The organism is Candidatus Eisenbacteria bacterium (assembly GCA_016867715.1).
Lineage (GTDB): Bacteria > Orphanbacterota > Orphanbacteria > Orphanbacterales > Orphanbacteraceae > VGIW01.
This window is the reverse complement of sequence record VGIW01000014.1, coordinates 1-52,744: the sequence shown is the minus strand read 5'-3', so window position 1 is coordinate 52,744 and position 52,744 is coordinate 1. Positions and strand designations below refer to the sequence as shown.

Annotated in this window: 44 protein-coding genes; 10 read left to right on the top strand and 34 right to left on the bottom strand. The window is 65.1% G+C overall.

Annotation, left to right across the window (positions count from 1 at the left end; translation table 11 throughout):
- Positions 1 to 439 precede the first annotated feature (439 nt).
- Positions 440 to 1,588, bottom strand: coding sequence for a molybdopterin-synthase adenylyltransferase MoeB (gene moeB / locus FJY73_04725; protein ID MBM3319962.1), 1,149 nt, complete (start codon positions 1,586 to 1,588; stop codon positions 440 to 442).
- 142 nt (positions 1,589 to 1,730) lie between these two features.
- The gene (locus FJY73_04720; GenBank protein ID MBM3319961.1) at positions 1,731 to 3,461 is read right to left on the bottom strand and encodes a SagB/ThcOx family dehydrogenase; all 1,731 of its coding nucleotides are present in this window, start codon (positions 3,459 to 3,461) and stop codon (positions 1,731 to 1,733) included.
- 153 nt (positions 3,462 to 3,614) lie between these two features.
- Here FJY73_04720 and FJY73_04715 point away from each other — a divergent pair, with 153 nt between their 5' ends.
- The 4 genes from FJY73_04715 (at position 3,615) to FJY73_04700 (ending at position 7,655) form a co-directional block, all read left to right on the top strand.
- Positions 3,615 to 4,361 carry a metal-dependent transcriptional regulator gene (locus FJY73_04715; GenBank protein ID MBM3319960.1) on the top strand — a complete coding sequence of 249 codons (747 nt, stop codon included), beginning with the start codon at positions 3,615 to 3,617 and terminating at the stop codon, positions 4,359 to 4,361.
- Complete coding sequence (locus FJY73_04710; protein ID MBM3319959.1) at positions 4,358 to 5,395, top strand: metal-dependent transcriptional regulator; 1,038 nt, start codon at positions 4,358 to 4,360, stop codon at positions 5,393 to 5,395. Before FJY73_04715 ends, FJY73_04710 begins: the two co-directional genes overlap by 4 nt.
- Positions 5,392 to 6,222: a 50S ribosome-binding GTPase gene (locus FJY73_04705; GenBank protein ID MBM3319958.1), complete on the top strand. Its 831-nt coding sequence runs from the start codon at positions 5,392 to 5,394 to the stop codon at positions 6,220 to 6,222. Before FJY73_04710 ends, FJY73_04705 begins: the two co-directional genes overlap by 4 nt.
- A gap of 92 nt (positions 6,223 to 6,314) precedes the next feature.
- Positions 6,315 to 7,655: a ferrous iron transporter B gene (locus tag FJY73_04700; GenBank protein ID MBM3319957.1), complete on the top strand. Its 1,341-nt coding sequence runs from the start codon at positions 6,315 to 6,317 to the stop codon at positions 7,653 to 7,655.
- A 214-nt stretch (positions 7,656 to 7,869) separates the two neighbouring features.
- Here the strand turns inward: FJY73_04700 and FJY73_04695 are convergent, their stop codons facing one another.
- The 4 genes from FJY73_04695 to FJY73_04680 all read right to left on the bottom strand — a co-directional run bounded on the left by FJY73_04695 (position 7,870) and on the right by FJY73_04680 (position 14,060).
- Positions 7,870 to 9,309: an aspartate ammonia-lyase gene (locus tag FJY73_04695; protein MBM3319956.1), complete on the bottom strand. Its 1,440-nt coding sequence runs from the start codon at positions 9,307 to 9,309 to the stop codon at positions 7,870 to 7,872.
- The gene (locus tag FJY73_04690) at positions 9,306 to 11,489 is read right to left on the bottom strand and encodes a S9 family peptidase (GenBank protein ID MBM3319955.1); all 2,184 of its coding nucleotides are present in this window, start codon (positions 11,487 to 11,489) and stop codon (positions 9,306 to 9,308) included. The genes FJY73_04695 and FJY73_04690 overlap by 4 nt, the downstream gene beginning before the upstream one ends.
- A 33-nt stretch (positions 11,490 to 11,522) precedes the next feature.
- On the bottom strand, positions 11,523 to 12,644 hold the full coding sequence (locus FJY73_04685) for an AI-2E family transporter (GenBank protein ID MBM3319954.1): 1,122 nt from the start codon (positions 12,642 to 12,644) through the stop codon (positions 11,523 to 11,525).
- A 114-nt stretch (positions 12,645 to 12,758) separates the two neighbouring features.
- A complete protein-coding gene (locus FJY73_04680) occupies positions 12,759 to 14,060 on the bottom strand; it encodes an alginate export family protein (protein ID MBM3319953.1) in 1,302 nt (433 codons plus the stop codon).
- 236 nt (positions 14,061 to 14,296) lie between these two features.
- Between FJY73_04680 and FJY73_04675 the strand changes: the two genes are divergently transcribed.
- Positions 14,297 to 14,833, top strand: a complete 537-nt coding sequence (locus tag FJY73_04675) for a hypothetical protein (protein MBM3319952.1) — start codon at positions 14,297 to 14,299, stop codon at positions 14,831 to 14,833.
- Positions 14,834 to 14,837: 4 nt separating this feature from the next.
- Here FJY73_04675 and FJY73_04670 read toward each other — a convergent pair whose 3' ends face one another.
- Genes FJY73_04670 through FJY73_04660 form a run of 3 tightly spaced genes read right to left on the bottom strand, consistent with a single transcriptional unit; the run spans position 14,838 to position 20,222 of the window.
- Positions 14,838 to 17,618: a response regulator gene (locus FJY73_04670; protein ID MBM3319951.1), complete on the bottom strand. Its 2,781-nt coding sequence runs from the start codon at positions 17,616 to 17,618 to the stop codon at positions 14,838 to 14,840.
- Positions 17,615 to 18,181 carry a YfiR family protein gene (locus FJY73_04665; protein MBM3319950.1) on the bottom strand — a complete coding sequence of 189 codons (567 nt, stop codon included), beginning with the start codon at positions 18,179 to 18,181 and terminating at the stop codon, positions 17,615 to 17,617. The genes FJY73_04670 and FJY73_04665 overlap by 4 nt, the downstream gene beginning before the upstream one ends.
- Before the next feature lies 1 nt (position 18,182).
- On the bottom strand, positions 18,183 to 20,222 hold the full coding sequence (locus FJY73_04660; protein ID MBM3319949.1) for a TonB-dependent receptor: 2,040 nt from the start codon (positions 20,220 to 20,222) through the stop codon (positions 18,183 to 18,185).
- 670 nt (positions 20,223 to 20,892) lie between these two features.
- On the opposite strand from FJY73_04660, the gene FJY73_04655 reads away from it, so the two are divergent.
- From FJY73_04655 to FJY73_04645, 3 genes are read left to right on the top strand one after another with little or no spacing between them, the layout of a single operon-like run.
- Complete coding sequence (locus FJY73_04655) at positions 20,893 to 21,549, top strand: succinate dehydrogenase cytochrome b subunit (protein ID MBM3319948.1); 657 nt, start codon at positions 20,893 to 20,895, stop codon at positions 21,547 to 21,549.
- 1 nt (position 21,550) lies between these two features.
- The gene (locus tag FJY73_04650) at positions 21,551 to 23,464 is read left to right on the top strand and encodes a fumarate reductase/succinate dehydrogenase flavoprotein subunit (protein ID MBM3319947.1); all 1,914 of its coding nucleotides are present in this window, start codon (positions 21,551 to 21,553) and stop codon (positions 23,462 to 23,464) included.
- A 14-nt stretch (positions 23,465 to 23,478) separates the two neighbouring features.
- Positions 23,479 to 24,252 (top strand): succinate dehydrogenase/fumarate reductase iron-sulfur subunit, encoded by a 774-nt coding sequence (locus FJY73_04645; protein ID MBM3319946.1) that lies wholly within the window; start codon positions 23,479 to 23,481, stop codon positions 24,250 to 24,252.
- A gap of 286 nt (positions 24,253 to 24,538) precedes the next feature.
- On the opposite strand, the gene FJY73_04640 is transcribed toward FJY73_04645, so the two are convergent.
- The 10 genes from FJY73_04640 to nifJ all read right to left on the bottom strand — a co-directional run bounded on the left by FJY73_04640 (position 24,539) and on the right by nifJ (position 40,130).
- Complete coding sequence (locus FJY73_04640) at positions 24,539 to 26,113, bottom strand: DUF4301 family protein (GenBank protein MBM3319945.1); 1,575 nt, start codon at positions 26,111 to 26,113, stop codon at positions 24,539 to 24,541.
- A 30-nt stretch (positions 26,114 to 26,143) separates the two neighbouring features.
- The gene (locus tag FJY73_04635) at positions 26,144 to 27,430 is read right to left on the bottom strand and encodes an outer membrane protein transport protein (GenBank protein MBM3319944.1); all 1,287 of its coding nucleotides are present in this window, start codon (positions 27,428 to 27,430) and stop codon (positions 26,144 to 26,146) included.
- 142 nt (positions 27,431 to 27,572) lie between these two features.
- A complete protein-coding gene (locus FJY73_04630) occupies positions 27,573 to 28,835 on the bottom strand; it encodes a YeeE/YedE family protein (GenBank protein MBM3319943.1) in 1,263 nt (420 codons plus the stop codon).
- 27 nt (positions 28,836 to 28,862) lie between these two features.
- The gene (locus tag FJY73_04625) at positions 28,863 to 29,357 is read right to left on the bottom strand and encodes a YeeE/YedE family protein (GenBank protein ID MBM3319942.1); all 495 of its coding nucleotides are present in this window, start codon (positions 29,355 to 29,357) and stop codon (positions 28,863 to 28,865) included.
- A gap of 26 nt (positions 29,358 to 29,383) precedes the next feature.
- Positions 29,384 to 32,104, bottom strand: a complete 2,721-nt coding sequence (locus tag FJY73_04620; GenBank protein MBM3319941.1) for a cytochrome b/b6 domain-containing protein — start codon at positions 32,102 to 32,104, stop codon at positions 29,384 to 29,386.
- Entirely contained in the window at positions 32,101 to 33,576 is a 1,476-nt protein-coding gene (locus tag FJY73_04615; GenBank protein ID MBM3319940.1) for a tetrathionate reductase family octaheme c-type cytochrome, read from the bottom strand. The genes FJY73_04620 and FJY73_04615 overlap by 4 nt, the downstream gene beginning before the upstream one ends.
- A 52-nt stretch (positions 33,577 to 33,628) precedes the next feature.
- A complete protein-coding gene (locus tag FJY73_04610) occupies positions 33,629 to 33,961 on the bottom strand; it encodes a helix-turn-helix transcriptional regulator (GenBank protein ID MBM3319939.1) in 333 nt (110 codons plus the stop codon).
- Positions 33,962 to 34,251: 290 nt separating this feature from the next.
- On the bottom strand, positions 34,252 to 34,866 hold the full coding sequence (locus FJY73_04605; protein MBM3319938.1) for a superoxide dismutase: 615 nt from the start codon (positions 34,864 to 34,866) through the stop codon (positions 34,252 to 34,254).
- A 270-nt stretch (positions 34,867 to 35,136) separates the two neighbouring features.
- Positions 35,137 to 36,129, bottom strand: coding sequence for a dihydroorotate dehydrogenase-like protein (locus FJY73_04600; protein ID MBM3319937.1), 993 nt, complete (start codon positions 36,127 to 36,129; stop codon positions 35,137 to 35,139).
- Positions 36,130 to 36,197: 68 nt separating this feature from the next.
- Positions 36,198 to 40,130: a pyruvate:ferredoxin (flavodoxin) oxidoreductase gene (gene nifJ / locus FJY73_04595; protein MBM3319936.1), complete on the bottom strand. Its 3,933-nt coding sequence runs from the start codon at positions 40,128 to 40,130 to the stop codon at positions 36,198 to 36,200.
- Between nifJ and FJY73_04590 the strand changes: the two genes are divergently transcribed.
- Positions 40,021 to 40,557 carry a DUF456 domain-containing protein gene (locus FJY73_04590; protein ID MBM3319935.1) on the top strand — a complete coding sequence of 179 codons (537 nt, stop codon included), beginning with the start codon at positions 40,021 to 40,023 and terminating at the stop codon, positions 40,555 to 40,557. The genes nifJ and FJY73_04590 overlap by 110 nt on opposite strands.
- A 9-nt stretch (positions 40,558 to 40,566) precedes the next feature.
- Here the strand turns inward: FJY73_04590 and FJY73_04585 are convergent, their stop codons facing one another.
- The 12 genes from FJY73_04585 to FJY73_04530 form a co-directional block, all read right to left on the bottom strand.
- Positions 40,567 to 41,652, bottom strand: a complete 1,086-nt coding sequence (locus FJY73_04585) for a hypothetical protein (protein ID MBM3319934.1) — start codon at positions 41,650 to 41,652, stop codon at positions 40,567 to 40,569.
- A gap of 446 nt (positions 41,653 to 42,098) precedes the next feature.
- Complete coding sequence (locus tag FJY73_04580) at positions 42,099 to 43,331, bottom strand: DUF4153 domain-containing protein (GenBank protein MBM3319933.1); 1,233 nt, start codon at positions 43,329 to 43,331, stop codon at positions 42,099 to 42,101.
- A gap of 240 nt (positions 43,332 to 43,571) precedes the next feature.
- On the bottom strand, positions 43,572 to 44,000 hold the full coding sequence (locus FJY73_04575) for a hypothetical protein (protein MBM3319932.1): 429 nt from the start codon (positions 43,998 to 44,000) through the stop codon (positions 43,572 to 43,574).
- Between the two features lie 223 nt (positions 44,001 to 44,223).
- Entirely contained in the window at positions 44,224 to 44,631 is a 408-nt protein-coding gene (locus FJY73_04570; GenBank protein MBM3319931.1) for a YbaN family protein, read from the bottom strand.
- A gap of 327 nt (positions 44,632 to 44,958) precedes the next feature.
- The gene (locus FJY73_04565; GenBank protein ID MBM3319930.1) at positions 44,959 to 46,176 is read right to left on the bottom strand and encodes a ChaN family lipoprotein; all 1,218 of its coding nucleotides are present in this window, start codon (positions 46,174 to 46,176) and stop codon (positions 44,959 to 44,961) included.
- A 232-nt stretch (positions 46,177 to 46,408) separates the two neighbouring features.
- Positions 46,409 to 46,861, bottom strand: a complete 453-nt coding sequence (locus tag FJY73_04560) for a hypothetical protein (GenBank protein ID MBM3319929.1) — start codon at positions 46,859 to 46,861, stop codon at positions 46,409 to 46,411.
- A 560-nt stretch (positions 46,862 to 47,421) separates the two neighbouring features.
- Entirely contained in the window at positions 47,422 to 47,760 is a 339-nt protein-coding gene (locus FJY73_04555; GenBank protein MBM3319928.1) for a type II toxin-antitoxin system PemK/MazF family toxin, read from the bottom strand.
- A complete protein-coding gene (locus FJY73_04550) occupies positions 47,745 to 47,987 on the bottom strand; it encodes a ribbon-helix-helix protein, CopG family (protein MBM3319927.1) in 243 nt (80 codons plus the stop codon). The genes FJY73_04555 and FJY73_04550 overlap by 16 nt, the downstream gene beginning before the upstream one ends.
- Positions 47,988 to 48,203: 216 nt before the next feature.
- A complete protein-coding gene (locus tag FJY73_04545; protein ID MBM3319926.1) occupies positions 48,204 to 49,805 on the bottom strand; it encodes a DUF2029 domain-containing protein in 1,602 nt (533 codons plus the stop codon).
- A 189-nt stretch (positions 49,806 to 49,994) separates the two neighbouring features.
- Positions 49,995 to 50,336: a type II toxin-antitoxin system PemK/MazF family toxin gene (locus tag FJY73_04540; protein MBM3319925.1), complete on the bottom strand. Its 342-nt coding sequence runs from the start codon at positions 50,334 to 50,336 to the stop codon at positions 49,995 to 49,997.
- Positions 50,324 to 50,569, bottom strand: coding sequence for an AbrB/MazE/SpoVT family DNA-binding domain-containing protein (locus tag FJY73_04535; GenBank protein MBM3319924.1), 246 nt, complete (start codon positions 50,567 to 50,569; stop codon positions 50,324 to 50,326). The genes FJY73_04540 and FJY73_04535 overlap by 13 nt, the downstream gene beginning before the upstream one ends.
- A 118-nt stretch (positions 50,570 to 50,687) precedes the next feature.
- Positions 50,688 to 51,107 (bottom strand): helix-turn-helix transcriptional regulator, encoded by a 420-nt coding sequence (locus tag FJY73_04530; protein ID MBM3319923.1) that lies wholly within the window; start codon positions 51,105 to 51,107, stop codon positions 50,688 to 50,690.
- A 115-nt stretch (positions 51,108 to 51,222) separates the two neighbouring features.
- On the opposite strand from FJY73_04530, the gene FJY73_04525 reads away from it, so the two are divergent.
- On the top strand, positions 51,223 to 51,459 hold the full coding sequence (locus tag FJY73_04525) for a thioredoxin family protein (GenBank protein ID MBM3319922.1): 237 nt from the start codon (positions 51,223 to 51,225) through the stop codon (positions 51,457 to 51,459).
- A 206-nt stretch (positions 51,460 to 51,665) separates the two neighbouring features.
- Here the strand turns inward: FJY73_04525 and FJY73_04520 are convergent, their stop codons facing one another.
- From FJY73_04520 to FJY73_04510, 3 genes are all read right to left on the bottom strand, one after another.
- Positions 51,666 to 52,055 (bottom strand): HigA family addiction module antidote protein, encoded by a 390-nt coding sequence (locus tag FJY73_04520; GenBank protein MBM3319921.1) that lies wholly within the window; start codon positions 52,053 to 52,055, stop codon positions 51,666 to 51,668.
- The gene (locus tag FJY73_04515) at positions 52,012 to 52,308 is read right to left on the bottom strand and encodes a type II toxin-antitoxin system RelE/ParE family toxin (protein ID MBM3319920.1); all 297 of its coding nucleotides are present in this window, start codon (positions 52,306 to 52,308) and stop codon (positions 52,012 to 52,014) included. The genes FJY73_04520 and FJY73_04515 overlap by 44 nt, the downstream gene beginning before the upstream one ends.
- A 158-nt stretch (positions 52,309 to 52,466) precedes the next feature.
- Positions 52,467 to 52,739: a type II toxin-antitoxin system Phd/YefM family antitoxin gene (locus FJY73_04510; protein MBM3319919.1), complete on the bottom strand. Its 273-nt coding sequence runs from the start codon at positions 52,737 to 52,739 to the stop codon at positions 52,467 to 52,469.
- Between the last annotated feature and the right edge of the window lie 5 nt (positions 52,740 to 52,744).

The following is a 52,744-nucleotide window of genomic DNA, read 5'->3' as shown; positions in this document are numbered from 1 at the left end:
GGTTCCCGCAAAGCAGGCGGCGAGTACGGGCACGAGATAGCTCCTCATCGACATGGACATCGACCTCCTCCACTTCGCTCACGCGCCGTGATCGTACCTTCGAGTGCCCGCGCGGGCAAGCGCCCGGCTTCGGGTTCGCCCGCACTTGTTCGTTCCGGGCCGCGGATGAGCCGCGAGAGGAGAGACGGGCTCTCCGTCTCTACTCGAGACGGCTCCATCCGAGGCCGCAGGGCGCGGCGCGAAGCGTCCGCGCCCTGCCCTAGCCTGGACTATGCACGCGTTTCCTACTGCGGCCGCGGATCGCGGCCTACGAGGCCTCCCTTCCTTCGCCGCTTCCTCATCGTAGTGCCGAGACTACGATTCCGGGAGCGGCTCGTCCAGGTCGGCCTCTCGGCTCGCGCTCCACATCCTCGCGACGAAAACGCGTGCATAGTCCAGGCTAGTAGGTCTGCATCGCGGGATCGACCTCCTCCGCCCAAGCGGTGATCCCCCCCGCGAGGTTCCACACGCGGGGAAACCCGCGTCGCATGAGAAAGAGAGCCGCCGCGCGCGATCGAACCCCGACGTGGCAATAGACGACGATCTCCCTCTCGGGTTCGATCTCCTCGACCCGCCCCTGGAGCTCGCCGAGTGGGACGAGGATCGATCCCGGCAGCCGGCAGATTCGCTCCTCGTGCGGCTCGCGGACATCGAGAAGGAGAAGGGGATCTTGCTTTTCGAGTCGTTGTTTTAATGTTCGAGAGTCGATGTCTCGAACGAGATCCGCGCCCGGCTCTTCGCACGGTTCGGCCTCTCCGTCCTCGTCGGTGAGCGCGCGGATGCTCGGGTTCTCCCCGCAGACCGGGCATCGCGGGTCCTTCCGGAGCTTGATCTCGCGAAACCGCAGGCGGAGGGCGTCGTAATGAAGAAGCCTTCCGCCGAGGCTCTCTCCGATTCCGAGGAGGAGCTTGAGCGCCTCGGTCGCCTGGATCATCCCGACGAGGCCGGGGAGCACGCCGAGGACCCCCGCTTCTGCGCAGGAGGGAATGAGGCCGGGCGGCGGGGGTTCCGGGTAGAGGCAGCGGTAGCAGGGCCCCTTCCGCGCGTCGAACACGGCGACCTGGCCGTCGAAGCGGAAAATGCTTCCGTGCACGTTCGGCTTCCCGAGAAGCACGCACGCGTCGTTCACCAGATAGCGAGACGGGAAGTTGTCGGTCGCGTCGGCGACGAGATCGTACCCGCCCAGAATCTCGAGCGCGTTCTCCGCGCGGAGCCGCGTCTCGAACGCCTCGGCCCGCACGTTCGGGTTGATCTCCTCGATCTTCCGTTTCGCCGCGCGCGCCTTCGGGACGCCGATGTCGGAGGTCGCGAAGAGGACCTGCCTCTGGAGGTTGGATCGGTCGACCGTGTCGGGATCGACGATGCCGATCCGCCCGACGCCCGACGCCGCGAGATAGAGCGCGAGCGGCGAGCCGAGGCCCCCCGCGCCGACGATGAGGATGCTCCCCGCCTTCAGCCTTCCCTGCCCCTCGATCGCGATCTCGGGAAGGATGATGTGTCTCCCGTAGCGCGCGATCTCCTCGTCGGTGAGGGGGAGGCCCGCGGGCATCCTCCCCGTTGTTTCCTCGTCCCTCATCCGGTTCCTCCTCCGGGCTCTCGCTTCCCGCCCGGACGGGTCCAGTATAGCGCCTGGCCGCGGCGGGTGCGGGCGGATCCGGCCGGCCGGGAAACGTGCGCGGGAGAGAACGGCTTCATCCGTCACCCGGAGCCGAGGAAGGATCCGCGTGTTGTGGATACGCCGGAAGCGTGGTGAGGCGGGGATCGTGCACCGGGGCCCCGACGGTGAAATGATATAGACTTTGATAGTAACGATTTCGAATACCGAACACCTCATGGACCGGGTCGTCGAAGAAACAGCCGATCCCGGTGCCGCGAAGACCGGCCGCCTCCGCCTCGAGGTAAAGCATCTGGCCGATCGCGCCGGCCTCCTGGAAGAGGCGCGGGTAGAACGAGGCGCCGAACGCGCGGAGAGCCGGCTCGAACCGCGCGACGATCGCCGCGCTGAACGCGCCGTCCGCGGCGATCGCCTGCCCGCACGAGAGCGCGCCGGCGACCTCGCGGAAGTCGCCCGGAGCGAGGAGGAAGAGAGGCAATCCATCCGGCGTCCCCGCCGGGGCCGTCCAGAGGAACTCGGACCGGAGCGCGGCGCGGAGGGAGCCGACTTCCTGCGGATCGCGCGGAAGCGCGTAGAGGCCCGGCTCGATCCCCTCCACCCTGTGGACGAAGAGAAGGAGGTGCGCCTGCGGCGGCCAGCAAAGCGCGTCCCAAGGCGTCGCGCGGCGGGGGAGGAGGCGGTCGAGCGTGCAATGAAATGCCTCTCGCGTCATCGCGGTGCGCCCGTCCATCGCGACCGCGCTCCGGCGTCCTCGGATCAGCGCACCCGCTCTCGTTGCGCGCTCGGGAGACCGAAGAGGAGAGGGCGCCGAGAGCCCGCCGGCGTTCCCGGCCGGGAGAGGCGGATCGTCCGTTCGCCTTCGGCACGCCGCGGCGACTCGGTCGATCGCTTCCCACACGATGGGTTCACGGCTCAATCGGTTCGCTATCCCCGCCCCGCCCGATGCGAACACCCCGCGGACCGTCTCCGGCGGCGGATTCCAGAAGGCGGGATCGCCGCGCGCAGGATCGGCCGGGCCCGGCCGAACGACCGCGAGCATTTCCGGATCCTCCCTCTCCGCCTCGTCGAAATCCGCCGCCCGATCGACGCCGAAGAGAGAAGCAAGCGTGGAGGAGGAAGGCGAGAAGACCGCGCGGAGCGTCCAACCGAGCGCGGCGGCCGCGATGCGGAGTCCGGCGAGCGCGTGCCCCGCGTCGATCGCGCAGTAGCGGTACGCCCGCTCTCCGTACTTCCACGCCTCGCGCCACCGGATCGAGGTCAGCCCGACGAGGAAGGAGCCCGAAGGAAGCTCCCCGGTCAGCATCTTCCACGCCTCGGAATTGATCTCCGCTCTCCGTTCGAGCGCGTGTTCCCTCGGCGCGTAGTGAGAGACGCCCGCCCGCTCGCCGATCCCGCGGATGGGCGGGAGAAGGAGATACCCCTCGGTCGGGTGGAGGTTGCCGCTCGAGGGGTTCACGCGGAGCGCCCAAGAGGCCCCTTGAAACGATTTCCACGCGGAGATCGCGAGCGAGTAGTAGAGGAACTCCGAGAGGGACCGCCTGTCGAGAGCGAGGGCGGGGGCGGGGCCTGGGGCGGGGCCTGGGGCGAAGAGACGGTCGTACGCGGGTGTCCGATCCTCGTCCGGGACCGGGAGCGGAAGGAGGGGCGCTCCCTCGAAGCGCCGGAACGGATCGGGCTCGTTCGCCCAATCCAGATAGCCCGCCGAGCGCGCGAACCGGTCGAACCGATGCTTCGTTCGCTCGTGGTAATCGAGAGCCTCGCCGATCGCGCGCTCTCGGTCGATTCGATGTTCTGCGTCGCCGCGCATGATGCCCACAACATAATCCCTCGGCTTCCTTCCCGCCGCACTGGATTCCGCGCCGTCTCTTCGAAACTCGACTCGTCCGGCCGGTCCTCGCCTCTCGCGCCCGATCTTCCCTTCGCCTCTTGACAACCGCGCCGCCCGGACTATCTTTTAGCCATGGCTAAAAAGAACAGCGGACGCCACGCATCCCGGTCCGTGGGGGATTACCTGAAGGCGATCTACATGATCGGCGGAGAGAAGGGGCTCGTGGCGACGGGAGCGCTCGCCGAACGCCTCGGGATCGCGCCCGCTTCCGCCACCAACATGATGAAGAAACTCGCCGCGTCCGCCCCTCCCCTCGTCGTCTACTCGAAGAGCCGCGGCGCGGCGCTGACCGCCGAAGGGAGGCGGATCGCGCTCGACCGGATCCGGCGCCACCGCCTCATCGAGCGTTTTCTCCACGATCAACTCGGCTGCGGCTGGGACGAGGTTCACGAGGAGGCGGAGAGGCTCGAGCACGCGGTCTCGGACCGCCTCATGGACCGGATCGAGGAGCGCCTCGGCCATCCGGCCGTCGATCCGCACGGGGATCCGATCCCCTCGAAGAACGGCTCGCTCGAAGTTCCCGACGAGCTTCTCCTCGTCGATCTCGCGCCGGGCGTGCATGCGGTCGTCTCGAGGGTTCCGGACGGAGATCCTCCTCTGCTCCGCTCGCTCGCGGAGGCGGGGATCGTCCCCGGCGCTCGTCTCGTCGTTCCGGAGAGGGCCGCGCGCGGGGGCGCCCTCCGGATCCGCGTCGGGCGCGGCGGGAGAACGCGAATCCTCCCGCGGCGGATCGCGGGGAGGGTGCGCGTCGCCCTGAAGAAGAGCCGGGCGAAGGCGCTCTCCGAGGCGGTTCGTCCCCGCCGGGAGAAGAAGAGATGAGCGAACCCGTTCTCTCATTGCTCCTGGCTCTCTCGGTCGCCGCGATCGGCGTTCTTCTTGTTTGGCCGGGGGTCGGTCTCGTCTCGAGGCTTCGCCGCGGAGCGAGGATGACGGAGCGGGTTCTCCGCGAGGACGCTCTCAAGTACATCTGCAAGCGCGAGGCGAAGGGGTATCCCCCGACGGTGCACAGCGTCGCCGGAAACCTTCATGTATCGATCAATCGGATGGCGGAGATTCTCGGGCGGCTCGAGGAGAAGAGGCTCGTCCGCCAAGACGGAGAGCTCTTCCGCCTGACGCCGGAGGGACAGGCGGTCGCGCTCAACGTGATCCGCGCGCACCGTCTCTGGGAGCGTTATCTGGCCGATGAGACCGGTCTCGACGAGACGGAGTGGCACGATCGGGCGGAGCGGATGGAGCACGCGCTCTCCCCCGACGACGTGGACAGGCTCGCCGAGCGTCTCGGAAGCCCGACGCACGACCCGCACGGCGATCCGATTCCGACCGCCACGCGGCGGAGCGTCTTTCACGGAGGGCGGCCTCTCACGGCCGCGGATACGCGCGTTCCGCTCCGCATCGTCCATCTCGAGGACGAGCCGGAAGCGGTCTACATGCAGCTCGTCGCCGTGGGGATTCGGCCGGGGATGACGGCGCTCGTCGTGGAATCAACCCAGGAGCGCGTCCGCTTCCTCGCGGACGGGGACGAGCACGTGCTCGCGCCGATCCTCGCCTCGAACATCTCGGTCGTCCCGATCCGGCGGGAAGAAGCGGAGCCGCAAGAGACCGGGGAGAGGCTCTCGCTCCTTCGGCCGGGCGAGAGCGCGGAGGTCGTGCGGATCTCGCGCGCCTGCCGCGCTCCGGAAAGAAGGCGCCTCATGGATCTAGGCGTACTCCCCGGCACGAGGATCGCCGCGGAGATGAGGAGCCCGACCGGGGGTCTTGTCGCGTACCGAGTCCGCGGGGCGGTCGTCGCGCTCCGCCCGGAGCAGACGGACCGGATCCTCGTGAAGCGAATCATTGAGGAATCGACCGAATGAACAAGAAGGGAAAAGCCGCTCGCGGCTGCGAGGGCTGCCCGGCGCACCACGCCGGCAATCTTCGCCGGCTCGGCGTGGAGATGGAGGAATGGGATTACGTCGTCGCGCTGGCCGGGAATCCGAACGTCGGGAAGAGCACCGTCTTCAACGCGCTCACCGGGCTCCGGCAGCACACGGGGAATTGGCCCGGGAAGACCGTCTCGCGCGCCGAGGGGGGCTTCGTGTACGGCGGGAGCCGCTTCAAGATCGTCGATCTTCCCGGGACCTACTCGCTCCTCGCCACGAGCCTCGACGAGGAGATCGCGCGCGACTTCCTTCTCTTCGGCCGTCCGGATGTGACGGTGGTCGTCGCCGACGCGATGCGGCTCGAGCGGAATCTCAACCTAGTCCTTCAGGTGTTCGAGATCACCGACCGCGTGGTGCTTTGTTTGAACTTGATGGATGAAGCGAGGCGGCGCGGGCTCCGGGTCGACGATCGTCTTCTCTCTCGCGAGCTCGGCGTTCCGGTCGTTCCCGCGACCGCGCGCCACGGGGAGGGAATCCCGCGGCTCCTCGAGGAGATCCGCGCCGTCGCCGCGGGGGAAACCGTCCCGAAACCGCGCCGTCTGGAGAAGGGCCCCCGTGTTCTCCAAGGAGCGGTCGCGCGGCTCGCGGGGGAGATCGAGGAGGCGTTCCCCGGGCTTCCGAACGCGCGCTGGGTGGCGCTCCGACTCCTCGACGGGGACCGGACGATCGCCGAGGCGGTGCGAAAAGGGGACCTCGGGGACCTCACGCGCGCGGGACCGGAACCGGCGGACGAGCCGCGGAGTGGGGAGGAGTCGCGGTGACGCCCGGATCGTCCGCGAGCGCTCGGGAGAAGCTCCTTGCCGCCGCGGAGGATCTCCGCTTCGAGGTCGGCGGGGATTTCCACGAGGAGCTGATGGAGTCGATCTACGCCGAGGCGGCGCGCATCGCCGGCCGCGCCGTCACCCGCGCCGACGAGAAGCCGCGCTTCGACTGGGACCGCGCGATCGACCGCGTCGTGACGAGCCGCCTGTTCGGCTTCCCGATCCTCTTTCTCCTCTTCACGCTGATCTTCTGGATCACGATCGCGGGGGCGAACGTCCCTTCCGGATGGCTCGCGGCGCTTCTCCTCGACAAGGGGCATCCGCTTCTCAAGGGGCTCGCCGCCGGCGTCTCTCTCCCCTGGTGGCTCGACGGAATCCTGATCGACGGGATCTACCTCGCGACCGCCTGGGTCGTGAGCGTCATGCTTCCGCCGATGGCGATCTTCTTCCCGCTCTTCACGCTGCTCGAGGACTTCGGCTACCTTCCGCGCGTGGCGTTCAACCTCGACAACCTCTACCGCAAGTTCGGCGCGCACGGGAAGCAGTCGCTCAGCATGATGATGGGCTTCGGATGCAACGCGGCGGGCGTCATCGCGACGAGGATCATCGACAGCCCGAGGGACCGGCTCATCGCGATCCTCACGAACAACTTCTCCCTCTGCAACGGAAGGTGGCCGACGCAGATCCTCCTCGCGACGATCTTTCTCGGCGCGCTCGTCCCGCCGGTTCTCGCCGGCCTCGTCTCGGCCCTTTCCGTCGTCGCGGTGGCCCTTCTCGGGGTCGCCCTCTCCCTCGCCGTGTCGTGGGGTCTCTCGCGAACGCTTCTCCGCGGCGAGATCTCGACGTTCAGCCTCGAACTTCCGCCCTATCGTCCCCCGAGGATTCTCCAGACGATTTATACATCGATCATCGATCGAACGATCTTCGTTCTCTGGCGGGCGATCGTCTTCGCGGTTCCGGCGGGGGCGGCGATCTGGCTCTCGGCGAACCTCCGCTTCGCCGGCGCGAGCCTCGCCGAGCACCTGATCCGCTTCTTCGATCCGTTCGGCGTCGTGCTCGGCTTGAACGGCGTGATCCTTCTCGCTTATGTCGTGGCGATTCCGGCGAACGAGATCGTGGTCCCGACGATCCTCATGCTCACCGTTCTCGCGACCGGAACCTCGGGAGTCGGCGCGGGCGCGGGCGTGATGTTCGAGCTCGAATCGGCCTCCGACACGCTCGATCTCCTCAAGGCGGGCGGCTGGACGCTCCTCACGGCGGTGAACCTGATGCTCTTCAGCCTCATCCACAACCCGTGCAGCACGACGATCTACACGATCTACAAGGAGACCGGAAGCCGGAAGTGGACCGCGGTCGCGACGCTCCTTCCGGTCGCGATGGGCTTCCTCGTCGTCTTCCTCGTCGCGCAAGTGTGGCGGATCGCGGGGGGGTAGGAAGCGACTCTCAATCCGTATGAATGGTGCGCCTTGCGCGGCCGCCGGGGCGTGGGGCAAGGGGGTGAACCGGCGAGTTCCCGAGCGCGCCACGGAAATGGTGACACCACTTCCCGTTGCCGTTGGCCGGGCGCGCGAGGGGTGTCTGAGCCGGCACCCCCTTGCCCCGGGCCCCGGCTGAGAAAACACCGGAGGAGTCCCTAGCAGATTGACGTTACCCCGCCATCCCCCCCTCCGTCAGGCGGCGGAGGTCGCGGAGGGCGGAATCGATCTCCTCGGGAGCGACGGCGCGCGCGCCCTCCCGGTGCCGGAGCTTCCCGGCGCGCGCCTTCTCGATCGCGAGGTCGCGGATCGACGTTCCCTTCTCGGCCGCCTCCTTCACGAGGGCCGCGCCGGCGGCGTAGCCGATGATTGGGTTCAGCGCGGTGACGACGATCGCGTTCCGCGCGAGCCATCCCTCCGCCTTCTCGCGGTTCGCCCGGATCCCCACCACGCACTTCCCGGTGAACATCCGGACCGATCCGATCATGACCTGCATGCTCTCGAAAAGGTTGTGCGCGATGACCGGCATCATCACGTTCAGCTCGAGCTGCCCGGCCTGCGAGGCGAGCGCGACCGCGGTGTCGCATCCAATCACATGAAACATCGCCATGTCAAGCATCTCGGCGAGGACCGGGTTCACCTTCCCCGGCATGATGCTCGATCCCGGCTGCACGGCGGGGAGCCGGATCTCGTCGAGCCCGGTCGCGGGCCCCGAGGCGAGGAGGCGAACATCGTTCGCGATACGGATGAGCGTGAGCGCGAGCGTGCGGAGGGCGCCCGAGAAGTGAATCGGGTCTGCCATCGACTGCATCGACTCGAAGAGATCGTCCGATCCTTCGAGCCGGAGACCGGTGATCTCGGAGAGGCGGCGCACCATCCGCGCGTGGTACTCGGGATGCGCGTTGAGACCGCTGCCGACCGCCGTCCCGCCGATCCCGAGACGCCGGAGCCCGTCGGCGGCCTCCGCGATCCGCTCCGCGTCCCGCTCGACCGCCTTCGCGTACGCGCCGAACTCCTGCCCGAGCCGCACGGGGACCGCGTCCTGGATATGGGTCCTTCCCGACTTCACGACATCGTCGAACTCGCGCGCCTTGTCGCGAAGCGCATGGCCGAGGGAACGGACCGCCCCGAGGAGCTCCTCCTCGCGCCAGAGGCACCCGAGGCGGATCGCGGTCGGGATCGTGTCGTTCGTCGACTGGCTCATGTTGACGTGATCGTTCGGATGCACGAGGTACTCGCCCGGCTTTCCGCCGAGGAGGACCGTCGCACGGTTCGCGATCACCTCGTTCGCGTTCATGTTGTGGCTCGTTCCGGCTCCCGCCTGGAACGGATCCACGACGAACTCCGCGTCCCACTTCCCCTCGGCGACCTCTTCGGCCGCCCGCGCGATCGCTTCCGCGCGCTCCGTGTTGAGAAGACCGAGATCCCGATGAACCTCCGCCGCCGCCCGCTTGATCGTCCCCATCGACCAGATGAACGCGCGCCAGGGTCTCAAGCCGGAGACCGCGAAGTTCTCCACCGCTCGCGCGGTCTGCGCCCCGTAGAGCGCGTCCTCGGGAACCCTCACCTCGCCGAGCGAGTCTTTCTCGATGCGCGTTCCCTTCTCGTTCATTGGTTCCTGCCCTTCGCGCGCGGGCTTCTCGCGCGGGTCTTCCGTTTCCCGCTTCGCTTTCCGCCGCCCCGCTTCCGAGCCGCCGCGGGCGTATTCTCGATGTGCTTCATCAGCCAACCGATCACCTCGTGATACCAAACCTCCGCGTTCGCCGGCTTCTGGACCCAATGCCCTTCGTCCGGAAAATGCAGGAACCGCGAGGGAACACCCATCACTTGAAGCGCCGTGAACATCCCGATCCCCTCGGAGATCGGGCAACGGAAATCCTGATCCCCGTGTATCACGAGGGTCGGGGTTCGGAACTTGGAGACATGGAGGTGCGGGCTGAACTTGAGGATCGCCCTTCGGTTCGTGTGCGGCAAAGGTCCGTGCTCATATTCGTCGAACCAGAGCTCCTCGGTCGTGTACGCCATCGTTTCGGCGTTGAAGATTCCGTCGTGCGAGACGAGCGCGCGGAAGCGGTCGGTCCGCCCCGCGATCCAGTTGACGAGAAAGCCGCCGAAGCTCGCCCCCGCCGCCGCCATTCGGTTTCCATCGATGAAGCGGTGCTTGCGAAGAAGAAGATCGACGCCGAGCCGAATGTCCTCGAAGCAGCGCCCGCCCCAGTCGCGGCTGATCTGATCGCTAAAGCGCTTCCCGAAGCCGGTCGATCCGCGCGGGTTCAGCATCGCGACGACCGCTCCGCGCGCCGCGAAGAGCTGCGCGTTCCATCGATAGTGGAATTGGTCGAGAAACGCCGACTGCGGCCCCCCGTGAAGGAGAAGGATGAGCGGGTGCTTATTCCCCTCGCGGAAGGAGGGGGGGCGGATGAGGAGCCCGTGGATCGGCGTTTCCCCCGCGCCCGGATACCAGAACTCCTCCGCCTCGTTCATTCGGACGCGCGCGAGGACGTCGCCATGGCGAGTGAGACGCCTCGCCGCCGCGCCCGCGTCGCGTGGGATCCAATCCGGCGCGTCTCCCGCCCCGAGAAACGGCGCGATGCCGCGATCCGGCGTCAAGCGGTAGAGGTCGAGAGGAGCGGTCGTCGACTCGCGTCCCACGAGGAGATCGTTCGATCCCGGAATCCGCCGAAAGAACGAGTTCGTTGTGCCGAACGTGAGCTGGCGCACCCGGCTCGCGCGCATGTCGATGCGGTAGAGCGAGACGCGCCCGCGATCGTGCGCGCCGAAGAGGATGCCGCCTGCCCCGTCCGTCTCGAACGCGTGCGGGCTCCGGTCGAACCGTTCGAGGTAGACCGCGGTCGTCTTCGTCTTCCGGTCGTACGCCTTGATCCGGTTCTTGTCCGCTTCATACCCGGGACGGTCCATTGCCAAATAATAGATACATGAACCATCGGATGCGTAGCGCGGATGCGAGTCGCACGCCTCCGAGTTCGAGACGCATTCCGCTTCCCCCTCCATCGCGAGGCCGCGGATCCTCTGCACGAAGATGCAGTTGTTCGTCGAGCGGGCGACGACCTCGTCCGGGTTCATCACGAAGGCGATCTCGCGTCCGTCCGGGCTGAAGTCGTAGTCGCGTTCGGAGCCGAGCGCGATCGGCGGCGCGTCCAAGTCGTGCGGCGTTAGATCCCGCATTCGCCCCGTGTCCGCGTCCACGAGGAAGATGTGGTTCCGCGTCCGGTCTCTCCACGAATCCCAGTGGCGGAAGAGAAGCTCGTCGGCGATGCGGGCGGAGGACTTCTCGTTCACGAGGCCGTACACGGCTGCGCGCGGCGGTTCGTTCTCCGGTTCCTCCAAGTTCTTTCGGCGCGGATCGTAGGCGCTCGAGACGACCACCTTGCGCGCGAAGGCGATCCGCCGCGAGTCGGGCGCCCAAAGAAGCCCGTGCGCGCCTCCGTACCCGTTCGTCACGCGCCTCGCCTCGCCCCCGCCGCGCGGCATCACCCAGACCTGCGGTCCCAGATCTTTCTCGCGATCGCTGACGAAAGCGATCCGCTTCCCGTCGGGAGACCACGCCGGATCGCGGTGGTTGCCCGGTCCGGGCGTGAGGACGCGGCTTCTCCCCGTGGCGAGATCGACCACGCGGATCGTCTGCCGCACCTCGTTCTTCTTCGGATCGTGGCGGGCGACGACGTAAGCCGCCTCGGTCCCGTCCGGCGAGACCGCCGTTTGCCCGATCCGTTCGATCGACATGAGATCGCGAAACGCAAGGGGCGACCTTCTTTTGTTGGAAACCGCCATGCGAGATCCTCCGTGCTTGTCCACAACGCGAATCTACTCCGGCGGCGGCCGCTCGGCAATCAGGCCTCCCGCACCCGCCTCATCGCTCGTCTCCGCCGAAGGAAGCGGGTCGGCCTCCAGAAGCGATTCACGAAACGCACGCGCGTAGAAATCCCAAACGGCGACAAAGAGCGCGCCCAAGATCGGCCCAATGAGAAACCCGACGACGCCGAAGAGGAAGAGACCGCCGAGCGTGCTGAAGAGAACGAGAAGAGGGTGCATCTTCGTGTCGCGCCCCACGAGCCGCGGGCGGAGCAGATTGTCCACCGTGCTGACGACCAGTGTGCAGAACGCAAGGACGAACACGCCTCCTCCGGCGTTCCCCTTGGCGAGCTGGATGATTCCCGCGGGGAGCCAGACGAGCCCGGTCCCGACGCCGGGGATGATCGAGAGAAAGGTCATGACCGTGCCCCAGAAGAGCGCCCCCTGGATTCCCGCGAGCGCGAAGGCCGCCCCCGCGAGCGTCCCCTGGACGACGCCGATGACGAGGGTCCCCTTGATCGTCGCGCGCGTCACGGAGGCGAACTTCTCGACGAGCTCTCGCTTGTCCTCCTTCCGGAGGGGAAGATACCCGAGCGTCTTCGCAAGGATCGTCTCCCCGTCCGCGAGGAAGAAGAACATCGCGTAGAGAAGAAGAAAGAGCTGAAAGAGGAGCGAGACCGTTCCGCGCGTGAAGGCCGAGATGCTGTCGAAAAGAAACGATCCGACGCTCCCCACGATCTGTCCGAGTCTCTGGAGGACCTCGGGGCGATAGGGGGCCAGGCGCTCGGCGCCCGGGATTCTCTCCAACAAGCGGCTCGGCTCGTTCACTTGCGCGCTCACCCACGGTCCGACCTGGTTGCTGATCTGGAGCGCCTCTCCGGCGACAAGCCCGAGGAGAAGGGAAAGAGGCGCGACAACGGCCACGAGAAGGACGAGGAGCGTGGTTCCGCTCGCGAGGTGACGGCGCCCTCGGAAGCCCCGGCGGATCCCGCGGTAGAGAGGATGCGCGAGGCCGGCGAGGAGAGCCGCGAGAAGGAGGACGACGAGAAACCGCCGGATCATCGCGAGGAAGACGGCCGTGACGAGCACGAGAAGAACCGCGAGAAAGAGGCGACGGAGCCGCTCCCGATCCATGTCCGCACGATAGCAGACCGGCGGGGAATTGGGGAAGCGGGGAAGCCGCGCGATTCTCCCGCGCCTTTCCGGCAGAGGCAAGAACCGCGCGGCTTCGATCGATCGAGCCGGCCGCTACAGATCCTTTCCGAAACCCGCGGTCAGCATGAGATAGGCCCAAACGCCCGGATCCGTCTTCTCCGGATCCCGGAGCTTGTAGATCTCGTTCGCGAAGGACTTCGAGGGGAAGAACACCGAAAACCCGCCCTCGGCCTTCAGGCCGGCGATCTTCGTGGTGGTCGCGGTCAGGTCGACCTCGAAGCCGACGTCCTTGGTCATCTCCTTCTGATAATCCTCGTAGTCGGCCGCTGCCATGAAGTAGTGCCCGTCCGCCTTCAGCGTCCACCCGGGGGCGGGCTCCATCGAGAGCCGCAGCATGAGGTCCGCGAGCCCTTCCGGTTTATCGACGCGGAAGTAGTCCATGTAGCCGCGGATGCGGTGGACCGTTGCGTATGGGCCGACATAAGCGCCGTACGTGTCGTCGTTCGGGTCCTTGTCGCCCGACGCGTAGTCGATCCCCAAGGCGATCCGGGGCTTGTGGGGGCAATCGCGCGCGTAACCGACCTCCGCGGTGACCAGATACGCGGAGATGTCCTGCTCCATGACCGGGCTCTTCAGCCCCTGGTCCCCGAACTGATAGACCGCGTTCGCCTCCACGTCGGCCAGGCCGTAGGACTTCTTGTAGTACCCGCCGACGTTGAACCGATCGAGGAGGTTGAGGTCGGGATCATCCCCTCCCTGGATCCGCTCCGCGTTCCGCTCGTAGAAGCCGAAGAGGTCGAGGCCCGTCTCGGGGATCTGGCCATAGAGGCCGACGATGTCGAAGTCGCGGACGCCTTTCTTGGCGCTCGGTTCGAGGACCTTGAGCGCGTGGGCCGTGACTTTCGCCGGCGCGGCCTTGTAGGAGAGCGAGAAGCCCTCCCATGTGCGCCCGACGTTGCTCCAGTCGTTCGCTCCGAACACGCGCTGGTTGCCGAGGTTGATCTCGTAGCGGCCCGCCTGCATTCCGAGCCCATCGACTCCCAGACGGTCGACGAGAAGGTATCCCTGATGGAGGTCGACGTTCTTCGCGTCGTTCGTGGTTCCCGACATGTATTCTCCCGCGGCGCTGACGCCGCCAAGTCGTCGGCTGTCTTGGAATTGCACGAAGACGTGCGTGTTCGCGTCGACCACCGCCTCGATCCCGAGCCGCGCGCGGAGATCGTTGAACTGGAGGGGAGAGGCGGCCGGTTCGAAGCTCTTCTTGTCCAACTCGGAACGGACGCGGACCTGCCCGCTGACGGTGAGCTTGGTCTCCGCGAGAACCGTTGCGGGCAAGAGGACGGAGATACCTGCTAGGATCCAAAGAGCGAAAAAGGCTGAGCGTCTCTTCGACATTGCGTACTCCTTTCTTCCGCCTCGGCGGCCGGGAAGCGCGGCGGATGTTCGTGCCTCGGATCGAGATCTCCCGACACTCTGGATTCGATCCGGCAGAAAGACTATCGTAGCGGTTCGGGAAGGTCACGGGAAAACTTCCGATGCGGCGTGGCATTCGTTGCGAGATGCGAACGCTCGCGCCGCAGATTCGGGAGAACCGCGGGAGGAACCTCCGGCGGAAAGGGGGGAGTGAGAGCATGAAGAAGGGGAAGACGATCGCGACGGCGGGGGTTCTTGCGATTCTCTGCGGGATGTCCGCTGTTTCCTGGGCCGAGGAGGCGGGCACGAAACCGATTCAGCTCGCACTCTGGAATCCGGTGCAGGCCTTCGACGAGGAGACGTCGATCGCGGGAATCCGGATCAACCTTCTCTACGGCGTGAACCGGAACGTGCTGGGTCTCGACATCGGTCTCGGCAACCACACGCGCGGAAACACGACAGGGCTCCAATACGGTCTCGTCGGGTACACCGAAGGGACGTTCGTGGGTTGGCAACACAACTTCTTCAACTACTCGACTACCTTCCTGGGGTTCCAGACCGGCTTCTACAACGGAGCAGAAAGCGCGACGGGATTCGAGTGGGGCATGGTCAACATCACGGACGACATGCACGGACTCCAGCTCGGGATCTTCAACATGACCGAAACGCTGCACGGCCTGCAGATCGGAGTGATCAACGTGGTTCAGAGAAAGGAGAACCTCCCGATCCTGCCGATCGTCAACTGGTCTTTTTAGCTAGCTACTTTCCGGGGCCGGGCGCGCGGATCGACGAGACGGTCTCCGAGAACCTCTCGAGGTCACGCTCGAGGCGCTCCACGAGGAGAGGCGCCCGGTCGAGATCCCGCTTCTTGGCCGCGGTCTCGAGCTCGAAAGCCGCATCGCGAAGAGAAGGCGCCGCGACCGTCGCCGAAGATCCCTTGATCGAGTGCGCGAGCCGCTCCAGCTTCGCCCCATCTCGGTCGGCGAGGGCGCCCTTCACTTGGTTCAGAAGGTTCGGCATCTCCTCGAGGAAGAGGCTGAGGATTTCGGGGATGAGGGATTCGTCGTTGCCGAGCCGCTCGAGGAGCGCCTCGCGGTCGAAACAAAGCTCCGGCACGCGGCGCGAGACGGTCGTCGTGTCTTCGAGGTCCGCCGATTCCCTTCCCGCCATCTGCCTCGCGATCGCCGCGGAGAGTTCCGCAGGATGGATCGGCTTCGCCACGTAGTCGTTCATCCCCGCCGCGAGGCACCGTTCCCGATCCCCCTTCATCGCGTGCGCGGTGAGGGCGATGACCGGAATTCTCGGGTTTCGGACGCCGGACGCGGGGTTTCGAATCGCCTCGGTGGCGTCGAACCCGTCCATTTCCGGCATCTGACAATCCATCAGGACGAGGTCGTAGGGAACGAGGCGGAGCGCCTCGACTGCTTCCTTGCCGTTCGCGACCGCGTCCGCGCGATGGCCCATCTTCTGAAGAACCTGGACGGCGACGCGCTGGTTGACCGCGTTGTCCTCGGCGACGAGAACGCGGAGCCTCCGCCTCCCGCGGCTCGGAAGAACGTGCTGCGTAACGAACGGCCTCCTTTCCGAGCGGCCGGCGGTCGTCTGGAAGCCGGCGACGGACGCAAGACAATTGTAGAGATGTGAACGTTTGACCGGTTTCGTGAGGTAGGCGGCGAAACCGATCTCTCGGACGCGCGCCGCGGTCCCCTGACGCCCGACCGAGGTCAGCATGATGAGGGTGGTATCCTTCAGGATCGGGTCGGTCTTGATCCGCCTGCCGAGCTCCTCGCCGTCCATCCCCGGCATCGCCATGTCCACGATGGCGATCGACACCGGGTCTTTCGACCGGATCGCCTCGGCGAGCTGCTCGAGCGCTTCGGGTCCCGAAGGCGCCTCGAGAACGCCGCATCCCCAAGAGAAGAGCTGCTCGCGAAGCACGATTCGGTTCGTTTCGGTGTCGTCGACGACCAAGATGCGTTTCCCGCGGATATCCTCCGGGAGCGGTTTCTCTTGGATCTCCTTCATGTTCGACTTCTCGAGCGCCGCGGTGAACCAGAAGGTCGATCCCTCGCCGACCGTGCTCTCGACGCCGACCGTCCCGCCCATCAGCTCCGCGAGCTGCTTGGAAATGGCGAGGCCGAGACCGGTTCCCCCGTACTTGCGCGTGGTCGAGGCGTCCACCTGCGAGAACGAGCTGAAGATGTGCTCCAGCCGGTCGGGCGGAATCCCGATGCCGGTGTCCTTCACCAGGAACCGGAGAGAGATGAGGGAGTTGCGTTCCTCCGCCTTCTCGACCCGAATGGAGACCTCGCCGCGGTTGGTGAACTTCACGGCGTTCCCGGTCAGGTTGATGAGCACCTGGCGGATCCGTCCGGGGTCGCCCCTCAACCGGACCGGGACGTCCCGCTCGATGAGGCTCGTGATCTCGAGTCCCTTGCTGTGCGCCTTGAGCGCCATCATGTCCATCAGCTCGTCGAGAATCACTCGAAGGTCGAAGTCGAGGATCTCGAGATCCATCTTTCCCGCCTCGATCTTCGAGAAGTCGAGAATATCGTTGATGATCGTAAGAAGCGCCTCCGCCGACAGACGCACCGTCTCGGCATGATCGCGCTGTTCCGGCGTGAGCTCGGTGTCGAGGAGAAGGCCGATCATCCCGAGAACGCCGTTCATCGGCGTGCGGATCTCGTGGCTCATGTTGGCGAGGAACTCGCTCTTCGCCCGGGCCGCCGCCTCCGCCTTCTCGATGGCGGCCTTCAATTCCCTGTTCGCGCGGATCAGCTCCTCGGTCCGCGCCATCACCTGGGTCTCGAGAAGATCCCCGCGCTTGCCGAGCTCGAGGTCGCGTTTCTGGATCTCGGCGAGCATCTCATTGAACCCGTCGATGAGCGTGCCGATCTCGTCGGCGTTCCCCTTCGGAGCGCGGACCGAGTAGTCCTTCAGGGCGGAGACCGACCGGGCGATCTCGGAGAGCCGCACGATCGGTCTCGAGATGAGACCTTGCAGCCAAACGGAAAGGAGGAGAGCGAGAAAGAGGGAGGCGGCCACGAGGACGCCGATGACGAACGCATAGCGCCCGAGGATCGCCCGAAGCTCGCTCATGTCCCCGCGGAGATAGATCGTGCCGATCTGTTCTCCGCTGAGGACGATCGGCCGATAGACATGAATCGCCGCGTCGCGGAAGAAATGTCCCTCTCTCGGTTCCGTCGTCGGGAAGAGATCCGGGCTCTGGCCCGTCTTGAGGTAGCGGGCGAAGACGGTTCCATTCGCCGTGTAGATGCAGCCGGCGACGACGTGCGGGTTCGCGGCGAGCGCCGCGAGGGCTTCTTCGGCGGCGCCCGGGTCGTCGAACGAAAGGGCGGCGATGCTGTTCGCGGCGCCCGCGTCGGCGAGCACGGTGTGCCAATCGGTCATCTCGCGATAGAACTCGGACCGTTCGAGCGCCGTCACCGCGACCATGCAGAGGAAGAGCACGACCCCGCTCGTCCCGAGGATGATCAAGGTGAGCTTCCGGCTGATCGAGAGGTCGCGGAACGGCTTCATTTCCCGTCTCCCTTCCCGTTCCCCACGATCCGGGCGAGCTGGAGGAGCTTCGCGTTCAGCTTGATCCCCGCGCGCTCGGCGGAAGCGACGTTGATCTCGAACCGCACGCGGTTCTCCTCGATGAAGAACCCGATCGTGCCATACCGCTCGGCGAACTTCTCGTTCTCCCCGACGATGAGGATCGCGAGCGGATCGATCTCCTTGAAGGCGCGCCCGAGCTCCGCATTGTCCGTCCGAGGAACGAAGAGGATATGCACCCCCTTCGCTTCCCGCGCGTTCTTCAGGCGCTTGACGAAGACCGGTCGGCCGTCGATCGGCTTCTTCTCGACGACTTGGTCGAGGATCGGGCCGAACGGATCCTTCCCGAGGATCCCGATCACGAGCGGTGCGGCGGGTTTGGAAAACGCGGACTCGGGCCAGTCGGCGAATTTCGCGAAGTTGTAAAGGAAGGCGGCCTTGATCTCGTACTCGGAAAGCGACTCGTCCGCCGCGCCCATGCCGTGGACGAGCGTCGCCGCCCCGAGGAGGACGAGAAGGATCGCGATCGGCCGCTTCATCGTCATCTCAGTACCTGATGCTCGCTCCGCCGTAGACCGCCCGCTCGACCGCGAACCGCCCGTTCCGGAGCTCGGGCACGAACTCGACCTGCTTCGGCCCGACAAGATTGGTGCCGACCAAAAAGAGCTCGACGTGCGCGTCGGGTTGCCATCCGATTCGGGCGTCGAGCGTGAGGTGACTGCCCAGGTCGAACCGGTCGAGCCGGTCGACGTACCGCGCCCCGATATCCGCCTGGACAGGGCCCGGCAGGTCGACGAACGCCTGTGTGAAGGCTTGATGCTCGGGGCTCGCCCCTTCGGCCGCTTCGACCTCGATCACCTCGCCGGACTCGTCAGTCCAGACGTCGAGGCGGAGGTAGCCGTATCCCGTTCGGAACCAGAGTCGGTTCGCGGCGCGCCAGTCGATGGCCGCTTCCGCGCCGTACGTCTGCCCTTCGCCGAGGTTCGTTCCGTAGACCGGGAGAACGATCCACGATACAGGACTCCCCTGGAACCGAACGGCTCCGATCTCGCCCGTGCGGAGACAGGTGTACCGGTTATAAAATGTCGTGAGATCAATCATCATGCGATCGCCGGGATGAAAGCGGTATCCGACCTCGTACGCCGTGAGCTTCTCGCTCCGGAAGTCGTCCGTCCCATAGAGCGTCGCGATCGCCGGGTACGGGCTCCGGTTGTCCGACGAATACGGTGGGATCGTTTCCCACTCGATGACCGCGTCCCGCTCCACGCGCGAGGGGGTCCTCGCCGCGCGCGAGACGGCCCCCCACAGCGTGTGGTTCTCGGACGGGAGCCAACGAAGTCTCGCGTTCGGCTGGATCTCCAGTCCGGTATACTCGTTTCTCTCGAACTTGGATCCGAGCGTGAGGTAGAGCTCATCGGCGCGCAGGGCGAGGTCGGTCTGGACGAACCCGCTCGCGATCCCGACCGTACGTTCCGCCGGAACCGTGTAACCGCCTTGCACGCTGTCCACCCGGTCGGAGATCGTTCGATACCCCGCGCCCCAAACGATCTCCGCCCGTTCGATCGGCCGCCATCGGTGATGGAGATCCAGATCGATCGTGTTGTGCTCCTCGCTGAAGCGAATGTTGTCCCGATCGGATCGATCGAAGTAGGCCTGAACGGAGAGTTCCGAGAGATCGGAGAGCGTCTCGGTCCATCGGAGGAGGACGTTCCCGCCGCGGAAGCGCGTCGTGTCCTCGATCTCCGCGTAGTAGGGCTCCTGCACGATCGGGAAGCTGTACGCCCCCTCCACCTCGCCCTCCCCCGCATCTCCTTGAACAGTGAAATGCCTGGAGCGACCGGCCTCCCCGTCGAGCCGGAATCCTCCCTGGATCGAGGACCAACCGTCGTTCGCGTCGGATCCCGCCGCAGGTGGGAAGCCGTCCCTGTCGGCGTATTTCGCGTAGATCCGAAGCCGGGCGTTCTCCCCGATCGACGCGCCATAGCGCTGTTCGACGAGCCGCTTCTCCTGCGATCCGGCCGCGGTCTTCGAGAAGTACCCTTGGGTTTTCGCCGCTTCTTTCGTGATGATGTTGATGACGCCGTTCATGGCGTTCGCTCCCCAGAGCGCGGCGCCCGGGCCGCGGATCACCTCGATCCGCTCGACGTCCTCGAGCAGAACGTCCTGCGCGTCCCAATAGACCCCCGCATAGAAGGGCGTGTAGACGCTTCTCCCGTCGATGAGGACGAGGAGCTTGTTCGAGAAGTTGCCGGCGAAGCCGCGGGAAGTGATCGCCCACCAGGACGAACTGACGCGCGCCACCTGAAGGCCGGGGACGAAGCGGAGCGCGTCGGCGATCGTCGTCGCGCCCGTGCGGCGGATCTCCTCGCCGGTGAGAACGTAGACCGCGGCCGCCGCGTCCGAGAGATGCTCCGTCTTCTTGGACACGGAGGTCACCTCGATCGCCATGAGATCCTCGAGGCTGAGCATGGTGAGATCGATCGGGCTCGACGCTTCGGCCCTCGCGAAGCTCGCCGCGAGGAGAAGGAGCACGAGGAACGGAGCGGCGACGAAGAGGACGCGGAGGATCACGGCGAGGAGGCGCATCTTTCCCGCGGTCGATTCGAAGCCGGGTTCGCGGCGGGGGATTCCGAACCGCGGATCGCTTGGCGCCGTCGATTCGGTCCGTTCCGGCGGACTTCCGATCCCGGCGGTTCGTCGGGAATCGGCGTCGTCCCCGCGGCCGATCGAAGAAGGTTGAACCATGATGGTGTTTGTCCCGCGCATTCTCGGGATCGATCCGCCCCGATTCGAGACGGCGCAACGCACCCCAGGCTTCCGCCTCCGCGCCGTCCGGTTTCTCCGCCGCTTATCGGCACAAGCGCGTGTTTCGCCAGGGGGAAGCGGTCGCCGAGGCGGACGACCGTCGACTTGTCTTTGCCTCAGGCGGCGTTTCTCTCGTCGCACCCGTACCGAGCCGCCGAGGGGACAGGCGCGCCGTTCTTCGCGGTTTCAGGCGATCGTTTCCCGAGTTTCGCTGGAGCCGCGAAGGCGCCGCGTCCGCGCGCTTTGCGATGGCGCCCTTTTCGTTCGGTTCGGAGAGGGACGAAGAGTCCGGTTCTCGGAGTCTCTTGACAGGGACGCCTCGGGAAGCGTATCAATGGACCTTGCGGACGTGTGAGGCGAGGATCCTTCCGCGCGCGCGCTTTGCGGAGCATGCGCCTGGGACCGCGCGTCCCGACGGAGGTTCTTGGACGATCTGGAAACGGAGAGGCCTATGAGTTGGTTCCGAAGGGTGTTCCTATCGTCGATCGGGAAGAAGTTCTGGATGGGCGTCACCGGAGTTCTTCTCTGTCTCTTCATCGCGTTCCACCTGACGGCGAACCTCGTCTTCTTCCTCGGAAAGGAGGCATACAACGGGCTCTCCGCCTCTTTAGAGAAGATACCGATCTTGCCTCTCCTCGAGGTGGGGCTTTTCGCCTTGTTCGGCTTGCACATCCTTCTTGGGATCGTTCTCTATTTCGACAACCGCTCTTCCCGCGACCGGTACGCCGTGTACGGAACGAAACTGGGAGGCTTTGGCACCTGGGCGTCCAAGAACATGATTTGGACCGGAGCGATCGTTCTTATCTATTTAGGGATTCATGTTCGACGCTTCGTGTTCTCGGAGGTGCCCGAGCTGAACGGCCACGCCGACTATCACGGGCTGAACTTCGAGGTCTTCTCGAGCACGCTCTACGCCCTCTGGTACATCTTCGGGGTCGCGGTTCTGGCCGTGCATATCAGCCACGGTTTTCAGAGCGCGTTCCGCTCGCTCGGCGTGAACCATCCGGTCTACACGCCGTTTCTCGAGTGGTTGTCCGCCGCCGCCGCCGTTGTCGTCGGCGTCGGTTTCGCGTCGATACCGATCTACGTCTTGATCAAGGGAGCATAGGATGAAGCTCGATTCCAAAGTGCCCGGCGGACCGCTCGAGACGAAGTGGCAGAGGCACCGCTTCGAGCTGAAGAGGGTCAATCCGGCGAACAGGCGCAAGTTCGACATCATCGTGGTCGGCACGGGTCTGGCGGGAGCATCGGCGGCGGCGAGCTTCGGCGAGCTCGGTTACAACGTGCATGTTTTCACGTACCACGACAGCCCTCGCCGCGCGCACAGCATCGCCGCGCAGGGAGGCATCAACGCCGCCAAGAACTATCAGAACGACGGCGATAGCGTATGGCTTCTCTTCTACGACACGATCAAGGGGGGCGACTATCGCGCCCGCGAAGCGAACGTCCATCGGCTCGCGGAAGTGAGCGTGGACATCATCGACCAGTGCGTCGCGCAAGGAGTGCCGTTCGCTCGGGACTACGGCGGGCTTCTCGCCAACCGCTCGTTCGGCGGCGCGCAGGTCTCGCGCACCTTCTACGCGCGCGGGCAGACGGGCCAACAGCTTCTTCTCGGGGCGTACAGCGCGCTCATGCGGCAGGTCCACACGGGAAAGGTAAAGCTCCACACCCGGCACGAAATGCTGGATCTGGTCGTGATCGACGGGGTCGCGCGCGGAATCGTGACGAGAAACCTCCTCACCGGCGCGATCGAGGCGCACACCGCTGACGCGGTCGTCCTCGCCACGGGCGGCTACGCGCGCGCGTACTACCTCTCGACGATGGCGATGGCGAGCAGCTGCACCTCGGTTTGGCGCGCGCACAAGAGGGGCGCGCTATTTGGGAACGCGAGCTGGGGACAGATTCACCCGACCTGCATCCCCCGACACGGCGACCGGCAGTCGAAGCTCACGCTGATGAGCGAGAGCCTTCGCAACGACGGGCGCGTCTGGGTGACGAAGGCGAAGGGGGACAAGCGCCATCCGCGGGAGATCACCGAGGAGGAGCGGGACTATTACCTCGAACGAATCTACCCGAGCTTTGGGAACCTCGCGCCGCGCGACGTCTCCTCGCGCGCGGCGAAGCGCGTCTGCGACGACGGGCACGGGGTCGGCCCGACCGGACAAGCGGTCTATCTCGATTTCGCGGACGCCATCCGCAGGGACGGGCGAGCGGTGATCGAGGCCAAGTACGGCAACCTCTTCGACATGTACAAGATGATCACCGACGAGGACCCGTACGAGTTGCCGATGCGGATCTACCCGGCCCCGCACTACACGATGGGCGGCCTCTGGGTCGACTACAACTTGATGAGCAACGTCCCGGGGCTCTTCGTGATCGGCGAGGCGAACTACAGCGATCACGGCGCGAACCGGCTCGGGGCGAGCGCGCTCATGCAGGGGCTCGCGGACGGCTACTTCGTCATCCCGTACACAATCGCCGGATACCTCGCAGGGACCAAGCTTCCGAAGGTGAAGCCGGATCACGACGCGTGCCGGGCGGTGATCGCGGAGACGAAAGCGCACATCGATCGTCTCCTCGCACTCAAGGGAAACAAAACCGTCGAGGAGATCCACAGGGATCTCGGGCAGGTCCTGTGGGACTACTGCGGGATGTCGCGGAACGCCGAGGGGCTCAACATCGCGAAGAAGCGCATCTCGGAGATCCGCGCAGAGTTCTGGGAGAACGCGAAGGTCGTCGGGCGGAACGGGGATCTCAACCCGGTTCTCGAGAGCGCGCTCCGCGTCGCGGAGTTCCTCGAGCTGGCGGACCTCATGGTCGAAGACGCGGCGAGCCGCACGGAGTCGTGCGGTTGTCATTTGCGCGAGGAGAGCCAGACGCCCGACGGCGAGGCCATCCGGGACGACGAGAACTTCTCCTACGTTTCCGCTTGGGAATGGAACGGTGTCGGGAAGGCGCCGACCCTGCACAAGGAAGAGCTCAAGTTCGAGTTCGTCACGCCTTCGGTAAGGAGTTACAAGTGATGAGCGCGGGGAACATGAAGCTGACGCTGAAGGTCTGGCGCCAAAGCGGACCCAAGGAGAAGGGACGCCTGGTGGCTTATGTGCTGGACGACGTCTCCCCGGACCAGTCCTTTCTCGAGATGCTCGACGATCTGAACCGGGTACTCGTCCTGAAAGGGGAGGAGCCGGTCGTCTTCGAGCACGACTGCCGGGAGGGAATTTGCGGCTGTTGCGGGCTCATGATCAACGGGCAGGCGCACGGCCCGGTGCGCGGCACGACCGTCTGCCAGCTTCACATGCGAAACTTCAAGGATGGGGACACGATCGTGATCGAGCCTTGGCGGGCCAAGGGGTTCCCGGTGATCAAGGACCTCATGGTCGACCGCTCCGCATTCGACCGGATCATCGAGGCCGGAGGTTACGTCTCGGTGAACACGGGAGGAATCCCCGACGCCAACGCGATCCCGATCCGCAAGGAAGACGCGGATCTGGCGATGGACGCGGCGGCGTGCATCGGCTGCGGCGCGTGCGTCGCCTCCTGCCCGAACGCATCGGCGATGCTCTTCGTCGGCGCCAAGATCTCGCAGTACGCCCTCTTGCCGCAGGGACAGGTTGAACGTGTCGCGCGCGCCCTCAACATGGTGGCCGCGATGGATCGCGAGGGCTTCGGCAATTGCTCGAACGTCGCAGAGTGCGAGGCGTCGTGTCCGAAGCTGATCACGCTCTCCAACATCCAGAGGATGTACAGGGAGCACGTGAAGGCGAGCTGGAAATACGCCCCGAGGGAAGCGCGCGAGGCGGCCGGATAGCCGAATCCATCAGAATGACGCTCCCGGCGCGGGCGTCCAGGCAAGGGGGTGAACCGGCGGGTTCCCGAGCGCATCGGGGCCCGCCGATCCGGCTGCCTGCCGTGGCCCGGCGCGCGAGGGGTGTTTGAACCGGCAGCCTCTTGCCCCGGGTCCCGACCGAGAAGATACTTGAAGCGTTTCTTCCGGATTGAGGTTGGACCGAGCGGTCCCGTGGGACGGATCTCCCGCGGTCGAGGGAGCGTGGTCTTCTTCTTGCGCGCGGATCATGATGCCCAGGCGGGCAACATCACCCGACTTTGTGTGCCAGAGAAAGAAGATCCGTGACGCGCTTCACGGGTGTGAAGGTCTCCGCCGGCGACTCGACGAAGACCGTGATCCAGTCGGCCATGCCTCCGTTCCAAAGGCCGGGGCGCTCGAGAGCCCTGAGCTTCCTCCCGCCTCGCGACTTCGAGCTGATGAACACGGCCTCGGGATCGGCGAATCGATTGAGATCATAAGGATCGCCGCGAGGGCCCCGCACGCCGCAGACGAGTTCCACCGGGCTGAAGTGAGTCGACGCCGCAAGGATCGCCTGCTGCGTCTCCGAGCGCGGATCGATCTCGGCGCTCTCGACGACTTGAAGAGAGACGGTTCCGTCGCGGCCGAGTACCCAGAAGGGCCCTCCTCCCACATGTCCCGCGTTCGGGACCATCCCGCAAACGCGGATGGGGCGCGCGAGCTTTCGAATGAGGAACGCGCGCCGCTCTTCCCGGGATAGGTTCCGCTTCTCCTCGCCGTGCGGAGCGATCGCGAGGACGTCGCGCGCGAAGAGAGAGGCCTCCTCGACAATCGCGTCCCCTTCTTCGAGCCGCGCGAGCAGGCGGAAGACGAGCTCCTGAAGGCGGACCAGGTATCCCGCAAGGACTTTCTTCCACTCGATCGGATCCGTTCCGAGCCGGCGCGCCGCCACGTTGTCGATGTTCTTAATGAGGACGATGTCCCCTTGGATGTCGTTCAGGTTTTCGAGAAGCGCGCCGTGTCCGCCGGGACGGAGAAGCAGCCGTCCGTCCGCCTCGCGGAAAGGCTCGCCCCGATCGTCGAGAGCGAGCGTGTCCGTGGAAGGCTTCTGCCCGGAGAAGCCGACGTCGTAACGGACACCGAGCTTCTCTCCCAAGCGCGGCCCGGCTTCCGCGAGGAGCGCTCGGAAGACCGGCTCGTGCTCCGGAGAAACCGTGAAATGCAGGCGACAGGTTCCGTCCGCGTTTCGCGCGTCGAGCGCCGTTTCGACCAAGTGTTCTTCGAAGGCGGTTCGGATTCCGTCCTCGTGCGCATGGAAGGGGATGAGGCCTTTCGGGAGCCGGCCGTAGTCCATCTCGACAAGGAGCGTCTCGAGGATCGGACGGTACCGGCGCGCCGCCGCGAGCTCCTCGAGAACAAGACCCTTTCCCGCGAGCGCAACCCGGAGCGCCTCGCGAAACGCGAAGCCCTCCGGCGATCGTGCTCCCTCGAGAAAGCGTCCAAGCTCCTCGAACTGGGGCGTCCCCTTCGCGGCTACGTCCTCGATTTCCTCGCGCGTGAAGTCGCGCGTCTCCTTCAGGAACCAGAGAAGCGATTGGAACATGCGCGTCGCGGCGCCGCTCGCGGGGACAAACTTGGAGAGCCGGTTCGCAGCGCGCGCGCGCTCGTAGGCGGCGAGCGACTCCTCGATCTCGCCGCGGGAGAGAACGCGGATCCCGTCGCCCGGCGTGCACGGGCGAACGAGCCTCGCGTACGCGGGCGGATTCGCGAGGAGACCGACCTGCCGCAGCGCCTCGTTCGGATCGATCCCGGCTTCGGCGAGCTGCTTCAGGTCTTCGGCTGTGAAGGGCGAACGACTCATCAACGTCCGATTCTACCAGGTTTGGCGCCCGGGCTAGAAACTCCGACCGTAGGCGAGGCCGAACGAATTCTCGAGCATCGTGAGGTTCGCCTCGCCGCCTCCCATCCCTCCCTGTTCCGGCGTTCCGGGCGGAATCGATCCCTCGCCCGCGACGGTCTTCTCGAACGCGTGCATGTAGGCGAAGGTGAGTTCCCCGCCGCAAGGGGAGCTCCAGGTCGCTCCGAATGTCGCGTGGTGCTCGACGACTCCGGGCGCGAGCATGTTGAACAGCGTTTCCGAAGCGGGGATCGGTTGGCCGCCGTAGTTGTACCCGCACCGGAGCGTGAGCGCGCGCGTCGCTGCCGCGGAGAGCCCGACCTTGAAGACGGTCATGTCCTCCCATCCGAACCCCGCGCCGTTCTCGTCGCCGAGGGGCGCCGTTCCGAGATTCGGAAGGAGCGGGTTCGAGACTGCGGGGACATCCGTGTAGAGGATGCGCGTCGCGTCGAACGCGAGAAGAATCCTGTCGGTTAGGTCGATGCCGATCCCTGCTCCGAAGGACGAGGGGATGTCGAAGTCCCCCTTCCCCGCGAAGAGGCCTGCGTACTCATCGAACTCAGATGCGGAGATCTTCGATTGGTAGGCGGCGCCGATCGCCAGGCGCGGAAGGAGCCTTCCCATCCAGCCGACCGCGACCCCGAATCCCGTCGAGGAGGCGTAGTCGTTGTTCGTGATCTTGTCGGGGTGCAAACTGTAAGGTCGCGGCTCCGTGACCGTGAAGTTCTCGAGCCCGGTCGCCTGAAAACGTTGATAGAGAAAGTTTATCCCGATCCCGACGGCGCTCCATTCCCCCATCCGGACGGAGATCGCGGGAACGACGAGGAGCTGCGCGAGGTCGACGCCGGCGTCGTCGGTTCCGAAAAGCCCGATCGGCGTCGTGTAGGAGGTGTTCATTCCACCCCGCCCGTAAAGCGCGATTCCCGCCGCGAAACGTCCCCCGAGATTCTTGCTGAAGCCGAGTTCGGGCGAGACGAAGTTCCGCTTCCCGTTCGCGTCGTAGACTGCATTGAGCGGGGGATTCATGTTCCCCGTGATCTCGCTTCGGCGCTCGGGCCGAAACAACTCGAAACCGATGTCCGCTCGGTCGCCGACGAAGCCAAGAGCGGCCGGATTGCTTCCCGCCGAGAGCGCGTCCTGCGGGGCCGCGATCGCCGCGCCTCCCATCCCCTTCGCCTTCATGCCGACCCCGTGGCTAAAGTACCCGTTCGTGGCCTCCGCAGTTCCTGGCCCGAGCACGAGCACGGCCGCCGCTGCGATCCGAACGATCCTCGACTTCGCCATTCCATGTTCCTCCGCGTTCCCACCGTGAGACCCCAGCCAACGCGCCGGCCCTCCGATGGTTCGTTTGATCTTCCCGCCGAACTCCTTCGCTCGCTCGGGCGCCTCGGCGGCAGCGAACCCGGTCGCTTCTCTCCGTTCTCTTCTATCCGCACCCGCCGCCGAGCTTCTTGCGGATCTGCAGCTCGACCTTGGGCGTGAACTCGATCGCGCGTTCCGCGAGCGCGTCCGGATCCGCGCTCGGTTGCGCCGAGCCGAGCGCGTGCTCGAAGCGGTGGGCGAACGCCTCGATTCTTGCCGTCCCGCCGCTCGCTTCCCCCTCGGGACAGATCGCATCATGCTCCGGATGTCCGTAGACGTCCAGCCAGTTGTTGATCCCCCCTTCGAGAATGTAGACGTTCAGAACGCCGCTCGTCGCGAGGAGCTTCCACGCGTCGGTCGCCCGCTCTTCCCCGTTCGAGATCAGCACGGTCACCGTGTTCGCAGGAGCGGAGAGGAGACCGAGCGCGGGAAGCCCGTCGCGGACTTCCTCGAGCGTCACGCGCCGCGAATCGACCAGATGAAAGACGTTGAAATCGCTTTCATCTCGAAGGTCCAACAGGAGCAATCGGACCTGATCGTTGCGGGCGAGATCGACGAGCTCCGCGGGATGGATCTGGACGCGGCGCTCGTCGAGAAGAGGCTGCTTGCGGGGGGCGATGCGCTCCCACTGCTCCGCGCTCGTCGGCTGCCCGATGCCGAGCACGACGAGAGCGAGCACGACGAGCGCGGCGGCCCCCGCGAGCCTCGGAGGGAATCGGCGTCCGGACGCGCGAGCGGGCTCCCCGCGCTCTCCGTAGATCCCCTCGAGCTTCTCCGCTCCCCAGAACATGAAAAGGGCCATGAGCACAACGAGAAGGACCACCCATCCTTCGGGGATTCCGAGCCACTCGGAGAGCGTGAAGCGGCCCATCGGCGTCGAGTGGTAGAACCCCTCGTAGAGCCCGACGGTCTCTCCGAAGAGGACCACGCCGGCGCTCACACCGAGAAAGAAGAAGAGGCCGTCGATCTTGAGGTTCGCGAGGGCGACGATCGAGGTGCCCGGGCAGAAGCCTCCCAAGATGAAGCCGACTCCCATCAGAAGCCCGCCGACGATTCCGGGGACGAGGTAGGTCGGGTTCACCCAAACGCGGCCCATGTCGAGCAGGCCGAGACCGGAGGCGAGAAAGAGAAGCACCATCGCCGTCACGATGGCACCGAACATCACCTTTAGGACCGTCATGTTCCGGAGATAGAACTGGGCGGCGAGCCTTCGAGAGTCGGCGAAGCCCGCCATCTCGAGCACCGCGCCGAAGGCGAAACCGATCAAGAGATAAATACTATAGGTTGCCGGTTTCCCGAGAATGTCGATCAACGCGAAAGGCGCCATTGTGCGTTCTCCTCTTGGGCGGATCCGTCAGGTCCAGAGCCTTCGGACGAACCACGCGAGCGCGTAGCCGCCGCCGAAGACCGCGAACATGAAGGCCCAGCTTCCGACCGAGAGAACCGCGCCTCCCGACAAGGCCTGCCCGGACGTGCAGCCTCGGGCGAGACGCGCTCCGTATCCCATCACGAGACCGCCGAGAAACGCGAAGAACCATCGCGATCCTGAGGAGATGCGCGGTCCCTTCTGCGTCTCCGTGCGGATCCTTCCGTGCAGGAGCCCGGAAGCGAAACCACCGAGAAGCGCGCCGATCGTGACGAAAACGATCCAGTTGTCGAGCGGGTTCGTGTCCCCGCCCGCCATCGCGAGGAGGTGGGGAGTGCGGTCCACGTGCTCCGGGACGAGACGGTCCTCGACGGAAACGAGGATCCGCGCGATCCCTCCCGAGGCGCCGAGCCCGTTCCCCGTTGTGAAGAAGGCGAGGAACAGGACAACGCCGAGAAGAGCTCCCGCAAGATAAGGGTTCAAGTATTCGCGCGAATTGGCTCGTGCGCTCAACGGGATTCCTCCTTGTGGCCGCCTTCTTCCGGCGCTTCTTCCCAGCCGGCGATCATCGCGCGGATGTGGGCGCCGGGCGTGGGGCCGGTCGTGGCGAGATAGACGTGCATGGCGAGGAACGCCGCGAAAAGCCAGGCGCCGGCGGCGTGAACGGCGGCGAGGAGAGGGAGACCGCCGAGGGCCGCGTCGACGCTCGGCCAGCGATCCGCGCCCCAAACGAGAACGCCCGTGATCGTCTGAAGGGGAAGAAGGACGTTCAGGATCGCGAGGTACGTAATCTGTTGCAGCGGGTTCAGCTTGCGGCCGGGGCGCTTCGTGAACGGGTGGGGCTCTCCCCGGAACACGCCGCCGAGGTAGTAACGCGTCTGCTCGATCGCTTGAGAGAAGAAGTTTCCCCGCTCGGGGAGGTACTGGCGGATCTCCCCGCCCGCCACGTGATAGAAGGCGGCAAGGGCCGCGTTGATCACGACGAGGAAGCCGAGAATGCTATGCGCGCGCACCGCGAGAGCGAAGTCGATGAAAGGAACGCGTCCGGGGAGATGAACGGCGATTCCGGTCGCGAGAAGAGCGAGAATCGCGAGCGCTTGAAGCCAATGCCAAAGACGCTCGTAGGGGCCGTACATGACGATGCGCGTGGTTGGCGAAGCGGAGCGCTCTCCGCGGAGCGCCCTGCGCCGGCGCGCGGAGCGGATTCGGAGGCCGCCGTGCGCGGCGATCCCGAGAAGAACGGCACCGACGCCGATGAGCCCGATCCGGTTCGCCGTTCGCGAGGAGTCGTGTCCAAGGACATGCAGTCCCATCGCGCGCGTGCTCGGGACGAACAGGATTTCGCCGTTCGCTTCGCGGACGATCTCCCCGGCGGGAACGGCCGAAGCTCGGGCGATGAATGCGGGCAAGACGCCTCCCGGCGCCTCCTCCGCGAGCGGAAAGGCGCGCGAGAGACGAGAATCGGGTCCGTGACAAGTGCGGCAATCCCTCGTCGCCCACTCGCCGGTCGTCACGTTGTGCGGAATCGAGTAGGGCCGGACCTCCGCCTCGATCCGCGGATCGGCTGAACCGACCGCGAGAAGCCGATCGCGAATCGCGGCGGTCTTCTCGGGCGTGTCGAGAACGAGCTCGTTTTCTTCGACAATCCCGTCCCGGTTCGCGTCGAGCGCCGCGAGGATCTCTTTCCGGTAATCGTTCCCGTCGAAGAAGGCCTCCGCGAGGCGCGCTTCGGTGACGGGGCGTTCCGGCTCGCCTTCGACCCAGAACCAGGAAGAGATGAGGTTGTGCGGATGAAGCGTTCCAGCGCTCTTCCCGCCCGCGCGCGGGAGAAGGATCGGCTCATGACTCTCCACGAGTGCGAGAGGGTCGGCCCCTGTCGATTCGTCTCCCCGGCAGGCGACCCGGGGCTTCCGCTCCGGGGTGAGAACCGTCCAGTCGATCGTCTGCCGGGCCGGCGCGTAGAGCCGGGGCGTGTGGCACGCGTTGCACGAGAGGACTGTGATGTGGCGCCTCCAATGGGGGAGCCACTCGTGCGTCTTCTCCGCGAGGTGGCAGCTCTCGCATTCCTGCGAGGACCCGCCTCCTTCTTCGGCGCCTTCCGCGGAAGCGCCTCCCGCGCGGGCCAGCCGGTGGCTCGGACGCTTCAAGTATTCGCCCATCGACATCTTGCGCGGGTCGAAGCGGAGGTGCTCGAGGCCGGCGGATTCGGAGACGCGCCCGTGGACCGGGCTGTTCACCGAGTGATGGCAATCGACGCAGGAGAGTCTTCGCTCCGCGTGCACGTCCCACGAACGGAAAAGGGCCGTCTTGTCTTTCAAATTGATGCCCGACTCCGAGATCCTTTGGGGTGAAAGGATTTGTCCCGTGGTGAGCGTGGTCCAGTAGTCCGGGACGCAGCTCTTGAGGAGAACCGGCATGTCCGGATCGCCGTGAACGAGACCGTGGCAGCGGCCGCAGGCCTCGTTCGCGGGATCCTGCACCCGGATTCGATCGCTCCTCACGCGTCCCTCTTCATCGAAAGCGTCCCGATTCCACCTCCAGATCGCTCCGCTCCGCCCTCCCACGCCGGTGCGGGCGAGAGTGAAGGTGGTCGCCCAGCGGAACGCGCCGCTCTCGAGAGCGGCGATCCTCGCCTCGTTGTCCGGATCGGGAAGGTGGCAGAGGAAGCAATTCATCTCGACGGCGCCGGACCGTTCCCAATCCCACGGTTCTCGCTGTTTCGTCTCCGGATCGAACCAAGAGGCCTCGAGATCGTCCGGCCCCGCGGACTTCTTCTCCGAGAGAAGAGCCCCGTCGGCCGCGCGGCGGGCGGGCCCGCCCCCCACGTGTCTCCTTCCGAAGAAGCGAATCCAATCGGGAAGGGAGAGATCGATCGCGCCGTCATCCGGGGGGGAGATCGTTCGATAGGTGATCGGGTTCCATCCGCCGAGCATCCCTGCGTTTCCCTCCCACGGGCGCCCGCTCCGCTCGCGCTTCACTTCGCGCGGCGCGTCCCAACCCGCGCCCGCGTGCGCGCTCTCCCTCTCGATGAACTCGGTGTCGTGGCAGGCGCCGCAAGTGCGCATCGCCGAGACCGGCCCGCCGCTCGCGAGGACGTTCGTTCCCGTCTCATCGAGGAGGGGAAAGAGGGGGTGCATCGTGGATGCCGCCGCGGTCGCTCCCGCCGCGTCCCGTGAACCGGACCCAGCGAGGAGAACGAGGAAGAGCGCGAATCGGAGAGAACGGTTCATCGGCTCTCCTCTTCCCACGGGGGACCGGCCGCGCGGAGCCCCGTCCTTCCTCCCCAGTGGATCGGATCGCCCGGATAGCCGAGCGCCGCCCAATCGAGTCTTCCGCCCGGCGCATGACAGTCGCCGCACTGAAGGGAGTTCTCCTTCGGGGCGACCATGTGGGTGAGGGGCCAGTACATGTCGGTGCGCGCGAATCCGTAGCTCCCGCTGTAGGCGAGGCCCGTCTTCTCGGATCCGAGGCGCGCCGCCCGATCCCAGTCGAATATCTCCCAGTACCCGTCCTCGCCCGCGGTCTTCGGAACGAGAAGATGGAGATGCTCGCGGTCGTAGATCTGTCTTCCCGTGTGGACTTTGAACGGCCAGATCGCGGAGTAGGGGTCCCTCGGGCTTCCCCGAGGCGCGTTCAGGGGCGTGACCCCGGCGGTGTCGATTCGATCCCCCATGAGATAATGGTCTGCGGTTCCATTGAACCAAACATATTCAGGAATCAATAGTTGTTCGTAGACGAAGCGGCCCTTCTTCTTCAGATAGGTGCGGGGGTCGTCTTCGAGGTCGAGCCCCGCGGCGGACCAATCCCAGTGAACCTTGGTCGCCTCGCGGATGGCGACGAACGGGATGTGGCAGGTCTGGCAAGCAACCGCGGCGGTGTGGGCGTTGAGGCGCTCGTCGCGGTGCGGCTCGATCGCATGGCAATCGATGCAGAGGAGCCGATTGGCCTTGTCCGCGCTGACGGAGATCGATCGGCCGGCGATCACGTGGTTCTTCGTCTGGTGGCAATCGACGCACACCATCTCATGTCGGCCCATGTGCACGTCGATCCGCTCCCGCGGGTTGCGGAGCGACTTGTCCAAGTCCCCATGCTTGACCGCGTCGCCTCCGCCTCCGCGGAAATGGCAACCGCCGCAGTTCTCGCGCGTCGGCGAGCCGACGCTTCCCGCCGCCTCGACGAGATCCACGCCGGGAGCCGGATGCCCGCTCTCCCCCTTGACGTAAACGCCCGAACGATCGTGGCAAACGAGGCAATCGACGTTCTCGACGTTCGTGAAATCGAACGTCTCGTCCTCCCATCCATAGCCGGCATGGCACGAAGTGCAGCTCGGCCAGTTCGACTGAACGCCGATGCAGAAGTTGTTGATCGCGGTCTTCTTTCCGATGCGGACCGGATCGGCGCGTCCCGGAAGCCGAACTGGCTCTCCTTCCCATCTCCAGTGGGCGGTGCGCATCACCTCCCACCCCGCCTCCTCGTGGCACTCGAGACACGCGCGCGTCACCGAAGGTCCCTCCGGGTAGGGACCGGGAAGGAGCGCACGGTGATCGGTGTGCGGGAGTCTTTTCGGAAGAATGCGGCGCGGGTTGTCCCTCGGCGGCTCGGGCCTGGGGAGGAGGAGCACGAGCGGAAGAACGAGAATCCCGGCGACGAGGCCCGCGCCGAGAAGGACGCGAATGCGTTCGCGCGCCGGCCGCGTGGTCATTTGCGATTCCCCCAGAGAACGCGGACGATCAGAAGACTCGCCCGTCGGTTTCTCATAAAGCCTTCTCCCCGGGACGGCAGCATCGCGCGAGGCATGCGAGCAGCTCGTTCACCTCCGGCATCGCGAGCGAGTAGTAGCGGCGGCCGCCCTCTTGACGCGCGCGGAGGAGCCCGCGAAGACGAAGGGAACCGAGCTGCTGCGAGACAGCGGACTGCGGCATGTCGAGGGTCTCGGCGATCTCGTTCACGGTCTTCTCTCCCGATGCGGAGAGATAGGCGACGATCCGAAGCCGCCCCGGATTCCCGAGCGCGCGAAGGACCTCCGATCGGAGATCCGCCTTCTTGACGTCGTGAGCGAGATCCTCGATTCGGTTTCTCGCCGGCATCCTCGTTCCTTCCGAAGGACGTTGGATCGGCGGGGCCGCGCCGTGCGATCGCGCGCCTTCCATCGTCCGAGGCAGTCAAGATATCGTAATATCCGAATACAATGAAATTAGAAATCCTCGTAGAGAATATGCGGAATTCGCATGAGCCGGCGAGGGATTGGGGCGGGAACTCATTCGGAATAAAGAGGTTGCGGGTCTTGGTCGGTCCAGGGGAGGCGGGGGACTCGCGACAACAAGAGAGGGCTCCGCCGGAGCGGAGCCCTCGATCGTTCGAAAGGAGAGGGGCGGCCCTATCGGGTCGCGGCCTCGTAGCGTCTCTGGACCTCTTCCCAGTTCACCACGTTCCACCAGGCCGAGATGTAGTCCGGGCGCCGGTTTTGATACTTGAGATAGTAAGCGTGTTCCCAGACGTCGAGGCCGAGGATCGGCACATGGCCCTGGGAGACCGGCGTGTCCTGGTTGGGGGTCGACTCGACGTGCAGCTTGCCCTTCTCGTCGAAGCAGAGCCAGGCCCATCCGCTTCCGAAGCGCCCGATCGCCGCCTTTCCGAACTCCTCCTTGAACGCGTCGAAGCTCCCGAAGGTCTTCTTGATCGCGTCGCAGAGAGTCCCCTTCGGTTCGCCGCCGCCTTTCTTCGACATCACGTGCCAGAAGAGCGTGTGGTTCCAATGTCCCCCGCCGTTGTTGCGGACGGCGGTCCGGACCGCTTCCGGGATCGCGTCTAGATTCCTTACGATCTCGTCGATCGTCTTTGACTGGAACGCCGAATGTCCCTCCAAGGCCTTGTTCAGGTTGGAGACGTAAGCCTGATGGTGCTTCGTGTGGTGAATCTCCATCGTGCGCGCGTCGATGTGGGGCTCAAGCGCGTCATAGGGATAGGGAAGTTCAGGGAGCGTGAATGCCATGACGACGACTCCTTTGTCTTCGCGATTCAACATCTTGCCGGACGGCCGAGGATCCGCTCAGTGGATCGTTCGCTGGCCGGGACGATTGCTGCCGGGTACGGCACGCTTGGAAGTTAGTCGGATCAGGAGTTCTTGTCAAGGCGCCCCGCCCAAACGGGACCGCGCAAACGAAGCCCGCCCCCGGAGAGGAGGCGGGTGCTTTCATTGGGAGGCTCATTCCGCGGGCGGCTTCGCAGCCGATTGCAACGGAAGGAGGTTGTGAAACCGGTCTTAAGCCCGATATCCCGCGAGCGCGCGCATGTACTGCGCCCGCTCGAACGCGGCCGGGTCCTCGACGCTCCTCTGGCTCATGCTCCCCTGCATCTGCTCGACCGAAACGTACTCGTGCCCCTCCATCCACTTCCGCATCCCCATCTCGATCTCTCGGATCTGATCGATTCCCTTTTTCAGGAGTACGGAGCAGAGCATCGTGGTCTTCGCGCCCGCCATCAGCATCTTGAGGCAGTCCTCGGCCGTGTGGATGCCGCCCGTCGCGGCGAGATCCGCCTTGATGCGTCCGTGCAGGATCGCGATCCAGCGGAGCGGAAGCCGCATCGCCTGCGGCGCGCTGAGGAGAACGTGGGTTCGCACCTCGAGATCGTCGAGGTCGATGTCCGGCTGATAGAAACGGTTGAAGAGGACCAAGGCGTTCGCCCCCGCCCGGTCGAGCCGCCCGGCCGTATACGCGAGGTTGCTGAAGAAGGGCGAGATCTTGACCGCGAGCGGGATTCGGACGGTCGACCGCACCGACTTCACGATCTCGACGTACGTGTTCTCGACCTTCTCGGCGCTGAGGGCGGGATCCGTCGGGATGTAGTAGATGTTCAGCTCGAGCGCGTCCGCCCCCGCCTCCTCCATCCGCGCGGCGTAGTCGGTCCACCCTCCCTCGCTCGTTCCGTTCAGGCTCGCGATGACCGGGATCTTGACCGCTTCCTTCGCCTTTCGGATGTGGTTCAGGTATTCCTCGGGTCCGAGCCGATACTCGCCGGGCTCGGGAAAATACGTGAGCGACTCCGCGAAGCTCTCGGTCCCTTTCGTCGTGAAGTGATCCAGATCGAGGCTTTCCTGCGCGATCTGTTCCTCGAAGAGCGAGTGGAGAACGACGGCGCCCGCGCCCGCGTCCTCCATCTTTCGAATGTTCCCAATCTCTTCCGAAAGGGGAGAGGCGGACGGGACGATCGGGCTCTTCAGCTTCATTCCAAGATAGTGCGTCGTGAGATCCATCTGTTCTCTCCGATTCGAAGGGAGGAGCCGAAGGCGCTCGCCGTCTTCGGCCCCGCCGCTTTCCTTGCTTATGCCTCTCCCTTTCCGCCGTTCCCGTCGCCGAAACGTCTCTCGGCGAGGTAGTGGTAGAGCGCCCACCGGGCGTTCACATCTTCCTGCGCTTCGTGTGCGAAACGCTTCGCGTCTTCCGGCTTGCTCCGAGCGAGCATCCGGAAGCGGTTCTCCATGTTCATGTACTGGGCGACCGGGATTTTCGGCGCGCGCGAGTCGAGGAGAAGCGGGTTCTTCCCCTCGCGGGAGAGATCCGGGTTGTAGCGGTAGAGGAACCACTGCCCGGAATCGACCGCCGCCTTCTGGCTCTCCAAACCTCTGTCCATGTCGATTCCGTGGGCAATGCAGTGGCTGTACGCGATGATGAGCGACGTCCCCTCGTACGCCTCCGCCTCGAGAAACGCGCGCAGGGTGTGCTCGTCCTTGGCGCCCATCGCGACGCGCGCGACGTACACGCTTCCGTAACTGATCGCCATGAGGCCGAGGTCCTTCTTGGCGGCCGGCTTCCCGCCCGCGGCGAACTTCGCGACCGCGCCCCGCGGAGTGGCCTTCGACATCTGCCCGCCCGTGTTCGAGTAGACCTCGGTGTCGAGGACGAGGATGTTGACGTCCCGTCCCATCGAGAAGACGTGGTCGAGTCCGCCATAGCCGATGTCGTACGCCCAGCCGTCGCCCCCGACCGCCCACACGCTCTTCTTGACGAGCATATCCGCGATCGCGAGGAGCGTCTTCGCCTCCGCGGAGCCCGCTCCCCGCAGCTTCTCCTTCAGAGCCTTCACCCGTTTTCTCTGCTCGAAGATCTCCGCCTCGTCCTTCTGCTTCGCCTCGACGAGCTCCTTGGCCAGGTTCTCGCCGATCGCGCCGGCCATCTTGCGGACGAGATGGCACGCGAGATCCTTCTGCTTGTCGATGGCGATGCGGATTCCGAGCCCGAACTCCCCGTTGTCCTCGAAGAGGGAGTTCGACCACGCGGGGCCGCGCCCTTCCTCGTTGATCGCCCAAGGGGTCGTCGGGAGATTTCCGCCGTAGATCGACGAACATCCGGTGGCGTTTCCGAGGATCGCGCGGTCGCCGAAGAGCTGTGAAAGAAGCTTGAGGTACGGAGTTTCTCCGCATCCGCCGCAAGCTCCCGAGAACTCGAAGAGCGGCCGCTGGAGCTGCTGATGGCGGATCGCGCTCACTTTGAGTTTCGTTCGATCGACTTCCGGGAGCGAGAGGAAGAACTCCCAGTTCTCGCGCTCCTGCTCGCGGAGCGGCGGCTGCGGCGCCATGTTGATCGCCCGGAGCTTCGTTTCCTTCTTGTTCTTGACCGGGCAGACCTCGATGCAGATTGCGCAGCCGGTGCAGTCCTCGGGCGCGACCTGAAGCGCGTATTTCATCCCCGCCCATTCCTTGTCGCGAGCGTCAACGTACTTGAACGTCTTCGGCGCGTTCTTGAGGTGCTTCTCCTCGAAGACCTTCGGGCGGATCGTGGCATGCGGGCAGATCATCGCGCACTTCCCGCACTGGATGCAGACCTCCGAATCCCACACGGGGATCTCAAGCGCGATGTTTCGGCGCTCCCAACGCGCGGTGTCCGACGGGAACGTTCCATCCTCGGGGAAAAGGCCGACCGGGATGCCGTCGCCCCTCCCCGCGATGATCTCCGCCGTGACCTTCTGCACGAATTCCGGAGCTTCCTCCGGCACCGGGCGGCGCATCTCGAGTTTGCTCGTCGCCTGCGAAGGAATCTTCACCTCGAAAAGATTGGCGAGCGTGTTGTCCACGGCGCGGAAGTTCATCTGGACGACGTCCTCACCCTTCCGCCCGTACGTCTTGCGGATCGAGTCCTTGATCGCCTCGATCGCCTCGTCTTTGGGCAAGACCCCCGAGATCGCGAAGAAGCAGACCTGCATCACCACGTTCACGCGGTCGCCCATGCCGCTGTCCGTGGCGACCTTGTATCCATTGATGACGTAGAACTTCGCCTTCTTGTCGATGAGGTCCTGCTGCACCTTCTTCGGCAGGTGGCCCCACACCTCGTCCGGGCCCCACTGGCAGTTCAACAGGAAGACGCCGCCGAGGGTGAGGTATTGGAGCATGTCGTACTTCTCGATGAAGACCTGCTGATGGCACCCGATGAACGACGCCTTGCTCACGAGGTAGGTCGATCGGATCGGGTCGGGCCCGAAGCGGAGGTGAGAGACCGTTACGGCGCCGGCTTTCTTTGAGTCATAAACGAAGTAACCCTGCGCGTAAAAGTCCGTTCCCTCGCCGATGATCTTGATCGAGTTCTTGTTGGCGCCGACCGTGCCGTCGGCGCCGAGCCCGTAGAACATCGCGCGAACGACCTTCGGCCCCTCGGTCGAGTATTCGGGATCGTAGGGGAGGCTCATCTTGGTCTTGTCGTCGTGGATCCCGACCGTGAAGTGGTTCCTCGGTTTCCCCGCGGCGAGGTTGTCGAAGACCGCCTTCACCATGGCCGGGGTGAACTCCTTCGAGGAGAGCCCATAGCGCCCGCCGACGATGGCCGGCAGGCTCTTGATCGCCCCGTATCCGTTCCGGAGCCCCTCGTAGGCGGCGTGCACGACGTCGAGGTAGAGCGGTTCGCCCGCGCTCCCCGGCTCCTTCGTCCGGTCGAGAACCGCGATCGAGCGCGCGGTCGGGGGGAGCGCCTCGCAGAACCGCTTCGTGTCGAACGGCCGGTAGAGGCGCACCTTGATGAGCCCGACCTTCTCGCCGTTCCGGTTCATATGCTCCACCGCCTCGTGGGCCGCCTCGGCTCCCGAACCCATGATCACGAGCACGCGCTCCGCCTTCGGGTCGCCGACGTATTCGAACACGCGATAGACGCGCCCGGTGACGCGGGCGAACTGCTCCATCACCTCTTCGGTCTTGTCCACGCAGGCGAGGTAGTAGGGGTTGATCGCCTCGCGCGCCTGGAAGAACACGTCTGGGTTCTGCGCGGTCCCTCGGATGAACGGCCGGTCCGGAGAAAGCGCGCGCATGCGATGCTGGAGCACCATCTCATCGTCGATCATCTCGCGCATCTGGTCGTCGCTGATGAGCTCGATCTTCTGAACCTCGTGCGAGCTGCGGAAGCCGTCGAAGAAGTGGAGGAAGGGGACGCGCGTCTTCAAGGTCGCAGCGCTCGCGATGAGGGCGAAGTCCATCGTTTCTTGAATGCTCCCCGACGGGATGAGCGCGAAACCGGTCGCGCGCGCCGCCATGACGTCGCTGTGATCTCCGAAGATCGAGAGCGCGTGCGTCGCCACGCTTCGCGCCGCGACGTGAAACGCCGTCGACGTCAGCTCGCCGGCGATCTTGTACATGTTCGGAATCTTGAGCAGAAGCCCCTGAGAGGCGGTGAAAGTCGTCGTGAGGCACCCGGCCTGCAGCGATCCGTGCCAGGCGCCGGCCGCACCGGCCTCGCTCTGCATCTCGATGACATCCGGGACGACTCCCCAAATGTTCTTCTTCCCCTCGGATGCCCATTGATCCGCCCATTCCCCCATGTTGGAGGATGGCGTGATCGGATAGATGGCCGCCACTTCGTTAACCCGATAGGCGACGTATGCGACCGCTTCGTTGCCGTCTATCGTAATGGGGACGCGTATAGGCACTTCACTCCCCCCTCTGTGGGCGCCCCGCCCGCACCGAAAACCCCGTTTCGTACCCGGGAAGAAAATACCCCAAGGTTGATCGGACCCATTGTAGGCCTCCTCGCCCGATGAGGCAACCCTTTCCGTCGGGCCGATTCCTTGCGCCGGACGCGTTTCCCGGTCTATAGTCGATCCGGGTCGTTCGGAGGCCGTTCGCGTCGGAAAGCGGGATTGCCGGCTCAAGCGAGGGAGACCCCAGATGGCCGAGTTAGGCCAGGTCGCGCTTCGCGTTCTTCTTCTCGTTCTTCTCGACGCGGTTCTTCTCGCGGGGCTTCTCGCGATCCCGCTCGGCCTCTCCGGCAATTTCATTCTTCTCGGCGTCGCGCTTCTCGTCGCGGTCGTCACGCGGTTCCATCTCATCGGCATCGCCGCGCTCCTCGTGATGGCGGCGCTCGTCGCGGCGGGTGAGATCCTTGAGGCGTTTCTCGGCTCGGTCATGACCCGGAAGTACGGGGGAACCCGATGGGGAATGATCGGGGCATTCGCGGGAGGGATGGTCGGGGCGGTTCTGGGAACTCCGCTCTTCCCGGTTCTCGGAACGGTGGTCGGATCGTTCGCGGGGACCGCGCTCGGGGCGCTCGCCGCGGAGTTCCTCGGCGGCGCCCGAGGAAGCGAAACCGTCCGCGCGGGCTGCGGCGCGCTTCTTGGCAGGGTTCTCGCTTCAGCTATCAAGCTTTCGATCGGGATCGGCATCGCCGTGTACACGATCGTGCGGACCCATGCCGGAGCGGGCTGATCGCCGCCTTCAGTACCGCACGATCAGCGCGATCCGTCCGTGCTCGGCGAGGCGGCCGTCGTCGACGAACACGACCTCTCCCTGTTTGCCGAGCACCGTCTCGACGATCTCATCCACCGCGTCGTCGACGACGCCGGGCGACGCGAGGTCCTCGGCGGGGTCGAGACGCATGCCGGTCTTGTCGACGCGCGCGGGATAGGAGAAGCCCTCCTCGACCAGGAGGAGCCTTCCGCGCCCCTCGTTCGCGAGACGCCAGACCTCTCCCACGGTGGAGACGAGCTTCCGTTCGCCGGCGGCCTTCTCGAGCTCGGACAGGACCTCTCGGCGCCGCGCGATGAAAGCCTCGCGCATCGATGACCAGACGAGCTTGCCGAGCTCGTGGGCGGAGGTCTTGTCGTGGCTTCCGGTCACGGCCGCGAGAATCGATCCCAGGTGGTTCGTCACTTCGTGGAAATAGGCGAGGTGGCGCTCCACTCCGGCAACGGCGATCGGCAGGGGATCCTCCGCCTGAAACGGCTTGAAGGCGGCGTCGACCTTGCGAAAGAACTGCCGGTGGCGCTCGTTCTCGTAGACGGACTTCCTGACGCCGAACCCGCGGGGGAGAGGCTCTTCGCCGTGAGACCCCTCATAGACGATCGGAAAGCCTCCATTCTTGATCTCGATCAGGCTCTCGCGGGTCCCTTCGAACAAGCGCGTCGGCTTCTCGCTCAAGGCGAGCGCCCAATACCGCGGCGTTCGGTTCATCGCGAAGACGAGATCGCGCGTGAAGAAGGTCTCGTCCACGACCACGCGTTCACGGAGCGAGAAAGGAAGGCGGAAGAATCGCGCGGAATCGCGGTTCGCGAACAACACGAGCCCGTCCAGCGAGTGTCGAAGATCCACGCTCTCGGCCAGCCGCTCGAGACGGTCGAGAAGCGGTTCGATCTCGCGCTTCGTGAACTCCTCGAGCAGACGGTTGGCCGCCTGCGTGACCAGGTTGCGGATTCGGATCGGGTCCTGGCGGTTCGCGGGCGCTACGCGGTGCGTCGGGAGGGTGATCGTCACCGCCGGATATCCTCGGACCTCCTGCAACGAGCGGATCTCGGAACGGTTCATCGCGCTCTTCTCCTCGTCAATCGGATGGGTTGGACGATCGAGCCGTCCGCCGGGCGCGCCAGCGCCATTTGTGAATCTCCATCGCAATCACCACCGTGAAAGCGATGGCGATCAGTCCTGCGAACGTCGCCGTCGCGGAGAACGGACGGGCGAACCCGGAAGAGCGCCGGGAGCGGCTGTCTGCTCCGCTCGGCCTTGCCTCTTTCGCATTCGCCGACGGGCGCGTCTGCCGGGAGAAGCGCGAAGACCCCCGCGAGGGTCTCGCGCGCCAGTTCGGCGTCGCCCGTGAGCATACCACTTTTCGCATGAAAGAGGACCGGGAACCGGCTGGGAGATGCCGGGACCCCGCGGTCGCCGCCGGCGCTGTCCGGGATTCGGATGCTTCCATCGCAACGCGACGGGCGCGGGTGTCCGCTCCAAGCAGTCTCCGTTCGCGTCCTCCCCGATCATGAGAGCCGGAAGACGAAGGGAAGGACGAAGCAGACGATCATGGCCCACGCGGCGTACACCGGCAGGAAGCCGGCCGCGGTACGACGAATCGCCTCGACGCCGGCGGGACCGCGCATGAACCGGACATAGGCGAGGCCGATCGAGGCCAGGTGAAGCAGGACGGCGAGGTTCGCCCCGAGGACGACCACACGGTTGGGCGTGAAGCCGTACGATGCGAGCCGGAAGACGATCGCGGAAAGCGCCAACAAGTCGATCAACACAGTCACGGCCAGAAGCGCCAAGTGGATGGAGTCGATCCATCTCGTCCCGTCGTCTTCGCCGCGCTCCGCGATCGAGAGAACGACCATGCCGAGCACGACGACCAGGAGTCCGTTCACCGTGATCAAGAAGGAACGATCCTCGAAGGGACTCTGTCCGCTCAGGAAGGCCGTCAGCAAGTAAATGACCGTCATGGCGAGGAAGAGAGGCGCGAAGACGCGGGCGAGGACCGATGCGATCCCCGTGCGCCTTCGGAAGACTTTGTCGTAGAGATACGTCCCGGCGATCGGCACCGCCGCGGCGCCCATTATCCCGATGTTCGCGAAGTACCACTCCTCGGCTCCGTCCAAGATCCGATCGAAGAGCGCGACGGTGATCGTGCTGAAGACGATGCCCCCGAGCGCGACCAAGCTGCCGATGATGAGGAGCTCGCCGTTGAAGCGGAGAAAGCGGATCCTCGGCTCCGTCTCGCGCCAAGAGGAGCCCGTGAAGACGAAACCCAGGAACACCCAGAAGAGGATCGGCAAGTGAATCAACGCCATCACGACCGAGTCGGTGTTCCCGGGTAGAAGGCTCGCGAAGGTGCCTACGAACGCGGCGAGCAAGAGCCCGGCAATCAGCCGACTCCGATCGCGTCGCTCGAGCCAGAAGTAAAACGCCAAGCCAAGGAGGATCCACATGGGCGCGAAACGCGGGTAATACCAACCCGCTCCCAACCAGACGGCGGGCAAGCGCACAAGCAAGGCACAACAGAGCGCGATGGCGATCGCAGGGATGAGCGCGCGCAGCCCGGAGGCCGTCCTCTCGCCGTCGGCGAGCCGCGCTTCCCAGACGCGAAGCACGATCTCGTCCGGCCGGGCCTCGCGCGCGATCATGAGGGCGCGACGGAACGCTCTCGGCGACTCGCGGTAGAGCGCCTCGAGAGCGATCGGATCATCGAGCCGTTCAAGGATCTGATCTGCGTCCATCATGCCCTCCCGGTTCCGGTGACAGGCTACAGAACTCCAGCGCCGATCGGTGTTCGGTTGGTGTTCGGTAGACGGTCACCGAAACCAAGGCTACCTGCCTATTCCCCGTTGACGCCGGCTGGGCCGCTACCGGCTCCCGGTGTGGCACGGAGATGTTCCCGGAGTCGCCCGGCCCTGCCGGCACCTCCCCGGCGAAGTCCGTCCGGTTCCCCGAGGCGAGGTTGTTGGCGAAGTAGTTTTCCTTCATGCGGAAACGGAATCCATCACCAAGCGTGTCTGCTGGAGATTCCCCTCGATGAGGCCCCCGGAACAGGTCCCGGTGCCTCGGTTGTCCTCGACGAAGCAGCCCCGCACCATGTCGCCGCTGCCGCCCAGACAGATCCCGCAGCTCCCGTTGGAGATCACCCGGACGTCGAGAACTCTCTTGCCGTTGGCGGTCAGGGAATCGTTCTTCTCGTGAATGCCGCGCATTCCGAAGTCTCGGATGGTCCCGTTGCGGATCTCGACGTTTCTCCGGCCGTTCATCCGGATGCCGACCGACTCGCCTGAGTGGGGTCCCGCCAAGGTGAATCCGCCGAGGTCGATCGTGACGTCGTCCGCGTTCACGCAGATGCCGTCCTCCAGGCACAGGCGGTTCCCTTCCAGCCGGCAGCTACCCGGTCGATCGATCACGAACGCGGGCGCCGGTTCGCGCGAGCCGGGTATGGTGATCTGTACACTGACCTGTTTGCCGGCAGAGGTTTCGGGGGCGGGGTTCCATCCAACAGCGGGCCCGGCGCCCGGTGCCCCTGAACCTGCCGGCAAGGCCGGGGACGATCGGAATGAGCCTCGAATCGTCCCGAAATCAGTGTCATGTCCCCAGAAAACTGCCCAGAATACTGACCCTCTCGCACGATCAGGTTTTCTGGAGAGGAGCCTGATTCCGCGCCTCCGGCTTAAAGGTTCTTGTCTTTACTAGATGCACAGTAACGCCCCCTGCAATACCAAGTAGAACTAGCGTTATCCACCCAAATGACACAACAAACAAGAGCGCATAGCCTATAGTAAGCCACAATAGTATGAGCGTGAGTATCTTTTGTCTTAAGGGTATCCCTCTGCCTTCTCGGTAGTTCCTGATGTATTCACCAAAACAGCGATTGGTCAACAGCCACTGATAGAACCGCTTTGAGCTACGAGCATAGCAAGCGGATGCCAATAGAAGGAAGGGCGTGGTCGGCAATATGGGAAGAAACATGCCAATGACACCCATTGCAACGCAAAGCGTGCCACAGACAATGAGCAAGGTTCTCTCGATATCGTTCATTCGATGCCGGCCTTTTCGGGCGCTGATTCCGGGGACACCATACGTATTCCGCCCGGACCGCGATCGGAATGAGCCTCGAATCGTCCCGAAATCAGTGTCATGTCCCCAGAATACCCCGAATACCCTGCCCTTGCCTGGATTATGCACGCGTCTTCTCGCGCGACCGAGGCGGGCACCCGTCCCGGAGGGACGGGTGGCCGAGGAAGCTCCCGGAGCGCGGAAGCGCGGAGGGAAATCCACAGCCGCAGCAGGAAACGCGTGGATAATCCAGGCAAGAATACCACAATACCCGTCGAAGCTCCTTCCCACGCCGCGGGACGCGGCGGCTCAGTGCAAGCGCGCCAGCCGGCGGGGGATGTCGGCATCCCTCGCCATGCCGGAATTGAACCTGTCAATCGACGCTGCGCGGAATTCGGGATTGGGCATCTGGCGGCGCGCCTGCTCGATGTTCGTCTCGTCGATCCAGCCTGGGATGGGTGTGACCCCCGCGTACTCGGAGAGGGGCTTCGTATAGATCCAGCCGTCTGCGAAGCGGGACGGCACGAACTCGTTGCTGTAGCCGTGCCGGTAGACTGCGTTGTCGATCCGCGTTCGCCCGAAAGGCGAATCTGCGAGGCTGAAGCCCACAGCGTACGGGCCGCCTTCGCGGTTCAGCATGAACGCATCGAGCACCCCATCGGCGGGATGCACAAGCTTGTCGTCGTAGCCGCCCGACCCCGTCCACCAGGCATGCAGGAACACGGTGACCACCCGCTTGCCGATCGCGCGGTACACGTAGTTGCCCGCGCGCTGCTCGCGGAACTGCACGAACTTCCCTTCCGCGACGGACGGTTGCAGGTACTCGGTGAAAGCGTGGTGGATGCCGGAATAGACGAGGACTTTCTGTCCGGCTTCCACCTCGTTGAGGATGACCCGTGCCCAGTGCTCCTCGCCTCCACCGCGCCACACCTTCCGCATCACCTCCGGGTCATCGCCGTCCTCGGGCTTCGTGACCCAGCTCCAGTCGGGCGAGTCGCCCAACGCCAGCACCCGGAAGGGCGGCGCGCCGGCCGCCCGTCTGCGATTGACCTCCCAGGCAGCGCGGTAGATGTCCACGTACTCGCGGTAGCCCCAGGTCACGAGGAAATTGAATGTGATCCTGTGGGCGAGATCCTCACGCCACAGAGGGCCAGCCGTCACCGAGTCGATGAGCGCCTGGTCCTCGCGGCGCGCGAACTCTGTGGCCAGCGTGCGGACTCCGGCGGCATAGAGCGGCGCCAACAGCGACTGAACGAGCTCAGGGTCATGCCTGATCCGGTGCTGTTCGCCCAAAAAGACGACGTCGTGCTCCGCGAAAAGGCTGACCACGTAATCCCGCGGCTCCTGCCCGTGCTCGGTGAGCCACGCCTCAAGCTCTGACTGGATCTTCAAATCGAGCGCAGGAGGCTCGATCCGTGCCTGAGCTTTCCCCGCAGCGGTCTGGGACTGCGGGTCGTGTCCGCACGCCAGCGATAGGGAGACGAGAAGCAGCAGGGCAACGGACCTGAGTTCTTGGGCTTCTGACATCTCTCCCTCCCCAGGCTCCGGGCTATTCCGGGGCTATTCCGGGGACATGATACCTAATTCGAGACGATTCGTGGCTTGTCCCGATCGCTGGCCGGGCGAAATAGGTATGGTGTCCCCGAGATCCTCCGTATCAGCCGCGGCCGGTGCCGGCGCGAGCGCGGCCGCCGAAGGCGCATGCATCGCGAGTGACAGCGCCGAGACGTCGGTCGCATGCGAGCGAGCCGGCCCCCAATCAAGGACACCATTGCGAACTGAACGTCTCCAGGTGATGCCCACGCCAACAGCGGAACGCGCGGCTGGTCTTTGCGACACGCCACATGCCGTCGGCACCACGTGCGTACACGATTCGGTGCCAGTCCCCTCGAACTGAGTCATCGAGGAACCCGTCACGTACGATAACGACGACGGTCGTGTCGGCTCCTTCGCCCCGGTTCTTCTCCTCGAACAGCGACAAGATGCGGGTGTCGACGTCTCCCCCCAGAAGCTGAACCGTGGCACTCAGAGGGCTCTTCGGCCACTCGGCACCCTCGGAAACAGCGGCGTCGATGCGCTCGTTCATGGGCCCCACGTCCACTGTCTCCCATGACTCGATGATCGCCTCCGGGGAGCCCGTCGCCCCTGGTCTGCTCGAGGCACAGCCCGTCAGAGAGGCTCCAACGACAAGACCGATTCCGAGCCAGCGCATTTCCTGTTCCTGCTAGCCTGGACTATGCACACATTTCCTACTGCGGCCGCGGATCGCGGCCTCAAGAGGCCTCCCTTCCGTCGCCGCTTCCTCATCGTAGTGCCGAGACTACGTTTCCGGGAGCGGCTCGTCCAGGTCGGCCTCTCGACTCGCGCTCCACGTCCTCGCGACGAAAACGCGTGCATAGTCCAGGCTAGCGTGCGCGACTCAGCGGTCGGGCGGGAAGGGGGGAGGCATCGGATTCAGCCCTTCACCGGTCCACGCCTCGCCCGCTGCCGCGCATGCAGCCTCCGTACCTTCCGCGAACGGCCGCTGCAGGTCAGCAGCCTCCCCTCGATCCACTCGATCTCCGCGACGAGCTTCCCATCTTCTTCCAGGACCTCCCGAGTACGATGGGCTTTCAGTCCCAGCCCTCTTGTGATAGATGTTTCCAAGCGCATCGGCTCGGCCATCCTCTCGTGAGTCCATACACAACCCACGGAGGATTGCCGCATACCCGGTGCGCGTTTCAATTCAAAACGTTACACCCTTCCACACTTTTCGGAGAGGAGCCATAAGTGTTAGGTCCCGACAATCTCGTTCAGACCATCCACAACTTGCGCGATCTCCTCCGGCGAGGCACGGCCGAGACGCCTCCCAAGCCGCTCCACCGCCAGCGTCCGGATCTGGCTGATCTTGACCCACGACTGCTTGGGAAGGCCGCGGGACTTCAGCTCCAGGGTGAGGGGAAAACCGGCACGCTGTGGTTGGCTCGTGACCGCGACGGCGATGACCGTTCCCGATCGCTCGTTGAAGACGTCGTGGCTCAAAACGAGAACAGGCCGACGGCCGGCCTGCTCACTCCCCCGAACTGGATTCAGGTCTGCCCACCGAATCTCTCCCCTCAGTATTCGGGCCATTCCTCCAGATCCTCCGAAGGCGCTTCCTCCGCCAATGCCTTCTCGAACGCGGGATCCAGTTTCGCACTCTCCCGCGCCAACCGGGTCCGGTCCAACCGATCGAGCTTCTCCTCGACCGCGTCGGCAATTGCCCGACTCCGGCTCGGGTACGTTCGCGAACGGACCAGCCGATCGATTCGGCCGACAGTCCGCTCATCCAGCGTGATGGCAATCTTCGCCTTGCCCATACCTTCACCTCCCGGGTATGACGATACATCATACTCCAGGACTTGTCAAGAACGTCAGGCCCGTGGACCTAGCGCTCAGCATCAGCGGCGGCGCGAAGCGGCGGCCGCTGCAACCGGCTGATGGACGGACAGAGTTCCGCGATACCCTTCACCGGCTTGGGAGAACCCATGATGTTGCCACCGGACGGAGGCCAGCCGACCGAGGGCGAGCGGGTATCAACACGGTTGTCGCTCCGACTCCGCTGCGCCCGTCGTGCGGCGCAGGAGCACCCAGAATCCGAGCACGAGCATCGCGATCTGGCCAGACATCCACAGGGCGATGGTGGCCTTCGGGTCGGGCAGCGGCGGTTGAACGCTAATGCAGATCCAAGCGACAACCAGCAAGGCAACAGCGACAGCGCGGCCGCGGGTCTCGACCGCGAGCAGTGTGAGCAACCACAGCGCGGAGGTGCTTACGTAGACGTTGGGTGCGACCGGGCTGCGCAAAGAGGCAAGGGTTAGGATGCCCAGCCAAACGACGGGTTCCAGGGTGGAGTCGCGGTGGCGCCGCGCGACGATGACTACTGCGCCGACAAGAAGCGCGGTGTAAAGCCAGGTGAGCACAGGAGCGAGCGTTGCAGGCATGCCGAGTACGCCGAGGCGTTGCAGCTTGAAGGGGATCGAGTAGACGCTGGCGTTGGCCGCGAGGATGAGATCGTTGCTTTGAAGAACATGGAACGCCTCGCCCGACGCGAGCCGCGGCAACTGGTATTCGAAGAACGCACGGTAGGGCGCGGACCCAAGCACGAGCAAACCGGCCAGAGTGTAGGCTGTGGTGAAGGCCAGGGTCCAAAGGATGGGGCGGTTGCGCCGCCGGAGGGCGAGATAAATCAGCAGCAATCCCGGGAAGATCTTGGTCACGATGGCGCCGGCGAGGAGCGCGCCTCCAAGCCTTTCCCGCCTCACCTGGAAGGCCAGCATGCCGCCCGTCGCGAGCAGCACCACGACCAAGTGGAACTGCCCGAATTGGAGGCTAAAGAGGAGGGGGAACGAGGAGAGGATGCCGGGCAGAAGCAGGCCCGCCAGAGTCCCCCGGCTGCCCCCTACCCACGACGCCAGGAGTAGTGCGAACGCGCAGAATAGTACGGCCTGGAGCATGAACCACGCCGTGCGCATGACAAGAAAGTCGTTTGTCAGGACCAGCGCTGCCCTGGGTAGCAAGAGGAAGGGCGGCGGGTACTCGAACGCATCCCGAACATGAGGAGCCAGATTGGCGACCGAAGAGGATACGGGATTCGCGTCTCCTCGTTGTCCTGAACTGTAGGCGGGATAGTGCTCCTCCGCATACACATTCGGCTCGCCTCTCCGCATCAGGTCGGCGGCGTGAACGTAGGCTGACATGCACATGTGGCGCACGCCGAATTCCACAGGGGGGAAGGCCGAACCCCAGCGAAGCGCCGGGTCAGTCATGAAGCAGGACAGGCGCGCAACCTGGACCACGGCGATCAAAACGAGAAGAGCCGCAAGGCAGGCCGCCACTGGCCGCCGCCGAAGCCCTCCGTCAAGTCCAGAAGGCAGCCGGCGTGCGATCGCCGAGACCGGTCCCCGGCCCGTCCGACCCCACAATACGAGCGCCAGGCTCACCGCGATTGCCCCCGCCGCCACGAACGGCACTAAGCTCCCCGGACTCGCTCCAGCCGTCCTCACCAGAAGCGCCGTTCCGCTCACCACGAGAATCACCAGAAACGCCGCCAGCAGCGCGCCGGCAAGCAGCAGCCGTTCCCAGCTGATGAGCACGATTGTGACGAAGCTCTGTGTGTCGTCTCTAGCGTTCAGCATGATGTGCCGTCCAACGGGGCGGCTCAGCTGCCGCGCCCCACAAGAGACACGCCTCGCTCGGCAGCGAAGGGGCGGGGTCTTCTGAAGCGTCCAGATGGACCGGCCCCCCTCGTCGCCTCTCTCAAAGACGGCGGCTCAGGGATGTCTTTTCACTTGCGCCCGGGGGCCTTATAAGTGTTGGCCCGGTTCCTACGGCGCGAACATCTCTTGAAGCACGCCAAGTGCCTCTGCTACCACCTTCGGGGACAACCGACCGAGGCGACGCACGAAGCGGTCCCGACCCACCGTGCGAACCTGGTCCAAGATGACGTGCCCCGAACGACCGCTGAAACGACAAGGCACACGGAACGGATACGCATGCGATCCCGTTGTGAGCGGCGCGACGATGAGTGTCCGCAAATGCGCGTTCAGCTCGTCCGGGGACACGATAACGCAGGGCCGTTTCTTCCGGATCTCTCCTCCCCGCGCCGGATCCAATGTGATGAGATAGACTTCTCCACGCCGAACCCCAGGCTCCCTCACCACTCCCATTCCTCCTCAAACCGAGTCGGCACCGGCGGAATCACATGCTCGTCCTCGCCTCGCTCGTGCAACTCTTGCGCGCCCTCCGCCCACCCTGCCCGGACCCCCACCGCCGAGGCAATCACGATCGCCCCGTCGCGCACGCGAAGCTCGACCTCCTCGGTCAGCCCGGCCTCCTCAATCAGCGGTTTCGGGATGCGCACGCCCCGGGAGTTCCCGATCCGTACCAGCCTCGTCTTCATAACAGGACCCTCCTTACGTGATTACATTGTAATCCCGCAAGGAACATGTGTCAAGTCGGTCTTTCGTCGGGCCAACGCCGTGCCGATAAGCTGCGGGCGCCGCAGGCGACCGGCAGCTTCATCGGCTGGTTAGGCGGCCGCGCGGTGCCGTCTCCTTCCGTATCGCCGGACTCTCCGAGATGGCCCCACGGTCAACAGCCTCCTGAAGCCGGCGGACTTCTTCGATGATCCCTAGGAAGCGACGGCCGAAGGGCGTGAGCACGTACTCGACTTCGATGGGCGGCTTGTCGCCGAACACGGTGCGACTCACGATGCCGAAGCGAAGCATCTTGCGCAGGCGCTCGTTCATGACCTTTGCGGACAGACCGGGGGAGGCCCGGAGGATGGCGCTGGGCCGACTGCATCGGCCGGCGAGAAGGCCGAGCAGTCCGACAGACCACTTGCATCCGACAATGCTCTCGACCATCGCGGCGACGGGAATGGGCTTGGCATTGTTGGACGCGTGGATCGAATGAACTGACGGATCGTCGTGGACCATCTTGTACCTACCTTACCAAAAGGTGCCTTCTTGGCAGGACCGCCCGAGCAGCGCATCCTCCTGAGTGGGTGGCGTGAGGCCACCTTGAACCGTTCGAAACCAAAGGAGCAGAACCATGAAGAAGAAAGCCGTTTTCTACCACGCCGGATGCCCCGTGTGCGTCAGCGCCGAGCAGTCGGTGCTCGCTGCACTGGACAGGAACCGTTTCGATGTCGAGGTCGTGCACCTCGGGACGGCGAAGGGCCGCGTCTCGGAGGCGGAGAAGCTCGGCATCAAGTCCGTCCCCGCGCTCGCCCTGGATGGCCAAGTCTTTCATATCAACTTCGGCGCCGACCTGTCCGCCCTCAAGTGACCGCTCAGCCGTGCGCATGCATGGAGGGGCGACTGCGCCCCTCCATGCGCTCTGAGCCCAGGGGTCACATCAAGCTGAGTCATCGGTCGTTCCTCCGGTCGCCGAGCGCTGCCGCTCAGCTGCGGGGCGGCAAGGTTGGGTGAAATCCGATCCCATTCTGCTCCGACCGCCGCCCCGTCTTCTGAAGCGGCTCGTTCGGCAGCTCGCTAGCCTGTTCGACGAACCGGTGCAAGACGCGCGATTTCAGCCGCCGTCTTTCCCCGTTTGGCGTGCCAAAGGTCCCAGTCCAACTGAAGCCCAAGCCAGAAGTCGGCCGACATCCCCAGGACGCGCTCGAACCGCAAGGCCGTGTCCGGTGTCACGCCACGCCGGCCACGAACGATTTCATTCAGACGCGGAAAGGAAACTCCCAGACGGGCTGCAAGCTCCGATTGCGTGAACCCCAGAGGCTTCAGGAACTCCTCCAAAAGCATCTCGCCCGGATGGGTCGGCGGCCGGTGAAGCGGCAGCCGCCGACTATCCGTCCCCCCCGAAACCCCACGCCGCCTCCCTCTACCCGTGGTAGTCCGTGATCTCAACTTCGTAGACACCTCCAGCCTCCCATCGAAAACACAGCCGATAATGTCCGTTAATCCGAATGCTGTGCTGGCCCGCCCGAGCCCCCCGCAAGCGCTCCAGTCGATTGCCTGGGGGCACCGCAAGATCCGCCAGCACCTGCGCCCGATTCAGTTGATCCAACTTCCGGCGGGCTGCTGCCCACAGCTCCCGAGGACAGGTCCCCCGGGCCAGCCGCGTCTCCGCACCGTCGAACACTGCCTCCGTCCCGCGGTTCCGAAACGAACGTATCACGTATACCGTTATACCTTATGTCGCGCCCGGATGTCAACCCAAGATGCCTGCCGAACGCCGGCGCTCAGCTGCGGGGCCCCGCAAGCAACACGCCTCAGTTCACCCCCGAAGGGGCGGGGGCCCGGGGCGCGGTCTGATGAAGCGGCATGTTCGCCCGCTCATTCGGAGTCGGAGAAATCCTCCAGACGAGTCCCTCGCCCTTCTTGAATCGCTCGACGCGCCTCCGCAATCCGGGCAATAAGCTCCGGGTGGTTCTCCAGGCGGTACTCCAACCAGTCGTCCTCAGACGCAAAACCGATGAGGACACCCGCCGGCCGACCGTGACGTGTGATCACGATCTCCTCGCGCTCCGCCATGCGCAGATAACGCGAAAGGTCATCCTTGACTTCCGCCAGAGCCACCTTCTTCTGAACCCTCACCCCACTCCGCAAGCCAC

Excerpts from the sequence above, each read along its gene's own strand:
- moeB (MBM3319962.1), bottom strand. The coding sequence starts at position 1,588 with ATGCCCGCGGGCCTCCCCCTCACCGACGAGGAGATCGCGCGCTACGGG.
- FJY73_04720 (MBM3319961.1), bottom strand. The coding sequence starts at position 3,461 with ATGCGCGGCGACGCAGAACATCGAATCGACCGAGAGCGCGCGATCGGC.
- FJY73_04715 (MBM3319960.1), top strand. The coding sequence starts at position 3,615 with ATGGCTAAAAAGAACAGCGGACGCCACGCATCCCGGTCCGTGGGGGAT.
- FJY73_04710 (MBM3319959.1), top strand. The coding sequence starts at position 4,358 with ATGAGCGAACCCGTTCTCTCATTGCTCCTGGCTCTCTCGGTCGCCGCG.
- FJY73_04705 (MBM3319958.1), top strand. The coding sequence starts at position 5,392 with ATGAACAAGAAGGGAAAAGCCGCTCGCGGCTGCGAGGGCTGCCCGGCG.
- FJY73_04700 (MBM3319957.1), top strand. The coding sequence starts at position 6,315 with ATGGAGTCGATCTACGCCGAGGCGGCGCGCATCGCCGGCCGCGCCGTC.
- FJY73_04695 (MBM3319956.1), bottom strand. The coding sequence starts at position 9,309 with ATGAACGAGAAGGGAACGCGCATCGAGAAAGACTCGCTCGGCGAGGTG.
- FJY73_04690 (MBM3319955.1), bottom strand. The coding sequence starts at position 11,489 with ATGGCGGTTTCCAACAAAAGAAGGTCGCCCCTTGCGTTTCGCGATCTC.
- FJY73_04685 (MBM3319954.1), bottom strand. The coding sequence starts at position 12,644 with ATGGATCGGGAGCGGCTCCGTCGCCTCTTTCTCGCGGTTCTTCTCGTG.
- FJY73_04680 (MBM3319953.1), bottom strand. The coding sequence starts at position 14,060 with ATGTCGAAGAGACGCTCAGCCTTTTTCGCTCTTTGGATCCTAGCAGGT.
- FJY73_04675 (MBM3319952.1), top strand. The coding sequence starts at position 14,297 with ATGAAGAAGGGGAAGACGATCGCGACGGCGGGGGTTCTTGCGATTCTC.
- FJY73_04670 (MBM3319951.1), bottom strand. The coding sequence starts at position 17,618 with ATGAAGCCGTTCCGCGACCTCTCGATCAGCCGGAAGCTCACCTTGATC.
- FJY73_04665 (MBM3319950.1), bottom strand. The coding sequence starts at position 18,181 with ATGACGATGAAGCGGCCGATCGCGATCCTTCTCGTCCTCCTCGGGGCG.
- FJY73_04660 (MBM3319949.1), bottom strand. The coding sequence starts at position 20,222 with ATGCGCCTCCTCGCCGTGATCCTCCGCGTCCTCTTCGTCGCCGCTCCG.
- FJY73_04655 (MBM3319948.1), top strand. The coding sequence starts at position 20,893 with ATGAGTTGGTTCCGAAGGGTGTTCCTATCGTCGATCGGGAAGAAGTTC.
- FJY73_04650 (MBM3319947.1), top strand. The coding sequence starts at position 21,551 with ATGAAGCTCGATTCCAAAGTGCCCGGCGGACCGCTCGAGACGAAGTGG.
- FJY73_04645 (MBM3319946.1), top strand. The coding sequence starts at position 23,479 with ATGAAGCTGACGCTGAAGGTCTGGCGCCAAAGCGGACCCAAGGAGAAG.
- FJY73_04635 (MBM3319944.1), bottom strand. The coding sequence starts at position 27,430 with ATGGCGAAGTCGAGGATCGTTCGGATCGCAGCGGCGGCCGTGCTCGTG.
- FJY73_04630 (MBM3319943.1), bottom strand. The coding sequence starts at position 28,835 with ATGGCGCCTTTCGCGTTGATCGACATTCTCGGGAAACCGGCAACCTAT.
- FJY73_04620 (MBM3319941.1), bottom strand. The coding sequence starts at position 32,104 with ATGAACCGTTCTCTCCGATTCGCGCTCTTCCTCGTTCTCCTCGCTGGG.
- FJY73_04615 (MBM3319940.1), bottom strand. The coding sequence starts at position 33,576 with ATGACCACGCGGCCGGCGCGCGAACGCATTCGCGTCCTTCTCGGCGCG.
- FJY73_04610 (MBM3319939.1), bottom strand. The coding sequence starts at position 33,961 with ATGCCGGCGAGAAACCGAATCGAGGATCTCGCTCACGACGTCAAGAAG.
- FJY73_04605 (MBM3319938.1), bottom strand. The coding sequence starts at position 34,866 with ATGGCATTCACGCTCCCTGAACTTCCCTATCCCTATGACGCGCTTGAG.
- FJY73_04600 (MBM3319937.1), bottom strand. The coding sequence starts at position 36,129 with ATGGATCTCACGACGCACTATCTTGGAATGAAGCTGAAGAGCCCGATC.
- FJY73_04590 (MBM3319935.1), top strand. The coding sequence starts at position 40,021 with ATGGCCGAGTTAGGCCAGGTCGCGCTTCGCGTTCTTCTTCTCGTTCTT.
- nifJ (MBM3319936.1), bottom strand. The coding sequence starts at position 40,130 with ATGAAATTGCCGGAGAGGCCGAGCGGGATCGCGAGAAGCCCCGCGAGA.
- FJY73_04585 (MBM3319934.1), bottom strand. The coding sequence starts at position 41,652 with ATGAACCGTTCCGAGATCCGCTCGTTGCAGGAGGTCCGAGGATATCCG.
- FJY73_04580 (MBM3319933.1), bottom strand. The coding sequence starts at position 43,331 with ATGATGGACGCAGATCAGATCCTTGAACGGCTCGATGATCCGATCGCT.
- FJY73_04570 (MBM3319931.1), bottom strand. The coding sequence starts at position 44,631 with ATGAACGATATCGAGAGAACCTTGCTCATTGTCTGTGGCACGCTTTGC.
- FJY73_04565 (MBM3319930.1), bottom strand. The coding sequence starts at position 46,176 with ATGTCAGAAGCCCAAGAACTCAGGTCCGTTGCCCTGCTGCTTCTCGTC.
- FJY73_04560 (MBM3319929.1), bottom strand. The coding sequence starts at position 46,861 with ATGCGCTGGCTCGGAATCGGTCTTGTCGTTGGAGCCTCTCTGACGGGC.
- FJY73_04555 (MBM3319928.1), bottom strand. The coding sequence starts at position 47,760 with ATGGCCCGAATACTGAGGGGAGAGATTCGGTGGGCAGACCTGAATCCA.
- FJY73_04550 (MBM3319927.1), bottom strand. The coding sequence starts at position 47,987 with ATGGGCAAGGCGAAGATTGCCATCACGCTGGATGAGCGGACTGTCGGC.
- FJY73_04545 (MBM3319926.1), bottom strand. The coding sequence starts at position 49,805 with ATGCTGAACGCTAGAGACGACACACAGAGCTTCGTCACAATCGTGCTC.
- FJY73_04540 (MBM3319925.1), bottom strand. The coding sequence starts at position 50,336 with ATGGGAGTGGTGAGGGAGCCTGGGGTTCGGCGTGGAGAAGTCTATCTC.
- FJY73_04535 (MBM3319924.1), bottom strand. The coding sequence starts at position 50,569 with ATGAAGACGAGGCTGGTACGGATCGGGAACTCCCGGGGCGTGCGCATC.
- FJY73_04530 (MBM3319923.1), bottom strand. The coding sequence starts at position 51,107 with ATGGTCCACGACGATCCGTCAGTTCATTCGATCCACGCGTCCAACAAT.
- FJY73_04525 (MBM3319922.1), top strand. The coding sequence starts at position 51,223 with ATGAAGAAGAAAGCCGTTTTCTACCACGCCGGATGCCCCGTGTGCGTC.